This is a genomic window from Actinoplanes sp. DH11 (assembly GCF_020873875.1).
In the GTDB taxonomy this organism is placed as follows: Bacteria; Actinomycetota; Actinomycetes; order Mycobacteriales; family Micromonosporaceae; genus Actinoplanes.
The window spans coordinates 1-57671 of sequence record NZ_JAHWGU010000037.1; the positions used below are offsets into that span (position 1 = coordinate 1).

48 protein-coding genes and 1 pseudogene are annotated in these 57671 nt (G+C 72.2%); 11 read left to right on the forward strand and 38 right to left on the reverse strand.

What is annotated here, in order from left to right; genetic code table 11:
* Positions 1-181 precede the first annotated feature (181 nt).
* A complete protein-coding gene (locus LPA41_RS35965) occupies positions 182-1651 on the reverse strand; it encodes a glutamate synthase subunit beta (protein WP_229075728.1) in 1470 nt (489 codons plus the stop codon).
* Positions 1644-6173: a glutamate synthase large subunit gene (gene gltB / locus LPA41_RS35970; protein WP_229075785.1), complete on the reverse strand. Its 4530-nt coding sequence runs from the start codon at positions 6171-6173 to the stop codon at positions 1644-1646. The genes LPA41_RS35965 and gltB overlap by 8 nt, the downstream gene beginning before the upstream one ends.
* 271 nt (positions 6174-6444) lie before the next feature.
* Between gltB and LPA41_RS35975 the strand changes: the two genes are divergently transcribed.
* Positions 6445-7317, forward strand: a complete 873-nt coding sequence (locus LPA41_RS35975; protein ID WP_229075729.1) for a GNAT family N-acetyltransferase — start codon at positions 6445-6447, stop codon at positions 7315-7317.
* Positions 7318-8690: 1373 nt separating this feature from the next.
* Here the strand turns inward: LPA41_RS35975 and LPA41_RS35980 are convergent.
* The 5 genes from LPA41_RS35980 to trpC all read right to left on the reverse strand — a co-directional run bounded on the left by LPA41_RS35980 (position 8691) and on the right by trpC (position 14179).
* On the reverse strand, positions 8691-10181 hold the full coding sequence (locus LPA41_RS35980; protein WP_229075730.1) for an NAD(P)/FAD-dependent oxidoreductase: 1491 nt from the start codon (positions 10179-10181) through the stop codon (positions 8691-8693).
* Between the two features lie 13 nt (positions 10182-10194).
* Positions 10195-11271, reverse strand: a complete 1077-nt coding sequence (gene lgt, locus LPA41_RS35985) for a prolipoprotein diacylglyceryl transferase (protein ID WP_229075731.1) — start codon at positions 11269-11271, stop codon at positions 10195-10197.
* A gap of 84 nt (positions 11272-11355) precedes the next feature.
* Positions 11356-12153 (reverse strand): tryptophan synthase subunit alpha, encoded by a 798-nt coding sequence (gene trpA, locus LPA41_RS35990; RefSeq protein ID WP_229075732.1) that lies wholly within the window; start codon positions 12151-12153, stop codon positions 11356-11358.
* Positions 12150-13391 (reverse strand): tryptophan synthase subunit beta, encoded by a 1242-nt coding sequence (gene trpB, locus LPA41_RS35995; protein ID WP_229075733.1) that lies wholly within the window; start codon positions 13389-13391, stop codon positions 12150-12152. Before trpB ends, trpA begins: the two co-directional genes overlap by 4 nt.
* Positions 13388-14179, reverse strand: coding sequence for an indole-3-glycerol phosphate synthase TrpC (gene trpC, locus LPA41_RS36000; protein WP_229075786.1), 792 nt, complete (start codon positions 14177-14179; stop codon positions 13388-13390). Before trpC ends, trpB begins: the two co-directional genes overlap by 4 nt.
* A 398-nt stretch (positions 14180-14577) precedes the next feature.
* On the opposite strand from trpC, the gene LPA41_RS36005 reads away from it, so the two are divergent.
* On the forward strand, positions 14578-14847 hold the full coding sequence (locus LPA41_RS36005) for a hypothetical protein (RefSeq protein ID WP_229075734.1): 270 nt from the start codon (positions 14578-14580) through the stop codon (positions 14845-14847).
* 23 nt (positions 14848-14870) lie between these two features.
* Here LPA41_RS36005 and LPA41_RS36010 read toward each other — a convergent pair whose 3' ends face one another.
* Genes LPA41_RS36010 through hisI form a run of 3 tightly spaced genes read right to left on the reverse strand, consistent with a single transcriptional unit; the run spans position 14871 to position 17307 of the window.
* Positions 14871-15434, reverse strand: coding sequence for a Trp biosynthesis-associated membrane protein (locus LPA41_RS36010; RefSeq protein ID WP_229075735.1), 564 nt, complete (start codon positions 15432-15434; stop codon positions 14871-14873).
* Entirely contained in the window at positions 15431-16945 is a 1515-nt protein-coding gene (locus tag LPA41_RS36015) for an anthranilate synthase component I (RefSeq protein WP_229075736.1), read from the reverse strand. Before LPA41_RS36015 ends, LPA41_RS36010 begins: the two co-directional genes overlap by 4 nt.
* Positions 16945-17307, reverse strand: a complete 363-nt coding sequence (hisI, locus tag LPA41_RS36020) for a phosphoribosyl-AMP cyclohydrolase (RefSeq protein ID WP_229075737.1) — start codon at positions 17305-17307, stop codon at positions 16945-16947. Before hisI ends, LPA41_RS36015 begins: the two co-directional genes overlap by 1 nt.
* Before the next feature lie 215 nt (positions 17308-17522).
* Between hisI and LPA41_RS36025 the strand changes: the two genes are divergently transcribed.
* Positions 17523-19391: a hypothetical protein gene (locus tag LPA41_RS36025; protein ID WP_229075738.1), complete on the forward strand. Its 1869-nt coding sequence runs from the start codon at positions 17523-17525 to the stop codon at positions 19389-19391.
* 198 nt (positions 19392-19589) lie between these two features.
* Here the strand turns inward: LPA41_RS36025 and LPA41_RS36030 are convergent, their stop codons facing one another.
* A complete protein-coding gene (locus tag LPA41_RS36030) occupies positions 19590-20351 on the reverse strand; it encodes a DUF2470 domain-containing protein (RefSeq protein ID WP_229075739.1) in 762 nt (253 codons plus the stop codon).
* Between the two features lie 70 nt (positions 20352-20421).
* On the opposite strand from LPA41_RS36030, the gene rpsD reads away from it, so the two are divergent.
* The gene (gene rpsD / locus LPA41_RS36035) at positions 20422-21030 is read left to right on the forward strand and encodes a 30S ribosomal protein S4 (protein WP_229075740.1); all 609 of its coding nucleotides are present in this window, start codon (positions 20422-20424) and stop codon (positions 21028-21030) included.
* Positions 21031-21149: 119 nt separating this feature from the next.
* Here rpsD and LPA41_RS36040 read toward each other — a convergent pair whose 3' ends face one another.
* Positions 21150-22916: an ABC transporter ATP-binding protein gene (locus LPA41_RS36040; protein ID WP_229075741.1), complete on the reverse strand. Its 1767-nt coding sequence runs from the start codon at positions 22914-22916 to the stop codon at positions 21150-21152.
* Complete coding sequence (locus tag LPA41_RS36045; protein ID WP_374238255.1) at positions 22913-24661, reverse strand: ABC transporter ATP-binding protein; 1749 nt, start codon at positions 24659-24661, stop codon at positions 22913-22915. Before LPA41_RS36045 ends, LPA41_RS36040 begins: the two co-directional genes overlap by 4 nt.
* 137 nt (positions 24662-24798) lie before the next feature.
* Here LPA41_RS36045 and LPA41_RS36050 point away from each other — a divergent pair, with 137 nt between their 5' ends.
* Positions 24799-25425 carry a TIGR03085 family metal-binding protein gene (locus LPA41_RS36050; protein ID WP_229075743.1) on the forward strand — a complete coding sequence of 209 codons (627 nt, stop codon included), beginning with the start codon at positions 24799-24801 and terminating at the stop codon, positions 25423-25425.
* Between the two features lie 67 nt (positions 25426-25492).
* Positions 25493-26650: pseudogene (locus LPA41_RS36055) on the forward strand (APC family permease); the annotation flags it as partial.
* A 26-nt stretch (positions 26651-26676) separates the two neighbouring features.
* Here LPA41_RS36055 and LPA41_RS36060 read toward each other — a convergent pair.
* The gene (locus tag LPA41_RS36060) at positions 26677-28104 is read right to left on the reverse strand and encodes a PLP-dependent aminotransferase family protein (protein ID WP_229075744.1); all 1428 of its coding nucleotides are present in this window, start codon (positions 28102-28104) and stop codon (positions 26677-26679) included.
* A 199-nt stretch (positions 28105-28303) separates the two neighbouring features.
* Here LPA41_RS36060 and LPA41_RS36065 point away from each other — a divergent pair, with 199 nt between their 5' ends.
* A complete protein-coding gene (locus LPA41_RS36065; protein ID WP_229075745.1) occupies positions 28304-30127 on the forward strand; it encodes a long-chain fatty acid--CoA ligase in 1824 nt (607 codons plus the stop codon).
* Positions 30128-31083: 956 nt separating this feature from the next.
* Here LPA41_RS36065 and LPA41_RS36070 read toward each other — a convergent pair.
* Entirely contained in the window at positions 31084-32538 is a 1455-nt protein-coding gene (locus LPA41_RS36070; RefSeq protein ID WP_229075746.1) for a PLP-dependent aminotransferase family protein, read from the reverse strand.
* Between the two features lie 58 nt (positions 32539-32596).
* On the opposite strand from LPA41_RS36070, the gene LPA41_RS36075 reads away from it, so the two are divergent.
* Complete coding sequence (locus LPA41_RS36075; RefSeq protein WP_229075747.1) at positions 32597-33238, forward strand: YitT family protein; 642 nt, start codon at positions 32597-32599, stop codon at positions 33236-33238.
* Between the two features lie 103 nt (positions 33239-33341).
* Complete coding sequence (locus LPA41_RS36080) at positions 33342-33770, forward strand: hypothetical protein (RefSeq protein ID WP_229075748.1); 429 nt, start codon at positions 33342-33344, stop codon at positions 33768-33770.
* Between the two features lie 65 nt (positions 33771-33835).
* Here LPA41_RS36080 and hisF read toward each other — a convergent pair whose 3' ends face one another.
* Together hisF and LPA41_RS36090 are read right to left on the reverse strand one after the other, a co-directional pair.
* Positions 33836-34597: an imidazole glycerol phosphate synthase subunit HisF gene (hisF, locus tag LPA41_RS36085; RefSeq protein ID WP_229075749.1), complete on the reverse strand. Its 762-nt coding sequence runs from the start codon at positions 34595-34597 to the stop codon at positions 33836-33838.
* On the reverse strand, positions 34594-35478 hold the full coding sequence (locus LPA41_RS36090) for an EamA family transporter (protein ID WP_229075750.1): 885 nt from the start codon (positions 35476-35478) through the stop codon (positions 34594-34596). Before LPA41_RS36090 ends, hisF begins: the two co-directional genes overlap by 4 nt.
* A 72-nt stretch (positions 35479-35550) precedes the next feature.
* Between LPA41_RS36090 and LPA41_RS36095 the strand changes: the two genes are divergently transcribed.
* Positions 35551-36483, forward strand: coding sequence for a LysR family transcriptional regulator (locus LPA41_RS36095; RefSeq protein ID WP_229075751.1), 933 nt, complete (start codon positions 35551-35553; stop codon positions 36481-36483).
* On the opposite strand, the gene priA is transcribed toward LPA41_RS36095, so the two are convergent.
* The 7 genes from priA to hisD are packed head-to-tail and all read right to left on the reverse strand — an operon-like array spanning position 36429 to position 41254.
* Positions 36429-37154 (reverse strand): bifunctional 1-(5-phosphoribosyl)-5-((5-phosphoribosylamino)methylideneamino)imidazole-4-carboxamide isomerase/phosphoribosylanthranilate isomerase PriA, encoded by a 726-nt coding sequence (priA, locus tag LPA41_RS36100; RefSeq protein ID WP_229075752.1) that lies wholly within the window; start codon positions 37152-37154, stop codon positions 36429-36431. The two genes, LPA41_RS36095 and priA, sit on opposite strands and share 55 nt — an antisense overlap.
* Positions 37155-37161: 7 nt before the next feature.
* Complete coding sequence (locus tag LPA41_RS36105; RefSeq protein ID WP_229075753.1) at positions 37162-37482, reverse strand: hypothetical protein; 321 nt, start codon at positions 37480-37482, stop codon at positions 37162-37164.
* A complete protein-coding gene (hisH, locus tag LPA41_RS36110; RefSeq protein ID WP_229075754.1) occupies positions 37479-38105 on the reverse strand; it encodes an imidazole glycerol phosphate synthase subunit HisH in 627 nt (208 codons plus the stop codon). The genes LPA41_RS36105 and hisH overlap by 4 nt, the downstream gene beginning before the upstream one ends.
* Positions 38105-38266, reverse strand: coding sequence for a hypothetical protein (locus LPA41_RS36115; protein ID WP_229075755.1), 162 nt, complete (start codon positions 38264-38266; stop codon positions 38105-38107). Before LPA41_RS36115 ends, hisH begins: the two co-directional genes overlap by 1 nt.
* Positions 38263-38874, reverse strand: a complete 612-nt coding sequence (gene hisB, locus LPA41_RS36120; protein ID WP_229075756.1) for an imidazoleglycerol-phosphate dehydratase HisB — start codon at positions 38872-38874, stop codon at positions 38263-38265. The genes LPA41_RS36115 and hisB overlap by 4 nt, the downstream gene beginning before the upstream one ends.
* Complete coding sequence (locus LPA41_RS36125; RefSeq protein WP_229075757.1) at positions 38871-39947, reverse strand: histidinol-phosphate transaminase; 1077 nt, start codon at positions 39945-39947, stop codon at positions 38871-38873. Before LPA41_RS36125 ends, hisB begins: the two co-directional genes overlap by 4 nt.
* Complete coding sequence (gene hisD, locus LPA41_RS36130; RefSeq protein WP_229075758.1) at positions 39944-41254, reverse strand: histidinol dehydrogenase; 1311 nt, start codon at positions 41252-41254, stop codon at positions 39944-39946. The genes LPA41_RS36125 and hisD overlap by 4 nt, the downstream gene beginning before the upstream one ends.
* Positions 41255-41361: 107 nt before the next feature.
* Between hisD and LPA41_RS36135 the strand changes: the two genes are divergently transcribed.
* On the forward strand, positions 41362-42069 hold the full coding sequence (locus LPA41_RS36135) for an LON peptidase substrate-binding domain-containing protein (protein ID WP_229075759.1): 708 nt from the start codon (positions 41362-41364) through the stop codon (positions 42067-42069).
* Between the two features lie 100 nt (positions 42070-42169).
* On the opposite strand, the gene LPA41_RS36140 is transcribed toward LPA41_RS36135, so the two are convergent.
* The 14 genes from LPA41_RS36140 to ftsZ all read right to left on the reverse strand — a co-directional run bounded on the left by LPA41_RS36140 (position 42170) and on the right by ftsZ (position 57601).
* Positions 42170-42955 (reverse strand): DUF2567 domain-containing protein, encoded by a 786-nt coding sequence (locus LPA41_RS36140; RefSeq protein ID WP_229075760.1) that lies wholly within the window; start codon positions 42953-42955, stop codon positions 42170-42172.
* Between the two features lie 30 nt (positions 42956-42985).
* Positions 42986-46519, reverse strand: a complete 3534-nt coding sequence (gene dnaE / locus LPA41_RS36145) for a DNA polymerase III subunit alpha (RefSeq protein ID WP_229075761.1) — start codon at positions 46517-46519, stop codon at positions 42986-42988.
* Between the two features lie 45 nt (positions 46520-46564).
* Positions 46565-48364, reverse strand: coding sequence for an AAA family ATPase (locus LPA41_RS36150; protein ID WP_229075762.1), 1800 nt, complete (start codon positions 48362-48364; stop codon positions 46565-46567).
* 205 nt (positions 48365-48569) lie between these two features.
* Positions 48570-49508, reverse strand: coding sequence for a hypothetical protein (locus LPA41_RS36155; protein ID WP_229075763.1), 939 nt, complete (start codon positions 49506-49508; stop codon positions 48570-48572).
* Positions 49509-49596: 88 nt separating this feature from the next.
* On the reverse strand, positions 49597-50526 hold the full coding sequence (locus tag LPA41_RS36160; RefSeq protein WP_374238256.1) for an RluA family pseudouridine synthase: 930 nt from the start codon (positions 50524-50526) through the stop codon (positions 49597-49599).
* Between the two features lie 150 nt (positions 50527-50676).
* Entirely contained in the window at positions 50677-51288 is a 612-nt protein-coding gene (gene lspA / locus LPA41_RS36165; RefSeq protein ID WP_229075765.1) for a signal peptidase II, read from the reverse strand.
* Complete coding sequence (locus LPA41_RS36170) at positions 51261-51683, reverse strand: TraR/DksA family transcriptional regulator (protein ID WP_229075766.1); 423 nt, start codon at positions 51681-51683, stop codon at positions 51261-51263. Before LPA41_RS36170 ends, lspA begins: the two co-directional genes overlap by 28 nt.
* Before the next feature lie 311 nt (positions 51684-51994).
* On the reverse strand, positions 51995-52258 hold the full coding sequence (locus tag LPA41_RS36175) for a DUF167 domain-containing protein (RefSeq protein ID WP_229075767.1): 264 nt from the start codon (positions 52256-52258) through the stop codon (positions 51995-51997).
* 275 nt (positions 52259-52533) lie between these two features.
* A complete protein-coding gene (locus tag LPA41_RS36180; protein ID WP_229075768.1) occupies positions 52534-53568 on the reverse strand; it encodes a hypothetical protein in 1035 nt (344 codons plus the stop codon).
* A 50-nt stretch (positions 53569-53618) separates the two neighbouring features.
* Entirely contained in the window at positions 53619-54431 is an 813-nt protein-coding gene (locus LPA41_RS36185; RefSeq protein ID WP_229075769.1) for a DivIVA domain-containing protein, read from the reverse strand.
* Between the two features lie 43 nt (positions 54432-54474).
* Positions 54475-54780, reverse strand: a complete 306-nt coding sequence (locus tag LPA41_RS36190; protein WP_229075770.1) for a YggT family protein — start codon at positions 54778-54780, stop codon at positions 54475-54477.
* A gap of 23 nt (positions 54781-54803) precedes the next feature.
* On the reverse strand, positions 54804-55529 hold the full coding sequence (locus LPA41_RS36195; RefSeq protein WP_229075771.1) for a cell division protein SepF: 726 nt from the start codon (positions 55527-55529) through the stop codon (positions 54804-54806).
* Positions 55530-55750: 221 nt separating this feature from the next.
* Positions 55751-56461 carry a YggS family pyridoxal phosphate-dependent enzyme gene (locus LPA41_RS36200; protein WP_229075772.1) on the reverse strand — a complete coding sequence of 237 codons (711 nt, stop codon included), beginning with the start codon at positions 56459-56461 and terminating at the stop codon, positions 55751-55753.
* Between the two features lie 9 nt (positions 56462-56470).
* On the reverse strand, positions 56471-57601 hold the full coding sequence (gene ftsZ, locus LPA41_RS36205) for a cell division protein FtsZ (protein WP_229075773.1): 1131 nt from the start codon (positions 57599-57601) through the stop codon (positions 56471-56473).
* Positions 57602-57671 lie beyond the last annotated feature (70 nt).

Here is a 57671-nt window from a genome sequence, read left to right on the forward strand (position 1 = left end):
GTCGCGGTCGAACTCAACGGCCGCCCACGCAAAACGCTCGGCTGGGACACCCCAGCCGAGCGCTTCGCTAAACTCCTGGCCGAAACCAGTTAATCAACCTGTGTTGCAACGACCCCTGGAATCCGCCGAAACGCGGAACGGCCCGCCGCAAAAGCGACAGGCCGTTCCGGCGGACACCAATTCAGACGGACAGCGGTTGCGAATCCGAACGCACCGGAGCCGGCAGTTCCCCGGCCGCACCCAGATAGTCGTGGATCGCCGACGCGGCGGCCCGGCCCTCGGCGATCGCCCAGACGATCAGGGACGCGCCCTTGTGCATGTCGCCCGCGACGAAGACACCGTCGGCGCCGGTCTGCCAGTTCAGGTCCGCGTCCAGCACGTTGCGCCGGTTGCGGGTCAGGCCGAACTGCTTCAGCAGCGGCTGGTCCTCGGTGCCCTCGAAACCGATGGCGAGCAGCACCAGGTCGGCGCGGAGCTCGCGCTCCGAGCCGGGCACGGCGGTGACGGTACGGACCCCGTCGATCCGCTGCACCTGCACCTCGGCGAGCCGGATCGCGACCAGGTCGCCGTTCTCGTCACCGACGAACTCCTGCACGGCCACGCCGAAGACGCGCTCGCCGCCCTCCTCGTGGGCCGCGTAGTTGCGCAGGATCATCGGCCAGGTCGGCCACGGGTCCTTGACGCCGGTGCGGATGTCCGGCGGCAGCGGGTACTGGTCGAGCTGGGTCACCGAGGCCGCACCCTGGCGGTGCGCGACACCGAGGCAGTCGGCGCCGGTGTCACCGCCGCCGATGATGATCACGTGCTTGCCCTTGGCGTCGATCGGCGTCGAGTCCTGCAGGCCGGCGACCATCCGGTTCGCCGGGACCAGGTGCTCCATCGCGAGGTGCACGCCGTTGAGGTGGCGGCCCGGGGTCTCCGGGGTGTCCCGGCCGGACAGCGCGCCCGCGGCCAGCAGCACCGCGTCGTACCGTTCCCGCAGGTCGTCGGCGGTGATGTCGGTGCCCACGTCGACGCCGGTCTGGAACACCACGCCCTCGGCGGCCATCTGCTCGAGCCGGGTGTCGATGACGTGCTTCTCGATCTTGAAGTCCGGGATCCCGTACCGCAGCAGACCGCCGATGCGATCGTCGCGCTCGTAGACCGTGACCGCGTGCCCGGCCCGCGCCAGCTGCTGCGCGGCCGCCAGGCCCGCCGGGCCGGAACCGACCACCGCGACCGACTTGCCGGACGCCGTCGGCGCCGGCTGCGGCACCAGGCCGCGCCCGAAGGCGTAGTTGGCGATCTCCACCTCGACCTGCTTGATCGTCACCGGGTCGTCGGCGATGCCCAGCACGCAGGCCGCCTCGCACGGCGCCGGGCAGAGCCGGCCGGTGAACTCCGGGAAGTTGTTCGTCGCGTGCAGCGACTCGACGGCCGACTCCCACCCACCGGTACGGACCAGGTCGTTCCAGTCCGGGATCCGGTTGCCCAGCGGGCAGCCGTCGTGGCAGAACGGGATGCCGCAGTCCATGCACCGCGTCGCCTGGTCCCGGATGAGCTCCTCGCCGGCCGGCGGGTACACCTCTTTCCAGTCCATCAACCGGATCGGGACCGGACGCCGCTTCGGGAGCTGCCGCTCGTAGCGGAGGAAACCGTTCGGATCAGGCACTGGTAACCCCCATGACCGCCTCGTCCACGTTGCGACCGGCGGCTTCGGCGGTCCTGATCAGTTCCATCACGCGCTTGTAGTCGCGCGGCACCACCGCGGTGAACCGCTCCACCGCGACCGGCCAGTCCTTGAGCAGCCGGCCGGCGACCGCGGAGTCGGTCTCGGCGTGGTGCTTCTCGACGAGCGAGCGCAGCACGTCGCGCTCCTCGTCGTTGAGCGGTGCGAGATCCACCAGCTCGGGGTTGACGAGCGACTGGTTCAGGTCCAGGACGAACGCCTTGCCGCCGCTCATGCCGGCCGCGAAGTTGCGCCCGGTCGCGCCGAGCACCACCACCACACCACCGGTCATGTATTCGCAACCGTGGTCACCGACGCCCTCGACGACCGCGGCGCCACCGGAGTTGCGCACCGCGAACCGCTCGCCGACCCGGCCGCGGAGGAACAACTCGCCGCCGGTGGCCCCGTACAGGATGGTGTTGCCCGCGATGGTGTTCTCCTCGGCCACGAACGGGGCGTCCTCGGCCGGCCGGACGATCACCCGGCCACCGGAGAGGCCCTTCGCCACGTAGTCGTTCGTGTCACCGATCAGCCGCAGCGTCACGCCGCGCGGCAGGAAGGCGCCGAACGACTGGCCGCCGGTGCCGCGCAGGGTGAACGAGATGGTGTCGTCGGGCAGGCCGTTGCCGCCGTACCGCCGGCTGACCTCGCCGCCCAGCATCGCGCCGATGCTGCGCTGGTCGTTGCGGGCCGACACCTCGGCGCGGACCGGCGTGCCCTTGATCAGAGCCGGCTGGGCCAGCGCGATCAGCTCGTTGTCCAGCGCCTTCTCCAGGCCGTGGTCCTGGGCGACCACGCCGCGGCGGGACGCGCCCTCGGGCAGCTCCGGCACGTAGAGCACCGGCGCCAGGTCGAGGCCCTTGGCCTTCCAGTGGTCGACCGCCTGGGCCACGTCGAGCACCTCGGCCTGGCCGATCGCCTCGTCGATGCTGCGGAAACCGAGCTCGGCCAGGATCTCCCGGACCTCCTCGGCGAGGAACATGAAGAAGTTCTCCACGAACTCCGGCTTGCCGGTGTAGCGCTCGCGCAGCACCGGGTTCTGCGTGGCGATGCCGACCGGGCAGGTGTCCAGGTGGCAGACCCGCATCATGATGCAGCCGGAGACGATCAGCGGAGCCGTCGCGAAACCGAACTCCTCGGCGCCCAGCAGCGCCGCGATCACCACGTCCCGGCCGGTCTTGAGCTGGCCGTCGACCTGCACGGTGACACGGTCGCGCAGCCGGTTCAGCAGCAGCGTCTGCTGCGCCTCGGCCAGGCCCAGCTCCCACGGGGTGCCGGCGTGCTTGAGCGAGTTCAGCGGGGACGCGCCGGTGCCGCCGTCGTGGCCGGAGATCAGGATGACGTCGGCCTTCAGCTTCGCGACACCCGCCGCGACGGTACCGACACCGATCTCGGAGACCAGCTTGACGTGCACTCGGGACGCCGGGTTGACCATCTTGAGGTCGTGGACCAGCTGGGCCAGGTCCTCGATGGAGTAGATGTCGTGGTGCGGCGGCGGCGAGATCAGGCCGACACCCGGGGTGGCGTGCCGGGTCTTGGCGACCCACGGCCACACCTTGTTGCCGGGCAGCTGGCCGCCCTCACCGGGCTTCGCGCCCTGCGCCATCTTGATCTGCAGGTCGTCCGCGTTGACCAGGTATTCGCTTGTCACGCCGAACCGGCCGGACGCGATCTGCTTGACCGCGGAACGGCGCTCCGGGTCGTACAGCCGCTCGACGTCCTCGCCGCCCTCACCGGTGTTCGACTTGCCGCCGAGGCGGTTCATCGCGATGGCCAGGGTCTCGTGCGACTCCGCGGAGATCGAGCCGTAGCTCATCGCGCCGGTGGCGAACCGCTTGACGATCTCGCTGGCCGGCTCGACCTCGTCCACCGGGATGGGCGTCCGGTCCGGCTTGAACCGGAACAGACCCCGCAGGTGACCGGCGTCGGCCGACAGCTGGTCCACCTTCTGGGTGTACTTGCGGAAGACGTCGTACTGCTTGGACCGCGTCGCGTGCTGCAACAGGAAGACGGTCTCCGGGTTGAACAGGTGGATCTCGCCCTCGCGGCGCCACTGGTACTCGCCGCCGACCTCGAGACGCCGGTGCGCCCGCTCGGCCGGGTTCGCCGGGTACGCCTTCTCGTGGCGCGCCTTGACCTCGGCGTGGATGCCGGCCAGGCCGACACCGCCGATCCGGCCCGAGGTGCCCGCGAAGTAGCGCTGGAGCAGCTTGTTCTCCAGGCCGACGGCCTCGAAGACCTGCGCGCCGCAGTACGACGAGACGGTCGAGATGCCCATCTTCGACATGATCTTCAGGACGCCCTTGCCGAGCGCCTTGACGTAGTTGCGGACCGCCGTGCGCGGGTCGATCCCGGCCAGCGTGCCGGTGGCGATCAGGTCGTCGACGCTCTCGAAGGCGAGGTACGGGTTGACCGCCGCCGCACCGAAACCGATGAGCGTGGCGACGTGGTGCACCTCGCGGCAGTCACCGGACTCCACCACCAGCGCCACCTGGGTGCGCGTCTGCTCCCGGACCAGGTGCTGGTGCACGGCCGCGGTGAGCAGCAGCGACGGGATCGGCGCCAGGTCGGCGTTGGAGTCGCGGTCGGAGAGCACGAGGATGCGTACGCCGTCCTCGATCGCCTCCGACACGTGCCGGCAGATCTGGGTGAGACGGGCCTTGATGCCGGCGGCGCCGTCCCGCAGCGGGTAGAGCCCGGAGACCCGGACCGCCTTGAAACCGGGGAGATCGCCGTCCTCGTCGATGGAGAGCAGCTTGGCCAGCTCGTCGTTGTCGATCACCGGGTAGGGCAGCACGACCTGACGGCAGCTCGCCGGACCGGGGTCGAGCAGGTTCGCCTCCGGGCCGATCGTCATCGAGAGGCTGGTGACCAGCTCCTCCCGGATGGCGTCCAGCGGCGGGTTCGTGACCTGCGCGAACAGCTGGTGGAAGTAGTCGAACAGCAGCCGCGGCCGGGTGGAGAGCGGCGAGATGGGGGTGTCCGTGCCCATCGAGCCGAGCGGCTCCGCACCGGTCCGCGCCATCGGCGCCACCAGGATCTTGAGTTCTTCCTCGCTGTAGCCGAACACCTGCTGGCGGCGGGTCACCGAGTCGTGCGTGTAGATCACGTGCTTGCGGGCGGGCAGGTCACCGAGCTCGATCAGGCCGGCGTGCAGCCAGTCCGCGTACGGCTCGGCGGCGGCCAGCTCCGCCTTGATCTCGGCGTCGTGCACGATCCGGCCGGCCTCGGTGTCGACCAGGAACATCTTGCCCGGCTGGAGGCGGCCCTTCGCCACCACCTGACCCGGCTCGAAGTCGATCACGCCGGCCTCGGAACCGAGCACCACGAGACCGTCGGCGGTGTGCCACCAGCGGCCCGGGCGCAGGCCGTTGCGGTCCAGCACGGCGCCGATGACGGTGCCGTCGGTGAACGCCACGGCGGCCGGGCCGTCCCACGGCTCCATCAGGCTCGCGTGGAACCGGTAGAACGCGCGGCGCGCCGGATCCATGTCCGGGTCGTTCTCCCACGCCTCCGGGATCATCATCAGCACCGAGTGCGGCAGGCTGCGGCCGGCCAGGTGCAGGAGCTCCAGGACCTCGTCGAAGCTCGCCGAGTCGGACGCCTCCGGCGAGTTGATCGGGAAGAGCCGCTTGATGTTGCCGGGCAGGTTCGGCGAGGAGAGCAGCGCCTCGCGGGCGGCCATCCAGTTCTTGTTGCCGCGGATCGTGTTGATCTCACCGTTGTGCGCGATCAACCGGTACGGGTGCGCCAGCGGCCACGAGGGGAACGTGTTCGTCGAGAACCGGGAGTGCACGAGCGCGATCGCGCTGTCCACCCGCTCGTCGGTCAGGTCCGGGAAGAACTCCGGGAGCTGCTCCGGCGTGAGCATGCCCTTGTAGGTCACGGTCCGCGAGGAGAGCGACGGGAAGTACAGCGCGATGCCACGCTGCGACGTCTCCCGCTCGGCCTGCTTGCGGATGCAGAACGCCACCCGGTCCAGCTCGATGCCGGAGAGCTGCTCGCCGGCCCGGCCGGCGGGCGAACCGGTGAGGCGGCTCGCGGCCAGGAAGACCTGCCGGATCGCCGGGCGCGCGTCCTCGGCGGTGGCGCCCAGGTCGGACGGGTCCACCGGCACGTCACGCCAGCCGAGCACCTCGCCGCCCTCGACGAGCACGTACTTCTCGAAGATCTTGATGGCCCGGGCCGCGTCGTCGGGGTCGGCCGGCAGGAACACCAGACCGGCGGCGTACGCACCGGCCGGTGGCAGCTCGAAGCCGGCGACCGCGCGGTAGAACGCGTCCGGAACCTGGATCATGATGCCGGCGCCGTCGCCGGTGTTCTGCTCGGCGCCGCGGGCGCCCCGGTGGTCCAGGCGGATCAGCGCCGAAAGGCCCTTGGCGACCACGTCATGGGAACGACGTCCGTGAATGTCGGCAACAAAGGCCACACCGCAGGCGTCTCGCTCGTATGCCGGGTCGTACATCCCCTGGGGGTGCGGATATGCCACCGGGCCTCCTGTCGTCACTGGTGTTTCGTTTCGAGGTCGGGACGACGTCGGCCCTGCAAAGTCTCTTGAGTCTACGTTAAGAGACACTGATCTCCGCCAGATGCGGATTGATCACACCTCGCCTCGGAAGTGCGCGCATCACGTGCTCACATCGAGTGTCACATCGAGTGCTCGCTCACGTGCTCGCATCCGAAGTGCGGAAGGAACTGAATAGCACAGCCGGTGCATCGACCGGTAGTCTCGCGCGATGGCGCCAGTGGATTCCGGCCTCTTCGACCGACTCGAACGGTTCTACGACGCTTTGCCCCGCCCCTGGGCGCGGACCGAAGAGATCGGCTCACTGACTCTCTTCATCCGCGAGGGAGAGGGCTGGCCCTACTATGCACGGCCGCGCCCGGGTTCGCACACCCCCTCCGCCGCGGACCTCGTCGACACCCGGCAGCGGCAGCGTGAGCTAGGCCTCCCGGAAGCCTTCGAGTGGGTGCACGAGACAACCCCCGACCTGCTCGCGGTGGCCCCCTCCGCAGGCCTCGACGTGCTGCAAGCACCCCTGCTCGTGCTGGACCCGGCGGCGCTCGTGCCCGACCTGCCGCTGCGCGACGCCAAGCTCCGCTACCTCGACCCGGCCGCACCCAGCTTCGCCGCCGACCTGCGCGCCGCACGCGCCGTCGCCCGCCTCGGCTTCGGCGCCCCCGCCCACCGCACAGCCCTGGAGATCAGCGAGAACACGCTCGTCATCGAAGCCGCCGGCCCGGCCGAGCGGGACGCGGCGCCGGCGCTGACCGAGGAGGCGGTTCGGCAGGCCCGGGACATGTTCGCGAGCGGCGACTACGTCACCGTCGTGGCCGAGTCGCCCACCGAGGGCATCCTGGCTGCGGCGACCAGCCAGCGGGTGGGCGAGGTCGCCGAGATCGTCGGGGTGGCCACGCTGCCCTCGGCGCGCAACCGCGGCTACGCCTCCCAGCTCACCGCCACCCTCGCCGGCCGCCTGCTGACCCTCGGCGTCAACCTGATCTTCCTCGCCGCTGGCGACGACGACGTGGCGCGCCTCTACACCCGCGTCGGCTTCCGCCGGGCCGGCACGGCCTGCATCGCCTCACCGGCGGCCGCCCCACTGTGATCTTCCAGGCCTCCGCGACTCGCTCACACTTCCCAGATTATGGTACGGCGTAAGGGTTGAGTCGCAGGTCGGCCCTTACGCGCCACGGTGTTGTCAGCGATTACAGCCCACCGACCCGTCCCCACCGGACGAGTGAACCTCGTTCCCAAACTCTGATCTTGCGGCCCCGGGGGCCCTGCGGTCCTGCACGGTAGGTCCTCGGGCGGTAGGCGCTCCTTCTGCCGGCTCTCGCGGTGGCGGCTCTCCTGCCGGCCCGCGCGGTAGCGGCTCTCCCGCCGGCCCGCGCGGTAGCGGCTCTCCCGCCGGTCTGCGCAGTAGCGGCTCTCCCGCCGGTCTGCGCTGGTAGAACGTCTGTGGGCGGAGCATGTTGCGCAGAATGTCCAGTCGGTGGCGGCCGGCAAGGCAGACGAGTGTGGCGCAGTGCTCCTTGCCTTCGTCTCCGTCGAGGTCCCCGAGCAGGTAGCCGCGATCGACTGCGCCCGGTCCACGCGGCGTTGTTGATCTGCTAGCGCTACGAAATCGCTGTGATCATGGGGTCAAAACCGCGATTTCGTAGCGCTAGCAGATCAACATCTCGCCAGGGACGGCGCAGCCGGCACCACCGGGGCCAGGGCGCGAAGACCCGGGCGGCCCCGCTGTCCACCACCACCGGGCCAGGGCGCGAAGACCCGGGCAGCCCGCTGCCCAGCACCACCGGGCCAGGACGCGAAAACCCGGGCAGCCCGCTGCCCAGCACCACCGGGCCAGGACGCGAAAACCCGGGCAGCCCGCTGCCCAGCACCACCGGGCCAGGACGCGAAAACCCGGGCAGCCCCGCTGTCCGGCACCAGCCTGGGCCTGGTCTCATGCGCGGGCGGCATCGGCTGGACGGCGACAAGGGCGCGGGGCCTCCGGCGAGGGGGCGTGTCCCCTCTCGCACGCCGCGCTCGCGGACCACCGCCGATCCGGCCGCAGACTCGAGGAGTGGTGGCCGCGATGGTCGGCCCGAGCGGAGCCGCTGCGGGTCGGATCAACGCTGAGGGTGAAAACGACCGGACCCGTGGACGTCGACCACCTCGTCGCCTCGATCAGCACCACGGTCGGCCGACCCGCTTGCCGCTGAGCCGAGACATCAACCCGACGCCCCTGCCAGCACCGGCCGCACCGTAGCTGACCGGCCCACCTCGCCCGGTCGAGCCGTGCCGTGCCGGGGCGGCGCGGGCCGGAGGGCAAGCGGGGCCGGGCCAAAACCGGAGGGCGAGCCGAGCCGGGCGGGGGCGAGCCGGGGCGGCGCGGGCCGGAGAAGCAGGCGGGGACCGGGCCAAACCGGAGGGCGAGCCCAGCGGCGCGGGGGCGGGCGAACCGAGCTGGGATCCACTCCGGGCCGGGGCCGGCTACTCCGGTGGGGCCCAGTCGGTGACCGGGTCCAAGGTCCGGCCCAGGAAACGTGGCCGCATGTGGCTCAGTGCCGCATCGCGGGCGCGCAGCGCCAGCCGGCCTCGGGCCTGCACGACAGCGGACATCCGGCGGTTCTCGCGGACCACCGTCGTGGTGCGGGGGCGGCGCAGGCGGCTGTAGGTTTCCACGGCCTCGCCCAGGCCGTCGCCCGCGGGGATGTCGGCCATCAGGGTGCGCAGCGTGGCCGCGTCCTCGAACGCCAGGCAGGCGCCCTGACCGAGGTGGTGCGGCATGGCGTGGGCGGCGTCGCCGATCAGGACCACACCGCCGGGGCCGGAACGGTACCCGTAGGCCCGGGGCAGGGGGCGCAACTCCCGGACGCCCTGCGGAACCAGGTCTTCGGGGCGGGTCGCGGCCAGCAGGGCACCGACCGGTTCGTGCCAGCCCGCGAACCATCGGCGCAGCAGCGCCAGCTGGGTGTCCGGCGATTCGGGCCGGGGTGCGCCGGCGGCGGTGGCCACCCAGTAGACGCCGCCCCGGCCTGCCGCGTGCTCGCCGAGGGGCACGGCGACGAAGCGGTAGCCGGAACCCAGGGTCTCCCCGCCGACGAACCCGGCTCCGGACTCGGCCCCGGACCTGGCCACGGACCCGGACCTGGACCCGGAGAAAGCACCGCCCCAGCCCGCACGTGGCGCGACCGCAGCGAAGTCGGCCCCGCGGCGGGGGCCAGACACAACGTCATCAGCCCCACGCCGAGACCCGGGCACGACGTCGCCAGCCCCACGCCGAGACCCGGGCACGACGTCGCCAGCCCCGCGCCGAGACCCGGGCACGACGTCGCCGGCCCCGCGCCGAGACCCGGGCACGACGTCGCCAGCCCCACGCCGAGGTCCGGGCGTGGCCCGTGGGACGGAGCGGGTGGGCAGGTCCGGGACCCGGAAGGCGGGGATCACGGCCTGCCAGGCGGCCAGGCCGGCGCCCTGGGCGATGGACTCCGGTGCCAGCGTCGCGCGGACCCGGCTGTCGATCCCGTCGGCGCCGACCAGCAGGTCGGCCTCGATCAGGGTGGTGCCGTCGCCGGCGGCGGGCCGCCGGGCCGGGCCGGTGAGCACGGTCGTCACGTCGAAGCCGGTGCGGATCTCGACCCGGTCGCCGAGGCCGGCGATCAGGGCGTCGTACAGGTCTTCCAGGTGCACGGCGGCCGGCGCGGGGCCGGTGCCGGCGCGGGCCCGGGGTGCGACGAGCCACTGCCCGTCGGGCCGGCGCACCCCGCCGTCGGGCAGGGGTGACGCGATCGCCGACCAGCCGCCGTCCGGGTCGAGGGCGGCCAGCGCCCGCTGCCCGTTGGGCCAGAGCACGACGGCTGTGGGTGGCGGCGCCACCCGTTCGGAGCGTTCCAGGACGGTGACGTGCCAGCCGGCACGGGACAGGGCGCCGGCGGCGGCGAGCCCGGACATGCCCGCGCCCACCACCACGGCCGTTCGCATGCCGGGCCCGGGATCAGTTGTCGTCGGAGGCGGCCGGTGCCACGGCGACGGGGTCGCCGGTCGCGGGTGGCAGCACACCGGTCCGCTGGTATTCCCGGAACCGTTCCTCGCTGACCACCTGGTAGGCGGCCGGCGGCGGCGCGGCGGCGGGGGGTCCGGCGGCCGAGACGTCGACCTGCGACACATCACCGGCCGAGGAGGAGATGGCGGCCGAGGAGGAGTCCGGCGCCGGGGCGGTCTCGGGCGCGTCGATCGGCACCACGTACTCCCGGGGGCCACGCACCACGGCGAAGTAGACCGCCGCGGCCAGGAAGATGATGATCGAGGTGAAGACGTTGAGGCGTACGCCGAAGAAGGTGTTGGCCTCGTCGGTGCGCAGCATCTCGATCCAGACGCGACCGGCCGTGTACGCCATCACGTAGAGCGCGAAAGCCCGCCCCCGGCCGAACTTGAACTTCTTGTCCAGCAGCCAGACGAATCCGGCGACGCCGAGGTTCCAGAGCAGCTCGTAGAGGAACGTCGGGTGGTAGAGCTCGGGCTTCGTCACCGGCTCGCCGTCGATCATGGTGGCGTGGCCGGGGTTGGCCGAGTCCATCTCGTGGATCTCGAGGCCCCAGGGCAGCGTGGTGACCTTGCCGTACAGCTCGTTGTTGAACCAGTTGCCGAGCCGGCCGATCGCCTGCGCGACGGGCAGCGCCGGGGCGAGCGCGTCGGCGAAGACGCTGAGCGGCAGCCCGATCTGGCGGGCCGCGATCCAGGCGCCGAGGGCACCGCCGATCACCGCGCCCCAGATGCCGAGGCCGCCCTCCCAGATGTAGAGGGCCCGGATCGGCTCACCGCCGGCTCCGAAGTAGTCCTGCGGCGACGTGATCACGTGGTAGATCCGGGCGCCGACGATGCCGAACGGCACCGCCCACACCACCATGTCGAGCGAGACCCACGGCGCCACACCCCGGTGACGCAGGCGCTTCTCCATCAGGAGCGCGGCGACGACCATGCCGGCGATGATGCAGAGCGCGTAGGCCCGGATCGGGAACGGCCCGAGGTGCCACACGGACGTCGTCGGACTGGGGATGGCGGCGATGTTCACGGGTGCACACGCTACCGCCGCGCGGGCCCGGCGTGAGCGCCGGGCAGGGCCCCATTTCCATAAAGAAGCCCTGCCCGGGCAGGATCAGCGGGTACGGACGCCGTCGGCCAGTTCGGCGCTGAGCGACCGGAGCCGGTCCAGCCCCGTGGCCCGGTCCGGGGCGTCCAGCACGCACCGGATGAGCGCGCTGCCGACGATCACCCCGTCCGCGAACGCGGCCACCTCGGCGGCCTGCTTGCCGTTGCCGACGCCGAGGCCGACACCGACCGGCATCTCCGGGTCGGCGGCGCGCACCCGGGCCACCAGTTCCGGCGCCTGCGAGGACACCGACGTACGGGCGCCGGTGACGCCCATCAGCGCGGTGGCGTAGACGAAGCCCCGGCAGTTGGCCACGGTCATCGCGAGTCGAGCGTCGGTCGAGGAGGGCGCGACCAGGAACGTACGGTCGATCTTGTGCTGGTCGGAGGCGGCGATCCACTCGCCCGCCTCGTCCGGGATCAGGTCCGGCGTGATCAGCCCGGTGGCACCGGCCGACGCGAGGTCACGGGCGAACGCGTCGACACCGTACTTCTCGATCGGGTTCCAGTAGGTCATCAGCACGACGGTGGCGCCGGCCGACGAGACCGCGTCGATGATCTTCAGGGTGTCCCGGGTGCGGACGCCGCCGGCGAGCGCGATGTCGCTCGCCTTCTGGATGACCGGGCCGTCCATGACCGGGTCCGAGTACGGCAGCTCGACCTCGATGACGTCGCACCCGGACCGGTGCATCTCGATCATCTGCTCGATGCTGTCGTCGACCGTCGGGAAGCCGGCCGGCATGCAGCCGACCAGCACCGCCCGGTTCTCGGCCTTCGCGGTGGCGAAGGTGGACGCGATGCTCACGTGTTCTCCCCGGGGACGACCGTCTCGACCGGGTCGAGGATGCCGAAATAGGCGCCGGCCGTGTGCACGTCCTTGTCGCCGCGACCGGACAGGTTGACCACGATGGTCGGGGTCCGGCCGAGTTCCTCGCGGAGCCGCGGCGCGATCTTCGCGACGCCGGCCAGGGCGTGCGAGCTCTCGATCGCCGGGATGATCCCCTCGGTGCGGCAGAGCAGCTGGAACGCCGCCATCGCCTCGGCGTCGGTGACCGGCTCGTACGTCGCCCGGCCGCTGTCGTGCAGCCAGGCGTGCTCCGGCCCGACGCCCGGGTAGTCCAGGCCCGCCGAGATCGAGTGCGACTCGATGGTCTGGCCGTCCTCGTTCTGCAGCAGGTAGGTGCGGTTGCCGTGCAGCACGCCCACCGAACCACCGGTGATCGACGCCGCGTGCCGGCCGGTCTCCACGCCGTCGCCGCCGGCCTCGAAGCCGTACAGCCGGACCTTGGTGTCTGGCACGAACGCGTGGAAGATGCCGATCGCGTTGGAGCCGCCACCGACGCACGCGGCGACCGCGTCCGGCAGCCGGCCGAGCTGCTCCAGGCACTGCGCCCGGGCCTCGACGCCGATGCCGCCGACGAAGTCGCGGACCAGCTCCGGGAACGGGTGCGGCCCGGCCGCCGTGCCCAGCAGGTAGTGCGTGGTGTCGACGGTGGTGACCCAGTCGCGCAGCGCCTCGTTGAGCGCGTCCTTGAGGGTCTGCGAACCGTTCGTCACCGGGATCACGGTGGCGCCGAGCATCCGCATCCGCGCCACGTTCAGCGCCTGCCGCTCGGTGTCCGTCGCGCCCATGTAGACCACGCACTCGAGGTCGAGCAGCGCGGCCGCGGTGGCGCTCGCGACGCCGTGCTGGCCGGCACCGGTCTCGGCGATCACCCGGCCCTTGCCCATCCGCTTCGCGAGCAGCGCCTGACCGAGCACGTTGCGCACCTTGTGCGCGCCGGTGTGGTTCAGGTCCTCCCGCTTGAGCAGGATTTCCGCGCCCAGCTCGGCGGAGAGCCGTTTCGCCCGGTAGAGCAGCGACGGCACGCCGGCGTAGTTCAGCAGCAGGTCCTGGAATTCGGCCTGGAACTCCGGGTCGGCCTTCGCCGACCGGTACGCCGCGTCCAGCTCGTCCAGCGCCTTGATCAGCGCTTCCGGGACGAACCGGCCGCCGTACGGACCGAAGTGCCCGGCCAGGTCCGGCAGCGAGGGGGCGGTCATCGGACCGGCCGCGGCGTCGCCGGGTGGTTGCCCGCGTTGACCAGTTCGGCGACCGCGTCACGCGGCGACTTCTGGGTGACCAGGCCCTCGCCGACCAGGACCGCGTCGGCGCCCGCGGACGCGTACCGGATCAGGTCGTGCGGGCCGCGCACGCCGGACTCGGCGATCTTGACCACGTTGTTCGGCAGGCCGGGCGCGATGCGCTCGAAGACCGACCGGTCCACCTCGAGCGTGCGCAGGTCGCGGGCGTTGACCCCGATGACCTTCGCGTTCGCCTCCAGCGCCCGGTCCGCCTCCTCCTCGTTGTGCACCTCGACGAGGGCGGTCATGCCCAGCGACTCGATGCGCTCCAGGAGGCCGACGAGCACGTTCTGCTCGAGGGCGGCGACGATCAGGAGCACCAGGTCGGCGCCGTGCGCCCGGGCCTCGTGCACCTGGTAGCTGGAGACCACGAAGTCCTTGCGCAGGACCGGGATCTTCACCGACCTGCGCACCGCGACGAGGTCGTCCAGCGAGCCGCCGAACCACCGGCCCTCGGTGAGCACGCTGATGCAGCGTGCGCCGCCGGCCGCGTACTCCCCGGCCAGCTCGGCCGGGTCCGGGATGTCGGCCAGCGCGCCCTTGGACGGCGACGACCGCTTGACCTCGGCGATCACCGCCACACCGGGCTTGCGCAGGGCCGCGTACGCGTCGATCGCCGGTGGCGCCGCCGCCGCGAGTTCACGCACCTTCTCCAGCGGCGTGCGCTCCTGGCGTGCCGCTACGTCCTCACGCACACCGGCGAGGATTTCCTCGAGAACGTTCTGCGGAGCCGCTCCGCGCTGCGCGGGGCCGCCACTGCCCGCTTCCGCCTGATCGGATGTCACGTAATGACTCCCCTCTCCGGGTGTCTTCGGCCCGATGCTAGGAGGTAGCGGCCGTCCCCGGGCTCCCGGGGTATGGCGCGCCTCACGGATTGGTCTGGGGCATAATGCCAGGCTGCCCGGGGCGAGTGTCACGTCGCTCACATCGACCGGCCGCCCTCCGGGCCGCTGTGCTGGGGCCCTTCCCCCGAACGGTCGATACCACGGCGCGTTGACCCTCTCGTCACGGTGCGGAAATAGGACTCCCCCATCATGACTGTCGGGCAGACTTGTCCCGGCACTCACCTGCCGCCAGCCGGACGATGAATTGCGGAGTCGACCTCATGGCCACTGCCTCTCCCACCCAGCCGATCGGTTTCGTCACCGTCTCCCGGGCCCTCGTCGCGCTCGCCGCCGACGTGGTCACCGAGGTGCAGCGCGCCGTCGTCGGCCCGGCCAACGTGCCGACCGCCCGGGACAACGCCTGGGCGGCGATCCAGGCCGACCGGGCCCGCGCACAGGCCCGGGCCGAAACCAGCCGGGCCGTCGCCGCGATGGTCAAGGCGAGCCCGCGGCACCGCGCCCGGCCGAAGGCGCTGGCCGCCGCGCGCTGAGGGAAATGCCCTGTACGGGTGAATCAGCGGGCCGTCGGGTCGTCGCCCCGGTCCAGGGCGTCCCAGAGCGACCGGTTGTCGGCCGGTCCGGTCTCACCCGGTTCCCGCGTGCCGGTCGTCGCCGGTGGGGCGGACGGGACGGTGCTCCGCTCGTACCGTGCCGACATGGCCGACCAGAGATGGCCGTGCCGCGCGGCGAGCACGCCGCCCGCCGCCACCGCCGCGCCGCCCAGCACGCAGGCCACCGGCCAGATGACCGCCGCGGCGCCGGCCTCGCCCGCGTCGAGCGTGACGCGCGCCAGCAACCCGCCCACGACGATGCCCGCGCCGATCAGCGTGAGCAGCACACCCAGCCCGCGCCGCACCCGGCCGCGGGTGGCGAGCAGCGCGCCGGTCCCGGCGAGGGCGACGAGCGCGAGACCGATCAGCCACGGCTGGGACTCGGCGCCGGTCTGCTCGGTGCGCAGGTCGGAGAGGCCGGTCCGCTGCTCCACCTGGATCGACCAGACCCGCGTCACGGCGTAGAGGGTGAGCCCGGCCCCGGCCAGGCAGGCCGCGATCGAGGTGAGGTGGGTGCGCCGGCTCATCGGGCGGCGCGCAGCGTCTCGGCGGCGGCGATCGCGGCGAGCACCGCGGCCGCCTTGTTGCGGGTTTCCTGCTCCTCGGCGGCGGGGTCGGAGTCGGCCACGATGCCCGCGCCCGCCCCGACGTAGGCGACACCGTCCTTGAGCAGCGCGGTCCGGATCGCGATCGCCATGTCCATGTCGCCGGCGAACCCGAAGTAGCCGACCGTGCCGCCGTAGAGGCCGCGCCGGGTCGGCTCCAACTCCTCGATGATCTCCATGGCCCGGACCTTCGGCGCGCCGGAGAGGGTGCCCGCCGGGAACGTCGCGGCGAGCGCGTCGAACGCGGTCCGGTCGGCACGCAGCCGGCCGACCACCGTGGACACGATGTGCATGACGTGGCTGTAGCGCTCGATGCGCGCGAACTCCGGCACCTCGACGGTGCCCGGTTCGCACACCCGGCCCAGATCGTTGCGGCCCAGGTCGACGAGCATCACGTGCTCGGCGCGTTCCTTCGGGTCGGCGAGCAGTTCGGCGGCGAGCGCGGCGTCCTGCTCGGGCGTGGCGCCGCGCCAGCGGGTACCGGCGATCGGGTGCAGCAGGGCCGTCCGGTTCGCGCTGACCTTCAGGTGGGCCTCCGGCGACGAGCCGACGATGTCGAAGTCGTCGAAGCGGAGCAGGTACATGTATGGACTCGGGTTGGTGGCCCGCAGCACCCGGTAGACGTCGAGCGCGTTCGCGTCGGTCGGCCGCTCGAAGCGCTGCGCCACCACGATCTGGAAGCACTCACCGGCCCGGATCGCCTCCTTGGCCGTCTCCACCGCCTTCTGGTACTCCCCCGGCAGGGTCCGGCTGACCGGCTCACCGGGCGGCCGGCGGTCCACCGTGGAGACCATCGGCGGGGTGGGCCGGGACAGTGCGGTGGTCATCGCGTCCAGCCGGCCGACCGCCTGGTGGTAGGCGGCCAGCCGGGCGGTGTCGTCGGCGTCGCCGGCGAGCACCGCGTTCGCCACCAGCAGCGCCGAGCCCTCGTGGTGGTCGAGGACCACGAGGTCGGTGGCGAGCATCATGCCGAGTTCCGGCAGGGGCACGTCGTCGGCCGCGGTGGCCGGGATCCGCTCGAACCGGCGGACCAGGTCGTAGCTGAGGTAGCCGACCATGCCACCGGTGAGCGGCGGAAGGTCCGCCTTGGGTTGCGCGCCGCCGGTCAGCGCGGCCACCGTCTCCCGCAGGGCCACCACCGGATCACCACCCAGCGGTACGCCCTCCGGCGGCGTTCCCAGCCAGGCGGCCTGCCCGTCCTTCTCGACGAGCGTCGCGGCGCTGCGGACCCCGATGAAGGAGTAGCGCGACCAGGCGACGCCCTGCTCGGCCGATTCGAGCAGGAAGGTGCCCGGCCCACCGGCCAGTTTCGTGTAGACCCCGACCGGGGTCTCCCCGTCGGCGAGGAGTTTGCGGGTGACCGGCACCACCCGGTGCCGCCGCGACTCGGCGAGGAAACCGCTCTCGTCCGGAACCACCACTCCGCTGGTCATCAGCCCTCCACGGCGAGGTCGTCGGTGAAGCAGGTGTGCGTGCCGGTGTGGCAGGCCGCGCCGGTCTGCACCACGGTCAGCAGCAGCGCGTCGCCGTCGCAGTCCAGCGACACGCTCTTGACCTGCTGGTGATGGCCGGAGGTGGCGCCCTTCACCCAGTACTCCCCGCGGCTGCGGGACCAGTAGGTGGCGCGGCCGGTGGCCAGGGTGCGGCGCAGCGCCTCGTCGTCCATCCAGGCGAGCATCAGGACGTCGCCGGTGCCGTGCTCCTGCACGATGGCGGCGACCAGTCCGTCGGGGTTGCGCTTGAGCCGGGCGGCGATCGCCGGGTCGAGAGACGTCTCTGCTTCGGGTACGGGCACGGACTGGATTCTCCCCCATCGCCCGCGCGACCGGTAACGACCCGCGGGGGGCCCACGATCCGGTAACCAGGGGTGTGCTGGGCCTTGCGGAGCGGTACCGTCGCCGGAGCGCGGTACGTGCCCAGATGCCCGGCGCCCACCGTCCTGGTCGTGTCCGCACCATTTCGCCACGGCCCCGGTGGGCGCGCATTCGCAACGGGAGTGGTGAATCCGAGATGGAGCCGACGTCCAGCCCCGACAACACCCGGCCGGCACCCGGCCTCGCGCGGTTCTGGCAGGTGCGCCCGGAGACGGGGAGCCCGGCGGCGTACCCGTCCGCCGGCGGGGACGAGATCACCTCCCGCCGCCCGGCCGATCCGCCCGCGACGCCGGCCGACCTGCTGACCGGCTTCGGGGTCCGGCCCGCGGCCCCCCGGCCGGCGGCACCCGCCGCCGGACCCCGGCCGCCGGCACCCGCCGCCGATCCGTTCGGCCTGACCCGGGCGGGCCGGCGATCCGGCTCATCGGGCCCGCGCCAGCCCGCCGCCGGCCGCCCGGCCGTCGCCCCACCCGCCGGTGACCGGCACGGCGATCCTGATCACTCAGGCCTGACGGACGATCGGTCCGGGCCGGTCCAGGACGTAAAGTCCTCGGAGCCGGAGGCCGGTGACACGTCCCCGAGCAGGGACGGCACCTTCGGCGGATTTCGCCTCGGCGGCACCGGACGCTTCCTGTTCGGCGGTCGCGGCGGTGCCGAACAGCACCGCCCGGAGACCCCGGGCGAGCCGGCGCCGCAGCCGGAACCCGTTCCGGAACCGGAGGCCGCTCCGGTTGCGGATGTCGCCGAACCCGGCGACTCTCTAGTCGCCGAAGAAGCAGGAGACCCGGTCGACGACGAGTCGGCCGGCGCGACACCGGCGGACGATCCCGCGGCGGAGACGCCGGCGGACGCCGACCAGGACGCCGCCGACGGGGCGGGGCCCAGCGACGAGAACGGACGTGAGGACATGAACGGACGGGCAGGGGCGCCCGGTTACGCCCAGACCGGCGAGGCGTCGGGCCCGGACGGCACGACCGTTCCGGCGGCGGGCGACACCGCCGAGGAGGCGCCGGCCGACTCCCCGCGCGCCGCCGCGGGCTGGGCCGCCGTGCCGAGTGCGACGCACCCGGTCATCCCGACCTCCGGCAGCCCGGCTGCCGGTCCGATCTCCGGCGTGCCGGTCTCGCCCGGGTTCGGACCCGGCGCCTACCCGCCGGTGGCGGGCTTCACGCCGGACCACCCACCGCTCGAGCCGGTCTCCGGCGCGCCGCTCACCGAGGCGCAGGAGCCGCAGCAGGCACAACAGCAGGCACCGCAGGCGCCGGAGCAGCAGCCCGCCGACGCGAGCCCGACCTCGGGCGCGCCGGTGTCCAGCGCGACGGCCGCCGCGATCCAGTTCCCGACGGTGCAGATCCCGGCCACGCGTACCCCGCCGGACCTGGCCGTCGACCGGCCCGCCGAGAACAGCGCCCCGGCCACCGCCGACGGCGGGTTCGGGTTCGGCGCGAGCGGTTACAGCCTGGGCCGTGCCGGTGAGGCGTTCGGCGTGGCGTCGGTGACCCCGGCCGGACCGGCCGCCGGTTCGGTGACACCGCCGCCGGCCGAGTTCCCGGCCTTCGCGTTCCCGGAGTCCGGCGTGACCGGTCTGGCCGTGGGCGGCACGCGCCGCGGCGGGCACGACGAGGAGCCGGGCGGGGCGCGACGCTCGGCCAGCCTGGAGGACGTGGAGCCGATCCGCCGGGCCACCGGCCGCCGGCCCGCCGCGGACGAGCTCGCGGTCGCCGGTGCGGCCGAGGCCGGCCGCACCGTCTGGGACGAGGACGCGGCCCGGCACTTCCGGGCGGCGTGGCACGAGGTGAAGGCGGAGTTCGTCGACGACCCGGTCACCGCGCTCACCCGCGCGCACGACCTGCTCACCGACGCGGTGAACGAGCTGACCGAGGTGCTGCTGGCGGAGCGGGACGACCTGGACCCGCTGCGCGGCACGGACACGCCGGACACTGAGAGCATGCGGATGGCGATGCGCGGTTACCGGGAGTTCCTGGACCGGATCCTGTCGCTGTAAGAAGCGCGGGGTCGGGGTGAGGAAGGTGTGACAACGACGACGGGCGGCACCCCAGGGGTGTCGCCCGTCGTCGTCCGTGGTGTGGTGTGCTCTGCCGGCCGCGGCACCGGCCGGCAGAGCACGAAGGTGGGATCCCGCAGCCCGACGGCGGCAGAAGGGGGCTGCGGGATCCCACCCGCTCAGGGGAGCACCGGGTGCTCAGGCGGCCGGGTGGCCCGCCGCGCCGGCGTCCGCGGTGGTGCAGCGCCGGCAGAGGATCGGGTGCAGCAGGTGGGCCAGGTCGTGCCGGTCGGTGACCGGGCGCGGGAAGGCCAGCCGGGCGCTGCGGTTCTTGCCCATCCGGACGAGGAAGCCGTACCTGTCCATCCGCACCACCCGGGGCTCGTCGCCGGGCCGGGCGGCCGGGCCGAGCTGCCGTTTCACGTAGTCGCTCATCTCGTCGACGTGGTGGTCGGCCAGGTCGGCGATCAGGTCGAACTCGACGGCGCGCAGCGGGTCCGGGGTGGCCTCGGCGTAGTCGTCGGGGTCGATCTCGACGAGATTCTCGTTACGTTCGAAGCGGACCTCGGCCACGTCCATCCGGTGGAGCGCCTGGCTCCCGCCGATGTCGAGCAGGTCGCCGCAGGCGTCGGTGTCGGCGTAGTCGAGGGCCGCGGCGCGGGCATCGTCGCCGGTCAGCCGGGATGCCCAGCCGGACACCCAGACCCGGCCCAGCGACGGCGAGCCGGCCATCGGCGGCACGTCGCGGATGTCGAGGACCAGGGCGGTGTCGTCGTTGCCGTCCTGTGGCCGTAGCGCGGCGGCGAGGGTACCCTCGCTGGGCGCCAGCAGTAGTACGCGTCCCTGAGCATCGGTGACGTGCCGGACCGGAAGGGGTCCGGGACGGCATGCGATGTGGGCGACGGCGGGCAGGTGACCGGCGGCGAGCGTACGCGCGATCTCGGCGGGACTGGGTTGCATGACGAGCACCTCCGGGCACCGGTTAGGCTTACCTAAGTTAGGCAAGGCTTACCGTAACAGGAGATCTCTGTTGAACAACTCTCGACCCAAGGCGAAGCTCTCGCGAGCCCTCGGCATCCCCCTGACGCGTAAGTGCGTCAAGTACTTCGAGCGCCGTCCGTTCCCGCCGGGCGTGCACGGCCGGGGACGTCGGAAGGCGTCGGACTACCAGGTCCGGCTCCTGGAGAAGCAGCGGCTTCGCCACCAGTACAACATCAGCGAGGTCCAGATGCGGGCCGCGTACGACGCCGCCCACAAGGCCGAGGGCAAGACCGGCGAGACGATGGTCACGCTGCTCGAGCGCCGCCTGGACGCGACAGTCTTCCGCGCCGGCTTCACCCGGACCATCTACCAGGCCCGCCAGCTCGTCGTGCACGGTCACTTCACCGTGGACGGCAAGAAGGTGGACCGCCCCGGCTACAAGCTGAAGCCGGGTCAGGTCATCGAGGTCAAGGAGACGAGCCGGTCGAAGCCGCCGTTCCAGATCGCCGCGACCGGCACCCACATCGACGGGCCGACCGCGCCGTACCTGTCGACGGTTCTCGAGGAGCTGCGTACCACCGTGGTCCGGGCGCCGCAGCGCTCCGAGGTTCCGGTCCTCTGCGACGAGCAGCTGGTCGTGGAGTACTACGCCCGTTGATGACGGGGCTCATGAATCGCTGAGATGGCGGGTTTCTCGCCGCGGCTGCTTCTCGCCCCGATGGGGGAAGCAGCCGCGGCGGGCGACGCGCACATCTCACCGGCGCACGTCTCTGCCGGTCAGCGCGTCTGTTCCAACCAGCTGGCGTAGAGCTTGGCGTAGATCGAACCATCCTCGGCGACGAGGCGGGCGTGCGGGCCGCGTTGCACGACGCGGCCCGCATCCACCACCAGTACCTCGTCCGCGGCCTGCGCGGTGGACAGCCGGTGCGCGATCGCCACCGTGGTCCGGCCGCGGGTCACCAGGTCGAGCGCGTGCTGCAGGCGCACCTCGGTGGCCGGGTCCACGGCACTCGTCGCCTCGTCCAGCACCAGCAGGTCCGGGTCGGCCACGTACGCCCGGACCAGCGCCACCAGCTGCCGCTCCCCCACGCTGAGCGCCTCGCCGCGCTCGCCCACCGGGGTTTCCAGGCCCTGCGGGAGCCCGGCCAGCCAGTCGTCGAGCCCCAGCTCCACGAACGCCGCCCGCAACTGCTCGTCGGTGAGTCCGGGCTCGGCGAAGCGGATGTTCTCCGCCACCGTCGCGTCGAACAGGAAGCCGTCCTGCGGCACCATCACCACCCGCGAGCGCAGCGACGAGAACCGGACCGCCGGGAGCGGCGTGCCGCCCAGCAGCACCGCGCCCTCGGCCGGGTCCATCAGCCGGGTGAGCAGCTTCGCGAACGTCGTCTTGCCGCTGCCGGTCTCGCCGACCACCGCCACCTTCGTCCGCGCCGGGATCTCCAGGTCCACGTCGTGCAGCACGACCGGGCCGGCGTCGGAGTACCGGAACGACACGTGGTCGAAGCGCACCGACAGCGGTCCGGCGGGCAGTTCCACCCCCCGGTCGTCGGGGTCGGCCACGTCCGGCTCGACATCCAGCACGTCCAGGATCCGGCGCCAGCCGGCGACCGCGTTCTGCGCCTCGTTCAGCATGTCGGTGGCGATCTGCACCGGCTGGATGAAGAGCGTCACCAGGAACAGGAAGGCGGTCAGCTGCCCCACGGTCAGGCCGCCGTCCACCCCGATCAGGGTGCCCACCACGACCACACCGGCCAGCGCGAGCCCGGCACCGATCTCGCCGCTGGAGAAGCTCGTCACACTGGTCCGCAGGGCCTTCTGCTGCGCCATCCGCAGGTCGTCGATCGCCACGTCCAGGCGCTGCCCGGTGCGGCCGGCGACCCCGTACGACCGGATCACCGTCGCGCCGACCACGCTCTCCGCGACCGCGCCGAGCATCACGCCGGTGCGCTCCCGGACGCTGCCGTAGACGGCGGCCAGCCGCTTCTGGAAGAGCCGGATCACCGCGACCGCCGGGCCGAAGGCGAGCAGCACCACGACGGTGAGCTGCCAGGAGTAGACCGCCATCACCACGGTCGAGACGATCAGCTGGCCGCTGGCGAGCAGCAGCTGGATGCCGCCGGTCTGCAGGAACTGGGAGATCTGGTCGACGTCGCTCGTCACCCGGGACACCATCGAGCCGCGCCGCTCGGACTGCTGGTGCAGCATCGACAGGTCGTGGATGTGCCGGAAGGTCCGGGACCGCAGTGCGCCGAGCGCCGTCTCGCTGACCGTGAACAGCCGCCGGGTCATCAGGTACCCGCAGAGGGTGGAGACCACCAGCGCCAGCAGGGTCAGCAGGACCACCGTGAGCACGATGCCGGGGTTCGGCCCGCCGGGCGCGTTGACGCCGCGGTCGATGCCCTGCTGCACGGCGATCGGCACCGCGACCCGGCCGCCCATCTGCAGGAGTGCCAGGCCGATCGTGCCGGCGAGCCCGGTGCGCAACTCGGGCGACAGGGCCAGTCCACGCCGGACCGTCGCGAGGGCGCCCTCGCTGCCGCTCATCGGTTCTCCGCCTTCTCGTACGCGGTGACCAGGTCCCGGTACCCGGGGTGCGAGGCCATCAGCTCGGTGTGGGTGCCGGTCGCCACGACCCGGCCCTGATGCAGGTAGACCACCTGGTCGGCGAGCGCGATGGTGGCCCGCCGGTACGCGACGACCAGGATCGAGGTGCCCGCGTCCCGTTGGCGCAGCGCGCCCAGGATGGCGGCCTCCACGCGCGGGTCCACCGCGCTGGTGGCGTCGTCGAGCACCAGCAGCCGGGGCCGGCCGGCCAGCGCCCGGGCCAGGGTGAGCCGCTGCCGCTGCCCGCCGGAGAGGGAGGTGCCACGCTCGCCGACCTCGGTGTCCAGCCCGGCCGGCAGCTCGCCGACGAACTTCTCCGCCTGGGCGAGCCGCAGCGCGCGGCGTACCTCGTCGTCGCCGATCCCCGGGCGATCGAGCGCGATGTTGCCGCGCACCGTGTCGTCGAAGACGAACGGGATCTGCGGCACCACCGCGGTCGTGCCGGCCAGGGCCGCGCCGGAGAGGTCGGGCAGCTTCATGCCGTCCAGCGCGACGTGGCCGGACTCCGGGTCGACCAGGCGGACCGCCAGGGCGGCGATCGTGGACTTGCCCGAACCCGTCGCGCCGACCAGGGCGACGGTCTGGCCGGCCGGGACCGTGAAGGTCACCTCGTCCAGGACGGGCGGACCACCGGCGTACCGGTACCCGACCCGCTCGAAACGCAACTCCACCGGGCCGTCGCCGGGGACGGTGCCCTGCCCGTACTCGAGATCGCCCTCCGCCGACAGCACCGCCTGGACCCGCTCCCATCCGGCCACGCTGCGCGGCAGCTCGCCGACCACCCACCCGATCGCGCGCACCGGGAAGGCCAGCACGGTGAACAGGAACGCGACGCTGACCAGCTCGGACACGCCTATCGCGCCGCTCTGCAGCCGCCAGGTGCCGAGCAGCAGCACGGCGAGGGTGCCGAGGCTGGGCAGGCTGTCCATCAGCGGGTCGAAGATGCCGCGCAGCCGGCCCACCGAGATCAGCGCGTTGCGCAACTCGTCGACGTGGACCCCGAACCGGCGCGATTCGTCGGCCTCCCGGCCCATCGTCTTGACCACCAGGGCGCCGTCGAAGCTCTCGTGCGCCACCGCGCTGACCTGGGCCCGCATCCGCTGCGCGTGGATCTGCCGCGGCGACATCCGCCGGGAGTAGGCCAGGTTCAGCGCGAACAGCGTCGGGAAGAGCGCCACGCCGACGAGCGCGAGCACCCAGTCGGTGAGGAAGAGCGCGGCCACCGCACCGAAGATCATCACGATCGTGCCGACCGCGAACGGCAGCGGCGCGATCGGGCCGAACGACGCCTCGACGTCGGAGTTCGCGTTGGAGAGCAACGTGCCGGTGGCGTGCCGCTGATGCCAGGCGGGCGGCAGCGACAGATAGCGGCGGGTCACCGCGCGCCGGTACCGGGCCTGCAGCCGGAACTGCATGTACCCGGCGCCGAGACGACGGCCGAAGATGCTCGCCACCCGCAGGGCGCTGATGCCCACCAGGACGGCTACGACCAGCGCGAGCGAGGCGGTGCGCACGCTACCGGCGGCGAACGCCGGCACGACGATGTGGCCGGTGACGAAGCCGACGACGTACGAGTTGGCGATGATCAGCCCGCCGAAGAGGCTGCTGCCGATCGAGCTGATGACGAAGAGCCGTGGTTCCGTGCGGATCGCGTGCCCGAGCACCCGCAGTCCCCGTCTCAGCACGTCATTGCTGGCTCTGCCGCTCAATTTCCTACCCGACTGGTAAGTGTTCGCCGGGGCTCCCGGCCTTACCTGTCCATCCTGCCCAACGGCGCAACCGTTTACATTGTGTGCAGCGTTACAACGACTACCATCGACCGGTGACCAACTACGCCCGCCAGGAACGAGCGCTCCTCTCCGATCTCCTGCTGAGCGAGGGGCCGGACGCACCCACCCTCTGCGAGGGCTGGACCACCCGTGACCTGGCCGCACATCTCGTGGTCCGGGAGCGCCGGCCGGACGCCTCCGCGGGCATCGTCATCCCGCCGCTGGCGGGGTACGCGGAGAGGGTCCGCCTGGCCCGGGCCGCGCTCCCCTACGAGCGACTCGTCGGCCAGGTGCGCAACCCGCCCGGCTGGGGCCCGCTGACCAACCCGCTCGTCGACCCGCTCGCCAACACCCTGGAATTCTTCATCCACCACGAGGACGTGCGCCGCGGCCGGCCGGGCTGGGAGCCGCGCCCGCTGACACCCGCATTCGAGGCGCACCTCTGGCGGACGGTGAAGCTGCTCTCCCGGGCCTCGTTGCGCCGCGTCGGCATCACCGCGGAGATCGCGCCGGACGGGCTGGAGCCGGTGCGCACCGCGACGGACCCGCAGGTGCGGATCGCCGGGCCGGCCGGTGAGCTGGCGGTCTTCTTCTTCGGCCGGCAGCGCGCCACCCGGGTCACCGTCGAGGGCGACCCGGGCATCGTCGAGCGGCTGCGCACCGTCCGGCTCGGGGTCTGAGATCGGCCCATCCAACCGAGGCGGAATTGGCTCGATCACGGTGCCAATCGACGCCTAGGTTCGGGCCATGCACACTCGTACCGGCCTGTCCGTGGCCCAGGGCGCCGCGCTCTCCGTCGGCGCCGTCCTGGGCACCGGGCTGATCTCCCTGCCCGCGCTGGCCACCGAGGCCGCCGGACCCGCCTCGCTGCTCGCCTGGCTGGCCCTGATCATCCTTTCCGCACCGCTGGCCTGGACCTTCGCCGCGCTCGGCGCCCGGCACCCGGACGCCGGCGGCGTCTCCACCTACGCCCGGATGGCGTTCGGCCCGCACATCGCGGCAGCGGTCGGCTGGTGCTTCTACTTCGCGGTACCGCTCGGCGCGCCGGTCGCGGCCGCGTTCACCGGCGGGTACGTGGCCGATGTCGTCGGCGGCGGCCGGACCACCGAGTTCGGCACGTTCCTGGCGATCGTCGCGACGGCGTACGCGATGAACTGGTTCGGTCTGCGCATCTCTGGCCGGGTCCAGCTGGTGCTCTCCGCCGCGCTCGCCACGCTGCTGGTGGTGACCGTGATCGCCGCCCTGCCGCACGCCCGGTGGGCGAACCTGACCCCGTTCGCGCCGCACGGCTGGTCCTCGGTCGGCGCGGCCGCCGCCATCCTGGTCTGGGGGTTCGCCGGCTGGGAGGCGCTCTCCTCGCTCTCCCCCGAGTACCGCAACCCGCGCCGCGACGTGCCCCGGGCCACGCTCGTCGCGGTCGGCGTGGTGGGCGTGCTCTACCTGGCCGTGGCGGCGGTAAGCGTGCTCGCCCTCGGCCCGGCGCTGGCCGGCAGCCGGGCACCGCTCGCCGACCTGCTGGCGATCGGCCTGGGCGGCCCGGTCCGCGCGATCACCGCGGTGGTCGCCGTGGTGCTGACGCTGGGTGCCGTGAACGCGTACTTCGCCGGCGGCAGCCGGCTCGGCGCGTCCCTGGCCGCCGAGGGCGCCCTGCCGGCCCGGGTGTTCGGCGGGCAGCGCCGGTCGATGACGTTCATCCTGGCCGCCAGCGTGGTGGCCGCCCTGCTGCCGCTCGGCCTGCACACCGCCGCGCTGCTGGTGACCGGCTGTTTCACGCTCGTCTACGTGCTCGGCACGGCGGCCGCGGTGCGGCTGCTGCCCGGCGCCCGGGCGCGGGTGGTGGCCGCGGTGGCGTTCGTCGCGGTGGTGGCGCTGCTCGCGCTCAACGGCGCCCCGGCTCTGCTCAGTCTCGGCATCGCGGCGGCCGCGATGCTCTACTGGACCTGGCGGTCGCGCAGGATCCCGCTCAGCACGGCGAGCCCCTCCTCGATCAACTCCGGGTCGACGGCGCCGAACCCGAGCACCAGCCCCTGCGGCACCGGGGCGTCACCGCCGGCGTAATCGGCCAGGTCGTCCAGGCCCAGGCCGGCCCGGCGGGCGGCCGCGACAACGCGGGCCGGGTCCGGCGCACCCGGTCGCAGCAGCGCGGTGACGTGCAGCCCGGCGACGGACGGCACCACCGCCAGCCGCGGCACGGCGGTCAGGCCGGCGACGATCCGGGTGTGCCGGTCGGCGTAGGCGCGCCGGGCCCGGCGGACGTGCCGGGCGAGATCGCCGCCGTCGATGAAACGGGCCAGCGCGGCCTGGACGGCCGTCTGGCCGTACCCGTCGCTCAATTGCCGTGCCGCGACGAGCGCCTGCCGCAGGCCGGGCGGAGCCAGCACGAAGCCGGTGCGCACGGCCGGCAGCATGGACTTGCTGAACGTGCCGACGTAGAGCACCCGGCCGCTGCCGTCCAGCGTGCGCAGCGGCTCGAGCGGCCGGGCACAGAACCGGAACTCGCTGTCGTAGTCGTCCTCCACGATCGCGGCCCGCCGCTGCCGCGCCCAGCCGAGCAGCTCGCGCCGCCGGGCCTGACTCATCACCCGGCCCAGCGGGAACTGGTGCGACGGCGTCACATGGACCAGCCGGGCGTTCGGCGGCAGCGCCGACACCACCAGGCCCTCCTCGTCCACCGGCACGCCCGCCACCCGGGCGCCGAGGGACGCGAAGAGCCGCCGGGCCGGTGGGTAGCCGGGCTCCTCGACCGCCGCCACGTCGCCGGGACGCAGCATCACCCGGGCGATCAGGTCGAGCGCGTGCTGGGTGCCGTTCGTGACCACCACCTCGTCGGCGGTGGCGCGCACCGAGCGGGCGTACCCCAGGTAGCGCGCGATCGCGGCTCGCAGCGCGGGATGACCGGCGGGCGCGCCGTACGTACCCGGCCCGTTCGCCCGCAGCCGCATCTCCGCGCCGACCAGCCGCCGCCAGGTGTCGAACGGGAAGAGCCCGGGGTCAGGGATGCCGGTCCGGAAGTCGTACCGCGGCGCCGGCGTCTCCCCGCTGGCCGGCAGCGGCGTCAGGTCCCAGCCGGCCCGCGGGCGCAACGGGTCCGCCGCACGCCGGGCCGGCCGGCGCCCGTCGCACGTCTCGGCCACGAAGGTCCCGGCGCCGACCCGGGCGGTCAGGAAACCCTCGGCGGCCAGCCGCTCGTAGGCGCCGGCCACGCTGCCCCGGGAGACACCGAGGTCGGCGGCGAGGACCCGGGTCGCCGGCAGCCGGTGCCCGGCCGGCGCGCGACCGTCCACGATCGCCGCGCGCAGTGCCCGGTAGACGGCGGCGGTGGTGCCGCCGCCCGGCTCGATCTCGATCACGACATCCACGTCCACCATTGTCGGCCGTGAACTCGCTGTGAGCCCCGGCGGCGCTCTGGACGTGATATGCGGGCTGACTAGGATGGAAGGACCAGCCGGGCCGGTGAAGTTGGTTGATGCGGCACTCTAGCCGTGGTGCCGGACACACATTACCCTGCGGTAACACCGACGTTACGTAACTCCCCGTTCAGGTTGAAGGCGGCGCCCGATGGCTCTCGAGGTTCCCTACCGGTCGATTCCGGACATGCTCTTCCAGCGCGTGGCGAAGACCCCCGACGCCCGGGCTTTCGCCGCGCCCAACGCGACCGACTCCGGCCCGGAGTGGCTGACCTGGCGCCAGGTGGGCGACCGCACCCGGGCCATCGGCGCCGGGCTGCGCCAGCTCGGCGTCGGCCTGGAGGACCGGGTCGCGATCCTGTCCAACACCCGGCTCGAGTGGATCCTCGCCGACCTCGGCATCAACGTGGCCGGCGCCGCCGCCACCACGGTCTACCCGACGACGGAGCCCGAGGACACCGCGTTCATCGTCTCCGACTCCGGTTCCAAGGTGCTGATCGCGGAGAACGCGAAGCAGGCCCTGAAGATCGCCGGCGCGGACACCGAGGTGACCAAGGTCGTTCTGATCGACGGCCCGGCCGACGCCGGCGCCACCCCGCCGCAGATCACCCTGACCGAGCTGGAGGAGCTGGGCGCGGCCGCGCTGCGCGCCAACCCGTCCCTGATCGACGACGTGGTCGCCGAGCTCGGCCCGGAGAACGTCGCCACCCTGATCTACACCTCCGGCACCACCGGCCGGCCCAAGGGCGTCGTGCTGCTGCACAAGGGCTGGACCTGGGAGGGCGTCGCGCAGGAGGACCTGGGCCTCTTCTCCCCCGACGACCTGCACTACCTCTGGCTGCCGATGTCGCACGCGTTCGGCAAGACGCTGCTCTGCGGCATCCTGCACGTGGGCGTCCCGACCTACGTGGACGGCCGCGTCGACCGGCTGATCGACCTGCTCGCGGTGATCAAGCCGACGCTGATGTGCGCCCCGCCGCGCATCTTCGAGAAGGTCTACAACAAGACCGTCACCAGCGGCACCTCCGGCGGCGGCCTCAAGCCGAAGATCTTCGCCTGGGCGGTGGCGAACGGCAAGAAGAAGGTCGCCCTCGAGCAGGCCGGCAAGCCGCTCCCGATCGGCCTCAAGCTGCAGTACGCGATCGGCGAGAAGCTGGTCTTCTCGAAACTCCAGCAGAAGCTCGGCGGCAACCTGCGGGTGCTGGTCAGCGGCTCGGCGGCGCTGAGCCGGGACATCTCCGAGTTCTTCGCGGCGGCGAACCTGCCGATCCTGGAGGGCTACGGCATGACCGAGGCCTGCGCGGCCAACTTCGTCAACCGCCGCGGCAAGCTCAAGATCGGCACGGTCGGCCAGGCGGTCGGCGACCTCGAAGTGCGCATCGACTCCGACGGCGAGGTGCTGCTGCGCGGCGCGCCGGTGATGCGCGGCTACCACAACCTGCCCGAGGCCACCGCGGAGGCGTTCACCGAGGACGGCTTCCTGCGCACCGGCGACATCGGCGAGCTCGACGCCAACGGCTACCTCAAGATCACTGACCGGAAGAAGGACCTGGTCAAGACGTCCGGCGGCAAGTTCATCGCCCCGTCGGCGATCGAGGGCGCGTTCAAGGCCGTCTGCCCGTACACCTCGCAGGCGATAGTGGTCGGCCAGTCCCGCAACTTCGTCACCATGCTGATCGCCCTCGACGAGGAAGCCATCAAGATGTGGGCCGCCGACGGACCGCTCGCCGGCAAGAGCTACGCGGAGATCGTCGCCGCCCCGGAGACCTACAAGCTGGTCGAAGGCTTCATCGCCGAACTCAACGCCAAGCTGAACCGCTGGGAAACCGTCAAGAAGTTCGCCATCCTCCCCCGCGACCTCAGCATCGAGGCCGGCGAGATCACCCCCTCCATGAAGATCAAGCGGCGCAGCGTCGAAACCAACTTCGCCGACCAGATCGACAAGATGTACGCGGGTTCGCTCGCCCAGCTCTGACCCACCACTCCCGGCCCGGCACCCAACCTCACCGCGTGCCCATGCCGGCGCGGCGCCCGCCTCGCCATGTCTCCTTCCCGGCACGGCACCCGCCTCGCCCCATGCCTCCTCCGGCCCGGCGCCCACCTCGACCCGAACCCCGCGCACCCCGGGCACCCCGAAAACCGACGCCCGCGAGGCCGGCCGCTCCCGCGAGGCCTGCCGCTCCGGCAAGGCCTGCCGCTCCCGCAAGGCCTGCCGCTCCCGCAAGGCCTGCCGCTCCCGCAAGGCCTGCCGCTCCCGCAAGGCCTGCCGCTCCCGCAAGGCCGGCGTCAGCTCACCGCCATCGCCGACGCCACCCGAGCTTGCCGCACACGTTGGCCCGCGTCGACGCCCGCGAAGCGCCCCGGACTCACCCGCCCCCGCAACAGGTCCTGGCCCGGCAGCGGCGCCGGACGCACCGTCCTGCCGAGATGTTGATCTGCTAGCGCTACGAAATCGCTGTGATCAAGGGGTCAAAACCGCGATTTCGTAGCGCTAGCAGATCAACAACGCCACGCAGGCGCGACGCAGCGGCTCGCGGCCACTCATCCGCGGACCGCTAGGGGCCGAAGGCAAGAGCACCACGCCGCACTCATCCACCCGCCCGGCCGCCGCGTCAAGATCCCGCACGCCGCGCTTTGCCCGCAGCTCCCACCCTCCCAAATCGGGGCAATACGTACCCTTGGCAGAACCATAGGGACGCCCCGACATGGCAAGCCGTGAGCTGGCACGGCCTCGCCCCCGACCTTGGACGGCCTGGCGGGCCGTGAGGCGGCAGGGCCGTGGCCGCAACCCCGCGCGGCTTGGTGGGCTATACGCCGGCATGGCCTCTTTCGCGGCCCGCGCGGCTCCGTGGGCCGTGGGCCGTGGGCCGTGGGCCGTAAAGCGTGAGGCGCATCGCTACGGCCGCGGCCCGGCGTGGCTGGGCGGGGTCGTCAGGTGATTACGGCTGGGCTGCGCCAGGTCGGCCGCGGCGCGTGGTCCAGGTCGTGCCGGACGGCTGCGATGCGCCGGACCGCCTCGATCAGGTCGTCGGCGGCCAGGGTGAAGGGCAGGCGCAGGAAGCGTTCGAGGGTGCCGTCCAGCCCGAAGCGGGGGCCCGGCGCCAGCCGCACCCCCAGGTCCTCGGCGGCCCGGGAGAGTGCGCTGGAGATCGGCCCGTCGAGTTCCGCCCAGAGGGTCACCCCGCCGCGCGGCACCACGAACCGCCACTCGGGCAGCATCTCGCGCAGCGCGTCGATCAGGGCGTCGCGCCGGAACCGCAGCTGCGCCCGCCGGGCCGCGACGATCTCGGGGGCCAGCCTCAGCAGGTGGACGGCGACGAGCTGTTCGAGGACGGGGCTACCCATGTCGACGCCGACCCGGATGGCCGCGAGCCGCTGCACCAGGGGCGCGGAGGCACGGACCCAGCCGACGCGGAGGCCACCCCAGTACGCCTTGCTCATGCCGCCGATCGACGTGACACGGGAATGCCTGTCGAAGACGGCGACGGGTGGTGGCATGTCGTCGCCGTCGAGCGGCAGGTCGACGAAGGACTCGTCGACGACCAGTTCGGCGCCGGCTGAGTGTGCCCCGGCGACGAGCCGTTCGCGCAGCTCGGCCGGCATCAGGTGGCCGGTGGGGTTGTGGAACTCCGGGATCACGTACGCCAGTCGTGGCCTGGTCTGGCGCAGTGCGCCGAGCAGCATCTCGCCGTCCCAGCCGGTCTCGATGTCGAGGCCGTGTGTGCTGATCCGGGCGCGCCGCGCGGCGAGCGCCGCCAGCGCGTTGGGGTAGGTGGGCGTCTCCACCAGCACCGGCGACCCGACCGGCACGGAGAGCCGGAGCACCAGGTCGAGGGCCTGCTGCGTACCGCTGGTGATCATGATCTGTTCGGTGGAGGTGGGCACCCCGCGGGCCGTGTACGCCTCCGCGACCGCCGCCCGCAACTCCGGCAACCCGGTCGGGTGGTAGCCGGCGCTGCCCAGGTATCGCGGCAGGTCGTCGGCGGCGGCCCGGGCGGCCGGCACCAGCTCGACGGGCGCGGCGGAGGCGGCGCACCCCAGGTCGATCATGTCGAGGTCGTCGTCCGGGGTCCACAGGCCCGAGGTGGCGACGCGGTGGCCGTGCGGCAGCGTGGTCCAGCTGCCGGCGCCGCGGCGGCTGGTGAGGTGGCCGGTCTCGCGGAGTGCGCGGTACGCCGCCGAGACGGTGGTCCGGCTGATCGCGAGCGCCTCGGCGAGTTCGCGTTCGGCGGGCAGCCGGACGCCGAGGGCGAGCCGGCCGTCGGCCAGCAACCCGCGGACCGCTCCGGCCAGCGCCGCGTAGTCCGGGCTGCGCCGCCGGCCGGGCAAGGCGTGCCACCGACCCAGCAGGCGGGCCAATTGGTCTCCACGAACCGACGTCGTCATAGCCACCTCCACTCGATTGGCACTTTAACATCGGCCAATTGGCATTGAGAGTGGCAGCATGGACCTGTTTCGACGCGTGGCGCAACTGTTCGGCGGACTGCTCCTCTACGGCGCCAGCATGGCCCTCATGGTCGAGTCCGACCTCGGCCTGAACCCGTGGGATGTCTTCCACCAGGGCCTCTCCGAGGTGACCGGGATCAGTTTCGGCCTGGTCGTGCTGCTGGTCGGCGTACCGGTGCTGCTGCTCTGGATCCCGCTGCGCCAGCGCCCCGGTTTCGGCACGGTCGCCAACCTGCTGGTGGTCGGCTTCGCCGCCGACGCCGCGCTCGCCGTGCTGCCGGCGGCCGAGGGCATCCCGGCCCAGGTCGGGTTCCTGGTCGGCGGCATCCTGCTGAACGGGTTCGCGACCGGCCTCTACATCGGCTCGCGGATGGGTCCGGGGCCGCGGGACGGCCTGATGACCGGGCTGGCCGGCCGCTTCCCCCGGGTGCCGCTGCGCGTCGTGCGCACCGGCATCGAACTGACCGTGCTCGGGGCGGGCTTCCTGCTGGGCGGCACGGTCGGCGTCGGGACCATCGCGTACGCGCTGGCGATTGGCCCGCTGGTGCACCTGTTCCTGCCCGCGCTGACCGTCCGCGACCGCGCCGCCGGGCCGCCGCCGGGACGGGCCGTGCCCGATCCCAGCGTGACACCGAGCTGAGCCGGCCCGCCGCGAGCCGCCCGGGCGGTCGCTCTGCAACGGCTTGGTGATCATCCGGCCACATTCGCTTCCGGGCCGGGCGGCCACACGGCATCATGGCGACATGGGGGTCGGCGGCTGGCATTGGAACGACGCTTGGGTCTTCGTCTCCGCGGTCATCGCCGAACGCCTGGAGCGGGACCGGGCGATGCACGCCGCCCTGCCGGTCTCCGGGGCCACCCTGGCCGATCTGCTGGCCGCCGCGGACTTCCTGCACCACAGCGTGCCGTCGCGGGAGGACCTCGAGGAGTCGGTGCGCCGCCTCTCCGGTGCCGGCCTGATCACCGTCGACGACGACATGTTCGAGGTCGCCCCGGCCGGTGAGCAACTCTGGCGGACCCGTCCGTTCAGTGGCCTCTCGTCGGCCGTGATGACCCTGCAGGCCCAGCTCAACCGCGGTCCCGAGCCCGGCGACGCGGACTGGACCCTCGACGAGCAGGCCTACGCGGCGGCGCTGCGCGAATACCGCCTGCGCCTCGCCGACGGCCGCTGAACCGGCGGACACCGGAACCGACAGCCGTCGAAACCGCGCAGCCGGCCCGCCGGGGCGGGCCGGAATCAGCGGATCGGGTTGCCCGCCTCGCGCAGCGACTCCTTGACCTCGCCGATCGTCAGGTCACCGAAGTGGAAGACGCTCGCCGCCAGCACCGCGTCCGCGCCCGCGTCCACCGCCGGCGGGAAGTGCTCGACCGCGCCGGCCCCGCCGCTGGCGATCACCGGGATGTCCACGACAGCCCGCACGGCCCGGATCAGTTCCAGGTCGAAGCCGGCTTTCGTGCCGTCCGCGTCCATCGAGTTCAGCAGGATCTCGCCGGCGCCCAGCGACGCCACCCGGGCGGCCCATTCGACCGCGTCCAGCCCGGCACTGCGCCGCCCGCCGTGCGTGGTGACCTCCCAGCCGCTGGGCTGGTCGGCCGACCGGCGCACGTCCAGCGACAGGACCAGCACCTGGTTGCCGAACCGTTCGGCGATCTCGCGGATCAGCTCGGGGCGGGCGATGGCCGCGGTGTTGACGCCCACTTTGTCGGCGCCGGCGCGCAGCAGCACGTCCACGTTCTCCACCGAGCGCACGCCGCCGCCGACGGTGAGCGGGATGAAGACCGACTCGGCGGTGCGCCGCACCACGTCGAGCATGGTGCCGCGCGCGTCGGAGGAGGCGGTCACGTCCAGGAAGGTCAGTTCGTCGGCACCGGCGGCGTCGTAGGCGGCGGCCAGCTCCACCGGGTCGCCCGCGTCGCGCAGGTCGACGAAGTTGACACCTTTCACCACCCGTCCGGCGTCCACGTCCAGGCAGGGGATTACACGAACCGCGACCGTCATGCCACCACCCTAACCAGCTCCCTCGGCACGGCCGGCCGCACCCGGACCAGTCCCAGGAGCACGCCGCCGACGACGAGGACCCCGCCCACGACGTCGACCGTGTGGATCGGTTCGCCGAGCACGAGAGCCGCCGAGGCGATGCCGAAGAACGGGACGAGCATGGAGAAGGGGGCGACGGTCGCGGCGCCGTACCGCTGCATCAGTGAACCCCAACCGGCGAAGCCGGCCAGCGTGGAGATCAGCGCGATGTAGAGGAGCGCGAGCACCGCCTCGGTGTCGATGGCGCGCAGCGCGGCGAGGTCGGTCGCCGGGCCGTCGATCACCAGGGTGAGCACGACGAGCGGGCCGGTGGCGAGGGCGCTGACCCAGACCATGAAGCGCAGGCTGTCCGGCGGCGAGGCCTTGCGGGTCGCGACGTTCGACAGGCCCCACGCCACCGCGGCACCGATGACCAGCAGGAACGCGCCCAGGTTGGCGCCCATCCGGGTGGCGACCACGAGGACGCCGGCGACCGCGACGGCGAGACCGGCGATCTGTACGCGCCGCGGCCGTTCCCGCAGGAACAGCACCGCGAAGAGCATCGTGAAGATCGCCTGGCTCTGCAGGACCAGGGAGCTGAGCCCGGCCGGCATCCCGGTCGCCATGCCGGCGAACAGCAGCGAGAACTTCGTGACCCCGAGGACCAGGGCGACCGCGATCACCCACCGCCACGGCACCTGGGGGCGGCCGACGAAGAACAGCGCCGGTACGGCCGCCAGCCCAAACCGGAGCGCGGAGAAGAGCAGCGGCGGGAAGTGGTCCAGTCCGGCGTCGATGGCGACGAAGTTGAAGCCCCAGATCGCCGCGACGGCGACGGCCAGGGCAAGGTCACGCGGTCTCATGTGCCGAGCCTCGCCGACATCAACCGTTAAGCACCAGCAAAATAACCTACAACGTCGATGTAGCATCGCTACATGATCGATCTGGGCAGGTTGCGTGCCCTGCACGCCGTGGCCAGCTACGGCACCGTGCTCGCCGCCGGCGAGGCCCTGCACTGCACCCCGTCCGCGGTCTCCCAGCAGATCGGCAAACTGGAGCGCGAGACCGGCGCCGTGCTCGTTGAGAAGGACGGGCGGCGGCTGCGGCTCACCGACGCCGGCCGGGTCCTCGCCGACCACGCCGAGCGGGTGCTGACAAGCGTGCAGGAGGCGGAGTCGGCGCTCGCCGCGCACCGGGACACGGTCACCGGGCGGCTCACGGTGGCCGCATTCGCGACGGCCTGCCGGGCACTTCTGCCGTACGCCCTGCGCCGTCTCGCCATCGACCACCCGCAACTCACCACCGGGCTGATCGAGGTGAGCCCGCACGAGGGCCTCGAGCTGCTGCGCCGCGGCCACGTCGACCTGGCCGTGCTCGACGACTGGCCGGAGGTGGCGCTGCGCTACCCGGCGTCCGTCTCGACGGTGCAGCTCGGCCTCGACCACGCGGACCTGATCGTGCCGGCGGACCACCACGCCACCGGCGAGACCGGCCTCGAGGCGGTCCGGCACGAACGCTGGATAAGCGTGCGCGCCGGCGACGTCTGCTACGAGTACCTGATCCGGCGGCTGCCCGGGATCGTGCCGGACTTCCAGGTCGGCGAGTTCGAGACCCAGCTCACGCTTATCGCGGCCGGCCTCGGCGTCGGCCTCATCCCCCGGCTGGCCCGCCCGGCCCTGCCCGACGGCGTGCGGGTCGTGACGGTCACACCGCGGCCCACCCGGCGGGTGGTGATCGCGTGGCGCGATTCCTCGGCGGCCCGGCCGGCGATCAGGGCCGCCGAGGAGGCGTTACGGGAAGCCTGGTCGCAGGCTCAGGCCGCGGCGAGCGCCGCGAGCGCCTCGCGCACCGTGAACGCACCGGCGTAGAGCGCCTTGCCCGCGATCACACCCTCCACGCCGACCGGCTCCAGGGTGGCGAGCGCGCGCAGGTCCTCCAGGGTGGAGACGCCGCCGCTGGCGATCACCGGCTTGTCGGTGGCGGCGCAGACCTCGCGGAGCAGGTCCAGGTTCGGGCCGCGCATGGTGCCGTCCTTGGTGATGTCGGTGACGACGTAACGGGACGCGCCCGCCTTGTCGAGCCGCGCGAGCACCTCGTACAGGTCGCCGCCGTCCCGGGTCCAGCCGCGGGCGGCCAGGGTGCGGCCCCGCACGTCCAGGCCGATCGCGACACGGTCGCCGTACTCCCCGCAGATCCGGTCGCACCACTCCGGGTCCTCCAGCGCCGCGGTGCCGATGTTGACCCGCTGCGCGCCGGTCGCCAGGGCCCGGGTCAGCGACTCGTCGTCGCGGATGCCACCGGAGAGCTCCACCTTCACGTCCAGGTGACGCACCACGTCGGCGAGCAGTTCGGCGTTGGAGCCCCGGCCGAACGCGGCGTCCAGGTCCACCAGATGAATCCACTCGGCGCCGTCGTTCTGCCAGGCCAGGGCGGCCTCCAGCGGGTCGCCGTAGGCGGTCTCCGAGCCGGCGGCGCCCTGCACCAGGCGGACGGCCTGGCCGTCGGCGACGTCGACGGCGGGCAGCAGTTGGAGTGTCACGTGTCTCCTAGGAAGAACGACGGCCCAGCACCGCCACCACGAGGGCGGGCACGGCCAGAACCAGTAGAACGGTGAGGATGACGCGGAGCGCCATGTCGGGGATGAACGTCCAGACCGCCGCGACGGCCAGCGCGGCCACGACCACGATGCCGATCCGCTCACGGCGGCTGCGGTGGTAGAGCCGGCCGTTGCGGCCGAAACGCGGCTTCAGGGAGCGCCTGAACTCCTGGAACCGGGTGCGGCGGGCGACCTTACGGGCCCGCGCCGCCTTCTCCTTCTCCAGGACGGCGAGCCGCTCGGCCCGCCGTCGCGCACGTTCCTTGCTCACTCCAGTCCTGCGACCCAGTTGCGCAGCAGCGCGAAACCGGCGTCCGCCGACTTCTCCGGGTGGAACTGCGCGGCGCTGAGCGCACCGGCCTCCACCACGGCGGCGAACGGCAGGTCATGGGTCGCGGTGGTCACCTCGGCGCCGGCCTCGGCGAGCATTTCAAGATCCTGAGCGGCGTACGAGTGAACGAAGTAGAACCGCGTGTCCGCCCCGAGACCGGCCAGCAACCGGGATCCCGACGGCACCGTCACCGTGTTCCAGCCCATGTGCGGGATCCGCTCCGCGGTGAGCTTGGTGACCGAACCCGGCAGCAGGCCCAGGCCCTTGGTCTGGACGCCGTGCTCGACCCCGGACTCGAAGAGGATCTGCATGCCGACGCAGATGCCGAGCACCGGTTTGCCGGCCGCGACCCGTTCGGCGATCACCGGACCGGCGCCCAGGTCCTCGATCCCGGCCATGCAGGCCGCGTACGCACCGACGCCGGGCACCACGAGGCCGTCCGCCTCGGCCGCCGCCGTCAGGTCGCTCGTCACGGTCACGTCGGCGCCGGTCCGCGCCACCGCCCGCTCCGCCGACCGCAGATTGCCCGACCCGTAGTCGAGGATCACCACCCGGGACGTCATCAGGACTCCCCCATCGGCCACCAGGCAAGCCCGCCCGCCGTGGCGAGCGCCGCGAGCACCCCGGTCAACCCGATGCTGAACCGGGTGGCACCGGACTTGACCAGCTGGATCACCCCGCCGACCAGGATGCCGGCGAGCGCGAACAGAACCAGGGAGATCACAGCACCCCCTTGGTGGACGGCAGGGAACCGGCGTTGCGCGGGTCGATCTCGACGGCTTCGCGCAGCGCCCGGGAGAACGCCTTGAACTGGGCCTCCACCACGTGGTGCGCGTCCGGGTGACCGCCGGGACGGCTGGCCCGCAGCACGTCCACGTGCAGGGTCACCTTCGCCGCGTGCCCGAACGCCTCGAAGATGTGCCGGGTCATGCTGGTCGGGTAGACCGGACCGATGTACGGCACCAGCAGCGGCTCGTCGTGCACCACGTAGGCCCGGCCGGACAGGTCGACGGCGGCCCGGACCAGCACCTCGTCCATCGGGATGGTCGCCGACCCGTACCGCCGGATGCCCCGCTTGTCGCCGAGCGCCTGCGCGAAGGCCTCGCCCAGCGCGATCGCGGTGTCCTCCATGGTGTGGTGGGCGTCGATCTCCAGGTCGCCCTCGGTGCGCACGGTCAGGTCGAACCCGCCGTGCTTGGCGAGCTGGTTGAGCATGTGGTCGTAGAAGCCCACCCCGGTGCTCAGGTCGCCCTTGCCGGTGCCGTCGAGGTCGATCTCGACAAGCACCTTGGTCTCGTTCGTCACGCGGTCGATGCGCGCGGCACGGGTCACGACAGGATCTCCTCAGCGGCGGTCAGGAAGGCAGTGGTCTCGGTCTCGGTGCCGGCGGTCACGCGCAGCCAGCCGGGCAGGCCGACGTCGCGGATCAGCACGCCCCGGTCCAGGAACGCCTGCCAGTCGGTCTTCTGTTCCGCGGAGACGGCGAACAGCACGAAGTTCGCGTCGCTGTCCGCCACCCGGACACCCCGGGACCGCAGCGTGGTGACGATCCGGTCGCGCTGCTCCTTGATCGCCTCGACGGTCGCGAGCAGGGACGCCCGGTGCACCACGGCGGCCCGCGCGGCGGCCTGGCTGATCGCGGAGAGGTGGTAGGGCAGCCGGACCAGCTGCACCGCGTCGACCACCGCCGGGTCGGCGGCCAGGTAACCCAGGCGGCCACCGGCGAAGCCGAACGCCTTGCTCATGGTGCGGCTCACCACCAGGCGCGGGTGGCCCGGCAACAGGGTCAGGGCACTGCGGGAACCCGGCCGGGCGAATTCGGTGTACGCCTCGTCGACGATCACCATGCCGCGCGCGGTCGACAGGATCGCGTCGATCACCGACGGGTCGAGCGCGGTGCCTGTCGGGTTGTTCGGTGAACAGACGAAGACCAGGTCCGGGTCGTGCTTCTCGATCTCCGCCACCGCCGCCTCGGGGCGCAGCCCGAAGTCGGGGTCCCGCAGCGCGCCGATCCAGCGGGTGCCGGTGCCCTGCGCGAGGAGCGGATGCATCGAGTACGACGGGCCGAAGCCCAGCGCCGACCGCCCCGGGCCACCGAAGGCCTGCAGCAACTGCTGCTGCACCTCGTTGGACCCGTTCGCGGCCCACACGTTCGCCGTGGTCAGGCCGTGGCCCAGGTAGCCGGCCAGCTCGGTGCGCAGGGCGACCGCGTCCCGGTCCGGGTAGCGGTTGAGGTCACGCAGCTCGGCCTGCACGGCCTTGCCGATCGCGTCCACCACGTCGTCCGGCACCGGGTAGGAGTTCTCGTTGGTGTTCAGCCGCACCGCGACGTCGAGCTGCGGAGCGCCGTAGGGCGACTTGCCGCGCAGATCGTCCCGGATCGGCAGATCGTCGATCGTGGTCACCGTTCAAACCTCGCTTTGACCGCTTCACCGTGGGCGGGAAGGTCCTCGGCGTCGGCCAGGGTCACCACGTGACCCGCCACGTCGCGCAGGGCCGCCTCGTCGTACTCCACGACGTGGATGCCGCGCAGGAACGACTGCACCGACAACCCCGAGGAGTGCCGCGCGCAGCCGCCGGTCGGCAGCACGTGGTTGGAGCCGGCCGCGTAGTCACCGAGCGACACCGGCGACCAGGCGCCCACGAAGATCGCGCCGGCGTTGCGCACCCGCAGGGCCCACTGCCGCGCGTCCCGGGTCTGGATCTCCAGGTGCTCGGCCGCGTACGCGTCGACCACCCGCAAACCCTGCTCCAGGTCGTCGACCAGCACCACACCGGACTGCTCACCGGTCAGCGCGGTGCGCACCCGCTCGTCGTGCTTCGTCCGCACGACCCGCGTGGCCAGCTCCGCCTCCACCGCGTCGGCGAGCGCCGGCGAGTCGGTGACCAGCACGCTCGCGGCCAGCGGGTCGTGCTCGGCCTGGCTGATCAGGTCGGCCGCGACGTGCCGCGGGTCGGCGGTCTCGTCGGCCAGGATCGCGATCTCGGTGGGGCCGGCCTCCGCGTCGATCCCCACCACACCGCGGAGCAGGCGCTTCGCGGCGGTGACCCAGATGTTGCCCGGCCCGGTGATCACGTCGACCGGCTCGCAACGATCCGCTTCGTCGGCCCCGTCGGAGCCGTGACCCAGCATCGCGATCGCCTGGGCGCCGCCGACCGCGTAGACCTCCGTCACACCCAGCAGCGCGCACGCCGCGAGCACCCGGGCGTCCGGCAGACCGCCGTTCGCCACCTGCGGCGGGCTCGCCACCACGAGTCCCTCGACGCCGGCCTCCTGGGCGGGCACCACGTTCATGACCACGGTGGACGGGTAGACGGCCAGGCCGCCCGGCACGTAGAGACCGACCCGGCGCACCGGCAGCCAGCGCTCGGTCACCGTGCCGCCCGGCACGACCTTGGTGGTGGTGTCGGTGCGCCGCTGGTCGGCGTGCACCTTGCGGGCCCGCTCGATCACCTCGAGCAGCGCGGCACGCACGTCCGGGTCGAGGGCCGCCTCGGCGGCCGTGATCTCGGCCACCGGCACGCGCAGGCGCTCCAGGGTGACGCCGTCGAATTTCTCGGTCGCCTCCCGGATCGCGCTGAAGCCATGCTGATGGACCGCCTCGACAACCGGGCGGATCCGCTCGACGGCCACGGAGACGTCGAGCTGGGCACGGGGCAGCAGGCCGCGCGGGTCACGGGAGGAGCCGCGCAGGTCGATCCGATTCAGCACCCGTCCAGTCTAGGCGGCTCCCCGAGCGGTCCTCGAAGCCGACGCCCCCGCCCAGGCGTTGGGACTCGCCGGGTTGACCAAGGTCGGTCGGCGACTAGGCTGAGCGCGTGAGCGATCGGCTGCCGGTCTTCCCGCTGAGCACGGTGCTCTTTCCCGGCCTGGTGCTGCCCCTGCACATCTTCGAGGAGCGCTATCGTGCGCTCGTGCGGGAGCTGGTCGCCCAGTCCACGGACGAGCCGCACGAGTTCGGCGTGGTCACCCTGCGCCACGGCAGCGAGGTGGCGGCCGACCCGGGCGACGATCCGGTGCCGGCGGTGCCCCCGGTGCGGGCCGAGGATCTGTACGAGGTGGGCTGCACCGCCGAACTCCGGCACGTCACCGAGCTGCCCGACGGCCGGTTCGACATCATGACCGTGGGCCGCCGCCGGTTCACCGTGCTCGGCCTGGAGCAGGGCCCCGAGCCGTACCTCTGCGCCCGGGTCCGCTGGCTGCCCGGGGAGGACGAGGCGAGCGGGCCCGCCCACGCGCTGGCGCCGCGGGTGCTTGCCGCGTTCCGCACCTACCTGGAGCTGCTCCGGCCGAACAGCGAGGCACTCGACCAGGTCCCCGACGACCCGACCGTGCTGTCCCACCTGGTCGCCGCGACCGCGCAGCTCACCATCGAGGAGCGGCACCTGCTGCTCGCCATGCCCGACACGGCGAGCCGGCTGCGCGCCGAGCTGCGCCTGCTGAACCGGGAGTCCGGCCTGCTGGCCCGGGTCCGGGCCGTCCCGGTCCCGCTCTCCGACCTGGCCCGCCCGGCCAGCCCCAACTGACCCCCACCCGCCAGGGACCACCCGCCCGGCCAGAACCAACCACACGCTCGGCCCGAACCACACGCTCGGTCTCAACCCTGGCGTGCGGGCAGACCGGCCGTCAGGTCGGGCGGCGGCGTTCCGGCTCCGGGTCGGGGAAGGCCGGCAGACCCGACTCGGTGACGGGCGGCGGCGGCAGATAGTCCGGCGGCCCGTAAGGCGGCTGACCCGGCCCGTAGGGCGACTGATCGCCGCCGAAGGACGGCGGGCCCGGGTAGGGCGGATGGTTGGGCCCGTACCCCGGTGCCGCCCCCGGCTGATCCAGGTCGGGGTCGTTCGACCAACCGGCCAGCAGGGTCAGCACGACCGCCGCCACGAACGCCGGCACCAGCGTGGGCCCGAGCGCGTGCACCTCCGGCGGCGCCAGGTAGGTCGCGCCCTGCGCCGCCGACGCCCGCCACTGCTCGTAGTCGCCGCGACCGACCAGCTCGCCCAGCATCGGCGCCACCCAGTGACCGGCCACGAGCGTGCCGCCGACCACGCCGACGAGCAGGAACGGCCCCCGGTCGCGGCGCAGCACCAGCCAGGCGGCGACGGCCACGAGCACACCGAAGCCGAGGCCGAGCAGGGTGAACCAGCCGTCGGCCGCGATGTACTGCTCGGGGGACGGGTCGTTGACCACGACGCCGTTGTCCCCCACGTCGATCACCGGCACGCCCGGCGCGAGCCAGGCCCAGAGCAGGCCGAGCGGCGCTCCCAGCAGGGCGATCACCAGAAGACTGGCGACCGTGACGGTCACGGTGCGCCGCACCGGGCGGCGGCTGCCCTGCTGCAACCGCCACCACGGCGCCGGACGCCACGCGGGCGGACCGGGGTCGTAGGGCGGTTCGAGGTCACTCGGTTGCACCCTACGATCCTTCCAGATCAGCGGCGGCCGTCAGGCGACGGCCGACGGGCCGAGAATCATCTTGAGGTCGGCCCGCAGCGCCGGGGTCGGTGCCACCCGGACCCCGCCGAGGCGCATGACCGTGGTGCGGCTGCCGTTCTGGAGATGGACGTGCACCTCGGAGTCCCCGGGGTGACTGATCAAGATCTCCTTGAGCTCGTCGACAAGCGGCGGCGTACAGCGGGTGACCGGCATGGTCAGGGTGACCGGCTTGTTGTCCGGGTTGTGCGTGACGTCCGGCATGGACATGTCCATCGCCATGATCCGCGCCTGGTCGTCGCGCCTGTCGATCCGGCCCTTGACCACCACGATCGCGTCCTCGGCGATGTACTGCCCGACCAGCTCGTAGGTGTTCGGGAAGAACAGCGCCTCGACGCCACCGGCCAGGTCCTCCAGGGTGGCCGAGGCCCACGCGCGGCCCTGCTTGGTGATCCGGCGCTGCACGCCGGTGAGGATGCCGGCCAGGGTGACGACCGCGCCGTCCGGGACCGAGCCCTCCTCACCCAGGGCGGCGATGCTGGTGTCCGCCGCGTTCTGGAGCAGCACCTCCAGGCCGGCGAGCGGGTGGTCGGAGACGTAGAGGCCGAGCATCTCGCGCTCGAAGGCGAGCTTGTCGCGCTTGTCCCACTCGCTGTCGCCGATGATCGGCATCGCGACCGTCGAGGAGACACCGGAGTCGGTGTCTCCGAACGCGCCGAACAGGTCGAACTGGCCGGCGGCCTCGTTGCGCTTGACGTCCGCGTACGCGTCGATCGCCTCGGCGTGCACCGCGAGCAGGCCCTTGCGGCTGTGTTTCATCGAGTCGAAGGCGCCCGCCTTGATCAGCGATTCGATGGTCCGCTTGTTGCAGGCCACCGCGTCCACCTTCGACAGGAAGTCGTAGAAGTCGGTGTAGTCGCCTTTCTCCTTGCGGCACCGGGCGATGGCCTCCACCACGTTGCCGCCGACGTTGCGGACCGCGCCGAGCCCGAACCGGATGTCCTTGCCGACCGGGGTGAACGGCCCGGACGACTGGTTCACGTCCGGCGGAAGCACCTGGATGCCCATCCGGCGGCACTCCGCCAGGTACATGGCCATCTTGTCCTTGTCGTCGCCGACACTGGTCAGCAGCCCGGCCATGTACTCCGCCGGGTAGTGCGCCTTCAGGTACGCCGTCCAGTAGGAGACCAGCCCGTACGCCGCGGAGTGTGCCTTGTTGAACGCGTAGCCGGCGAACGGCACCAGAACGTCCCACACCGCCTGGATCGCCTCGTCGGAGTAGCCGTGCGCCCGGCAGCCGTCACGGAACGGCACGAACTCCTTGTCGAGGATCTCCTTCTTCTTCTTACCCATGGCCCGGCGCAGCAGGTCGGCCTGACCGAGCGTGTAACCGGCGAGGATCTGCGCGGCGCGCTGCACCTGCTCCTGGTAGACGATCAGGCCGTACGTCGGTTCCAGGATCTCCCGCAGCGGCTCCTCCAGCTCCGGGTGGATCGGAGTGATCTCCTGGAGGCCGTTCTTGCGCAGCGCGTAGTTGGTGTGCGAGTCGACGCCCATCGGGCCGGGCCGGTAGAGCGCCAGGACCGCGGAGATGTCCTCGAAGTTGTCCGGCTTCATCAACCGCAGCAGCGAGCGCATCGGCCCGCCGTCGAGCTGGAAGACGCCGAGCGTGTCGCCACGGGCCAGCAACTCGTACGCCGCCTTGTCGTCCAGCGGCAACGCCAGCAGGTCCAGGCCCTTGCCGTGGTTGAGCTCGATGTTCTTCACGGCGTCGTCGAGGATGGTCAGGTTCCGCAGGCCCAGGAAGTCCATCTTCAGCAGGCCGAGCGTCTCGCACGTCGGGTAGTCGAACTGCGTGATGATCACGCCGTCGCTGGCCCGGCGCATCAGCGGGATGTGGTCGATGATCGGCTCGGCCGACATGATCACGCCGGCGGCGTGCACACCGGTCTGCCGGATCAGGCCCTCGATGCCCCGCGCGGTGTCGATGACCTTCTTGACGTCCGGGTCGGTCTCGTAGAGCCCGCGGACCTCACCGGCCTCGTTGTACCGCTTGTCGTCCTTGTTGAAGATGCCACCGAGGGTGATGCCCTTGCCCATCACGTCCGGCGGCATCGCCTTGGTGATCTTGTCGCCGACCGCGAACGGGTAACCGAGCACCCGGGCCGAGTCCTTGATCGCAGCCTTGGCCTTGATCGTGCCGAACGTGGCGATCTGGGCGACCTTGTCATCGCCCCACTTCTCGGTGACGTAGCGGATCACCTCACCGCGCCGGCGCTCGTCGAAGTCGATGTCGACGTCGGGCATCGAGACGCGCTCCGGGTTGAGGAAGCGCTCGAAGATCAGGCCGTGCGGGATCGGGTCCAGGTCGGTGATGCCCATCGCGTACGCCACCAGGGAACCCGCCGCCGAGCCACGGCCGGGGCCGACCGCGATGCCGTTGTTCTTCGCCCACTGGATGAAGTCGGCGACCACCAGGAAGTACGCCGGGAAGCCCATCTGGATGATGACGCCGAGCTCGTACTCCGCCTGCTTGACGTGGGTCTCCGGGATGCCGTCCGGGAAACGCCGGCGCAGGCCCTCGAACGCCGTGTGCCGGAAGTACTCCTCCTCGGTGAAGCCGTCCGGGATCGGGAACCGGGGCATCAGGTTCTTGAAGGTGAACATGCCTTCGGTGTCCACCTTCTCGGCCACCAGCAGCGTGGTACGGCAGCCCTCCTGCCACGCCTCGGAGGAGTCGACGGCGCGCATCTGGTCGGCCGACTTCACGAAGTAGCCGGAGCCGTCGAAGCGGAACCGGTTCGGGTCGGCGACGTTGCTGCCGGTCTGCACACAGAGCAGCACGTCGTGCGCCGCGGACTGCTCCTCGTGCACGTAGTGCGAGTCGTTGGTGACCAGCGGCTTGATGTTGAGTTTCTTGCCGATCTCCAGCAGGCCGTCCCGGACCCGCTTCTCGATCGACAGGCCGTGGTCCATGATCTCGAGGAAGTAGTTGTCCGCCCCGAGCGCCTCCTGGTACATCGCGGCGGACTTGAGCGCCTCGTCGAACTGCCCCAGCCGCAGACGGGTCTGCACCGCGCCGGACGGGCAGCCGGTGGTGCCCATGATGCCCTCGGCGTGCTCCGCGATGATGTCGAAGTCCATCCGCGGGTACTTGCCGAGCTGGCCCTCGATGGAGGCCCGCGAGTTGAGCCGGAACAGGTTCTTCAGGCCGACCGCGTTGCGCGCCCACATGGTCATGTGCGTATACGCACCGTTACCAGAAATGTCGTCGCTCTTCTGCTCCGGGCGACCCCACTTGATCCGGTTCTTGGTGAGTCGCGACTCGGGGGCGACGTAGGCCTCGACACCGATGACGGGAATCACGTCGGCGGCTGTGGCCTGCTTGTAGAAGTCGTAGGCGCCGTGCATGTTGCCGTGGTCGGTGATCGCCGCAGCCGGCATGCCGAGCCGTTTCGCCTCGGCAAGAAGCTCCTTGATCCGGGCCGCCCCGTCGAGCATCGAATACTCAGTGTGAACATGAAGATGCACGAACGAGTCGGACACCTAGACCCCCCTCAAGTCGACGGCCCAGGAATCCTAGCCGAGAAATCACTCGGCGAACGGCTCCAGCATCGTCGACGCGGCCCGCAGCCATGCCTGTCTCGTCTCGGCCTGGAGGTCGCCGTACTCGATCGAGGAGCCGACCTCCAGCGCCGGGTCGTAGGGCACGACCGCGACCGCGCGGGTCCGGGTGGCGAAGTGCTTCTTGAAGTCCTCGAGCAGCGGCAGCGGACCCGGCGACGGACACGAGATCAACGTCACGGCGTTCGCCACCATCTCGCCCATCCCGCTCTCCTCGAGCACGTCGAGCATCCAGTCGGCGGTGAACGCGGCGTCCTCCCGCGGCACCGTGGTGATCACCAGCTGGTCGGCGGTGCGCATCACCGTCTGCCAGTTGACGCTCTCCACGTTGTTGCCGGTGTCCACGCAGATCACGTCGTGGGTGCGGCGGAGCAGGTCGGTGACGCGGCGCACGGTGTCCTGGTCGAGACGCTGCGCGAAACGCGGGTTCTCCTCGCCGGCCAGCACGTCGTAGGAGCCGTCCGACGCGTGCCGCAGATAGGCGTCGAGCTCCTGGAGCAGCGCGTCGCCGTGCAGGCTCTCGATCCGCATCAGGTCCGCGAGCAGGTGCTTTATCGTCCGGGCATGCCGGGCGCTCCCGGCACGCAGGCCGAGCGTGCCGCGCAGCTCGTTGTCGTCCCAGGCCAGCACGCCACGGCCCCGGACACTGCCGATGGTGGCCGCGGCGAGCACGGTCGCGGTGGTCTTGTGGACGCCGCCCTTGGGGTTGGCGAACGCCAGCACCCGTGGCTTGCCGAGCTTGCGCCGCAGCACCGAGGCGGCCCGGTCCACACCGTCGTCGGTGCGCGTCTGGCGCCATTCGATCCGGGCGGCCGGCGGACTGCCGGCCTCCGGCGCCGGTGCGGCGGCCGGGATGCGCGGCGCGGCCTGCGGGGGCACGACCGGGCCTTGGGCGGCAGGATTGCGGGGGTACGCGGGCGCGGGTGCCGTCGCCGGATAGGCGCTCGCTGACGGTGCTTGCGCGGCCGGCGCCTGTGCTGACGGTGCCTGTGCTGACGGTGCTGGTGCGGCCGGCGCCTGCGGGGCCGGTGCCTGCGGCGGGTAAGCCGTCCCGGCGTAGCCGCCTGCGCCCGGCGCATAGCCGTTCGCCTGCGGCGCGGCCGGGTATCCGGTGGCCGCGGGCGGGGCCTGGTAGCCGTTCACGGCGGGCGGGAAACCGCCGGCCGGGTAGTCCCGCGAGGTGCTGCCGTATCCCGGCGCGCCCGAACCGAAATCCCGGGCCGGCGGCGAGGCCTGCGGCTGGGCCGTCGGCGCGGCGCCGAAGTCACGGGCCGAGGACGGCTGCGACCCAGCACCGAAATCGCGGGCCGAAGACGGCGAACCGGCACCGAAGTCACGGGCCGAAGACGGCGAGCCGGCGCCGAAGTCACGGGTGGGCGGGGCGGTCGGCGAGGCCGTCGGCGCCGCGGAGCGTGCGCCCGGCTCGAAGAAGCTGCCCGGCTGCTCGGGCTCGCGCCGGGCCTGCCAGCGCGGATCAAGCGGGTTGATCGGCCGCTGCGGCAGCCTGTCGGGTTCGGCGGCGCGGCGTTCCGGCTGCGCGGGCTGCCCGTGCTGGGCCGACCGGGGATCGAGCGGGTTGAACGGCCGGCGCTCCACCGGTGCGGCGGCGCGGCCCGGCTGCTGCTGGCCCCAGGGCGCCTGCTGCTCCGGCTGCGGAGTCTCCTCCGGTTCCTCGCTGCGGCCACCGTGCCGAGCCCGGTCGAGCAGCGCCCGCCAGCGCGGGGCTGGTTCCGCAGGCCGGCCCCAGCCGGTCTCGGTCCCGTCCACGGCTCGTCCTTTCTGCGCCTACCCGATTGTCATCCTCGGCGATGGTCTACACCCGGCGGACGCGGTTCTCGCCCCCTGACAGGCTACGGACGTGAACCCTAGTCGGACCACCGGCCGACCGACCATCTCCGGGTCATTCTTGATCACATAGCGGCACGCTGGTCGTGCACGTGCATCCACCCGGCCGTTTCGCCGGTCGGAAAAACTAACGCCCGGGCTCGCCGCCGGATGCTCCGGATGACGCGCCGTACCCGTCGCGAACAGCACTCGCGTCCGCCGCCGAGGGTACGGCAAGGTACCGCTCGGCGGGGAATACGGAAAGCGACGATGTACCAGTCGAACTTTCGGGTGAGGCAGATGTCACAGGCGCCCCGATCGACGACGGTATCGGCGCCGGGGTGGCCGGAGCAACCGGCGCGTCGGTGGCCGGCCCGGCGGAGGCCGAGGGACGCACCGGCGCGCTGCCGCTCTCCTCGGGCAGCGGCGGCCGGAACTCGGCCCGGTCCAATCGCGACACCTCGGGAGCGGGGTCGACGACGCGGACGCCGGGCGTGGTGGCGAGGCCGGTCAGCACGGGTGGCACGGCCCGGACCACCGCCGCGAAGACGCACGCGCAGCCGGTCCGGTAGGCCTGCGCCTCCGCCGCCGCGGTGCCGGCCGCAGTCCGGTAGACCTCCCGCAGCCGCTGCTCATTGTGCCCGTCGCCGGTCAGCGCGGCGGCCAGCCGCAGGTACTCCGCCTCCTCCTGGTCCCGGGTCACCGCGGCGGCCAGCATCCCGGCGGTCACGTCGCCGGGCAGCTGGTGCGCCGCGATCCGGGTCACCGGGGTGCGGGTGTCCGGCAGCGGGACCCGCGCGTACACCTGGGCGACGGCCGCGCCGGCGAGCAGGTCGGCCAGCAGGGCGGGTGCCGCGTACTCCCGGAGGGCGACGAGCGCCCAGGTCTCGCCGGCCGCCGGGGCCGAAGGAGCGGTGAGCACCGCCATGTCGTGCCGCGCCGAATCCAGGTAGCCGTCAACAGACTGGCCCTCGACCACACCGACCTGGACCACCACGCCGGTGGCCTCCCCGGCGGGCAGCTCCCGGTCCACCCAGACCAGCGCGGCGAGGAGCGTCACGACGGCGGCCAGCGCCACAGCGGTCATGATCAGTGACCGGAACGAGCCGCCCCCGAAACGGACCGGGACGGCTCGCCGAACGTGCGCGGAGCCCACGTCTGCACTCCCGACGGGATCAGCCGGCGTCCTCCAGGACGTCCAGCGCGTATTTCAGGTCGTCAGGGTAGTCGCTGACGAACCGGACCTCATCGTGCGTCCGGGGGTGGGCAAAAGCCAGTTCGCGGGCGTGCAGCCACTGACGGTCCAGTTTCAGCCGGGCCGCCAGGGTGGGATCCGCGCCGTAGGTCAGGTCGCCGACGCACGGGTGCCGCAGCGCCGAGAAATGCACCCGGATCTGGTGGGTCCGCCCGGTCTCCAGCCGCACGTCCACCAGACTGGCCGACCGGAAGGCCTCCAGCGTGTCGTAGTGCGTCACGCTCGGCTTGCCGCCGGACATCACCGCGAACTTCCAGTCGGCGGTGGGGTGCCGGTCGATCGGCGCGTCGACGGTGCCGCGCAGCGGGTCCAGGTGTCCCTGCACCACGGCGTGGTACCGCTTCTCCACCTCGCGCTCCTTGAACGCGCGCTTCAGAGCGGTGTACGCCATCTCGCTCTTGGCCACCACCATGAGGCCGGTCGTCCCGACGTCGAGCCGGTGCACCACGCCCTGCCGCTCGGCCGCGCCGGTGGTCGCCACGTTCTGCCCCATCGCGAGCAGCCCGCCGACCACCGTCGGACCGGTCCAGCCGGGGCTGGGGTGCGCGGCCACACCGACCGGCTTGTCCACCACGACGATGTCGTCGTCGCTGTAGATGATCTTCATGCCGTGCACCGGCGCGGCCACCACCACGGGGGCGGCGACCGGCGCGGGCAGGGTCACCTCCAGCCAGGAACCGGCGGCCACCTTTTCCGACTTGGTCCGGACCACCCCGTCGACAAGCGCGTCGCCGGACTCCACCAGGGTCGCCGCGGCGGTCCGGGACAGCCCGAAGAGCCGCGAGACCGCCTGGTCCAGCCGCATCCCGTCAAGCCCGTCCGGCACCGGCAAAGAACGCTGCCCGCTCATGCCGTCACCTCCGCTACGCTCCGGCGCCGACATGAGTCCACCACTGAGCCAGCCGATTCGCTCGCAAGCTCGCTCATGCCGCCCCCTCCGCTGCGCTCCGGCGCCGACATGAGTCCACCACTGAGCCAGCCGATTCGCTCGCAAGCTCGCTCATGCCGGCTCCCCCGCTTCCTTTTCTTTCGTGGCCTTGGCCTTCTTTTCGGAGACCAGGCGGCTGCCGTCGCGCTGCCGGCCGGTCAGTTCGAGCAGCACCGCGAGCACCACGCCGACACTCAGGCAGCTGTCGGCGATGTTGAAGACCGCGAAGTACTCGCCGTACGGCCCGAAGACACTGATCATGTCGACCACGTGACCGTGCAGGAAACTCGGCGCCCGGAACAGCCGGTCGCCGAGGTTGCCCAGCGCGCCGCCGAGCACCAGGCCCAGCGCGACAGCCCAGGGCACCGACCGCAGTCGCGTGGCCATCCAGCCGATCCAGCCGACCACCACCAGGGTGATCAGCGGGAACACCCAGGTGAACGAACTGCCGAAGCTGAACGCCGCACCGCTGTTGCGCAGCAGCGACAGGTGGACTAAGCCACCCAGGATGCGGACCGGCTCGCCGGGTTCCAGGTTCTCGGTGGAGAGGTGCTTGACCCACTGGTCGAGCGCCACCGCGATCACCGCGGTGACGGCCAGGATGGTCACGGCACGGGGCGCGAACCGCTTCGGGGCGGTCGCTGGCTCCTCGGCGTTCAGCGTCGTTCCTCCAACTGCTTGCATGAGACACACAGGGTCGCGGACGGGAACGCCGCCAGTCGCTCGACCGGGATCTGGTTTCCGCACCGCTCACACCAACCGTAGTTGCCCGCCCCGAGCCGATCGATGGCGCGTTCCACCTGTGTGATCCGCTCGAGCAGGTTGTTGGCCAGCGTGATCTCCTGCTCCCGCTCGAACGTCTTGGTTCCGGTGTCGGCCTGGTCGTCCCCGGCCGAGTCGGCGAACCGCTCGCGCTGCAACTCGGTGATCTCGCTGAGCGACTGATCGTACTCGGCCTGCAGTTCGTTCAGCCGCGCGACCAGAGCCTGCCGGATCTCCTCGGTCTCCGCGGCGGTGCGGCTCCGCTCCGCGGCGGATCCACCGGCCGAACCGGACCGGACTTCGGTTGCCTTGGCCATCGTCGCTCCCTCGGCCGCGCACCACGCGCGGCGATCGACGGTCTGCGGGACGTGCGGGGCGGCGCCCCGGCGTCCCCTGGTCATGTTCCCCGTGTCCGCGGGCGGGGTCCCCGGCCGTAGATCCTCCCCCACCTGCAGAAACGGCGCGGCAGGAAAGCAGCCGCGCACGTATGAGGGTGGCAAGGATACGGAAGGTGAGCGACCCCGACAACCCGCCATCCCACCCGTCCGGCGACAAACCAGCCGAAACGAGTCAGCGGGCCGCCGGATACCCGACGATACACCTCAGGTGACTCACTGCTTACCAAGAGTCATTGGAGCAGGGCTGCCAACCGCTGCTCCCACGCCTGCGCCGGAGCCGTGACGGTGAAGACCTTGTCCCGGCTGGTGGCGCCGATCCGCAGCGTCACGTCAGCGGGCCGCACGCCCAGCGCCTCGGCGAGCGCCCTGCGGACCGCCTCGGTGGCCCGGCCGTCGACCGCCGGGGCGGACACCGCGACGACCAGCGCGGGTCCGTGCGGGCCGTCGTAACGCCCACCCACCCGGTCGCGACCAGCACCGGGACGCACCCGCACCGCGACCGACCCCGGACCGCCGCCCCGCGGTCCGCCACCGGATCGGCCGCCGTGTTCGACGCGGTCCGACGCCGCACGACTGCTGCTGGACTCCGCGCGGCTGCTGCTGGACCCCGCGCGACTGCTGCTGGACCCCGCACGGCTGCTGTTGGACCCCGCACGGCTGCTGCTGGACCCCGCGCGATTGCTGCTGGACCCCGCGCGATTGCTGCTGGACCCCGCACGATTGCTGCTGGACCCCGCACGATTGCTGCTGTTGGACGCCGCGCGGCTGCTCACCGCTGGGCGACGGCGGCGACCAGCCGGTCGACGGGCCGGCACAGGCCGCACGGGCTGAAGCCGAGCTCGACCGCCTCGTTCGCCGGCAGCGGCTCGGTGAGCCGGCCGACCAGGTGCGGGCAGTCCGCCATGTGGTAGCGGGGCCGCCCGTCGACCACGAGCACCTCGGCGTCGAGGCGGGCCACCAGGACCGCGTCGGAGGGCCGGACCGATTGTGGCAGCGGCTCGTCGTCCGGGTCGTCGTCGTCCGGCTCGCCGAACTCGTCGGCGACGCCGGCGGAATCCTGGTCGTCGGCGGCGCGGCGCCAGGAGGCGTCCGTGCCGTCCGCCGCGCGCGCCGCGCCGATCGTGGAGGCGGCCCGGTCGTAGTCGTCGGCCGGCTCGGCCCTCCGGGCGTTATCCCGTGCCGAGTCGGAATCGGCATAGTCTGCGGCAGCGGACGGAACGGCACCCGATTCGGGGCCCAGCCGGCCGGCGGCGTCCCGTTCGCCGGCCTCCCGGGCGGCCTCGGCCGCGAGCCGGTCGTCGTCGATGCCGGATTCGTCCCGGTGCGCCACACCGGCCTGATCGGCGAAGGCGGATTCGCCTGCGAACGCCGCGGCGGGCGGGGCAGAATTCTCGGCGGAAGGATCACTCGAGTCCCGGTCCGGCGTGTACTGCCCGGTCTCGGTGTACTGCCCGGTCTCGGTGTACTGGGCGGTCCCGGCGAACTGCGCGGAATCCGGGTATGCGGCCGGCTCGGCGAACTCGGCGCCGTCGTCGAACCGCGCGGGCTCGTCGTCGAACCGCGCGGGCTCGGGGTGCCTGGTCCGGGCGGGCGCCTCCGGCATCGGCCCGGAGCGCTTCCAGTCGCCGTCGCGCTCCTCGGCGAGACGGCGGGCGGCGGTCTGCCGGGCGCCCAGCACCAGAGCGGCCGCGGCGAGCAGGCTCACCACGATCGCGGCTATCAGCAGGTTGCTCGAACCGTTGATCAGACCGAGCGCGAGAAACACCACCGCGACGGGGATGAGCAGGAGACTAGCAACGATCATGGCTCATCCTCGTCGCGGTTCGGTTCTCGATCGCCGTGCCGGGGTTACGGTCAGCGGCCCGATTCGATGGAGTTGGTCCGGCCGCCGTAGGAACCGGCGAGGCCGGCCGCGGCCAGGCCACCGGAACCACCGACCGCACGGCTGGCGTCGGCACGGGTCAGCTCGGCCTCGAGGCCCTGCCCACGACCGTCGAGGTCACGGAGCTGGCTCTCCAGGTACGCCTTGAGGCGCGTGCGGTACTCCCGCTCGAACTGCTTCAGCTCCTCGATGTGCTTCTGCAGCGCGGTGCGCTTCGCGTCCAGGCCACCCATGGCCTCCTGGTGCCGCTGACGTGCGTCCCGCTCGAGGGCGTCGGCCTTGGCCCGCGCCTCGCGGGTGACCTCCTCGGCCTTGGAACGGGCGTCGGAGAGCAGCTTGTCGGCCTCGCGGCGGGCGTCGGACACGTGGTCGTCGGCGGTGCGCTGGGCCATCATCAGCACCCGGAGCGCCTGCTGCTCGCCGTCGGCGCCGGTCGGGCCGCTGCCCGGGCCGGGGCCCTGGGCGCGAACCTGCTCGAGCTCGGCCTGCATCTGCCGGGCGGCCTGCTCGGCCGCGGACTTGTCCCGCTGCACCCGGTCGAGCTGGGCTTTCAGGTCGTTGAGCTCGGCAGCCATGCGGGGGTCGGCACCCGGGGCCACTGGCGCGCCACCCCGGCCACCGCGCTCCACCTGGGCGCGCAGCTCGTTGTTCTCCTCGATCAGACGGGCGAGCTCGCGCTCCACCTCGTCCAGGAAAGCGTCGACCTCCTCCTCGTCATACCCCCGCTTGCCGATCGGGGGCTTCTTGAAGGCGACGTTGTGCACGTCGGCCGGGGTCAGCGGCATCGAAACTCCTCGGGTCAGTCGCGGCCGCGGTTGGGGCTGCTGTCTAGCTGTATGTGTTGATCAGTGGAACCAGCACGAAGTTCATGAGCACGAACAGGATAACCAGCAGCACGATGGAAGCCAGGTCCAAACTCACGTTACCAATGCGCAGCGGTGGGATCACACGCCTCAACGCCTTGAGGGGCGGATCCGTGACGCTCCACACGGATTCGAGTCCGGCGGACGCACCCCGGCTGGGCTGCCAGCGCCGTCCGTACTGGAGCACCGCACCCAGCACGAACCTGGCCAGCAGCACCATGAAGAAGAGGTACAGCAAGATATAGAGACTCTGGAAGACGATCGACAGCACGTTGGGCGGATCCCTCGTTCGGGTCAACTCTGGGTGAAGAAGCCGCCCTCAGCGATCTTGGCCTTGTCCTCTGCGGTGACCTGGACATTCGCCGGTGAGAGCAGGAAAACCCGGTTGGTCACGCGCTCGATCGTACCCCGCAGGCCGAAAGCCAGCCCGGCGGCGAAGTCAACCAGCCGGCGAGCGTCGGATTCATCCATCTCAGTGAGATTGATGATGACCGGGACACCGTCGCGGAAGTGCTCGCCGATGGTGCGTGCCTCACGGTAGGTGGTCGGGTGCAGCGTGGTGATCTGGTAACGCTGCTCCTCCTCCACCGGACGCGGCTGGACCTGGGGCTGGACCTGCGGCTGCGGCTTGAGCGCCAGGTTCTCCCGGGTCGAGTAGCTCAGCGCGTTGCCCTGGTCCGGCGTGACCGGCGGCCGGGTGATGGAGCGCACGCTCGCCCGATCGAGGCGCTCGCTCTCCTCCCGGTCCAGGTCGGCACGGGCCGCGGAGACCCGGTCGAGCCGGCTGCTGCGCTCGGCGCGCGCCCGCGGGACGGCGCGGTCGTCGTCCTCGTCCTCGTCGGCGAACTCGTCGGCGTACCGGTCGCTGGCGTAGCGCTCGCGCTCCCGGCCGCGTTCCCGGTCACGATCACGGTCGCGGTCACGGTAGGAGCTCTCCCGATAGCCGCGGTCGTCGTACCCGCGGTCGTCGTCCTCCTCGACGAGGCCGAGCCAGACGCCCGCCTTACGCAACGCGCTCATGCTCCCCCTCCCTGCCGAGTGTCCATGCCCCCACCTCCGTGTCCGCTGTGCGGCCCGCACCCGGCGTTCGGCGTGCCGCGTCCCCCCTTGTGCGGGCCGATGACCCGGATCCGATTCGGACCCACGACCCGCTGCGACGCTGCGTCGTCGGACGCGGCGGCCGCCGTGCTGGGGCGCGTCGCGTAAAACAACACCTGTGTAGTTTGCTGCCCGGCGCAAGGCTACCGCAGCGAGTTTCGCATCCCGAGCAAAGAAGTACCGATCCGTACGTGTGTCGCCCCGTGACGCACGGCCGCCTCGAGGTCGCCGCTCATGCCCGCGGAGACCGTCGTGGCGCCCGGGTACCGGTCGCTCATCCGCCCGGCCAGCAGGGCCAGCCGCTCGAATGCCCGATCCGGGTCCCAGCCCAGCGGCGCCACCGCCATCACGCCGGCGAGCCGCAGACCGTCCGAAGAGGTCACCGTGTCGGATACCCGCCAAAGATCATTTTCAACCACACCACCGCGTGCCGGATCGCCGTCGAGACTGATCTGGATCAGCACGTCCAGCGGCACCTCGCGTTCCTGCGCGGCCCGGCCCAGCGCCACGGCCAGGCGTTCCGAGTCCACCGACTCGACCACGTCCGCGTACGACACCACCGATTTGGCCTTGTTGCGCTGCAGCTGACCGACGAAGTGCCAGCGCAGGCGTGCGCCGGCAGCGTGCGCCTGCGCCGCCTTGGCGGCCGCCTCCTGGTCCTTGTTCTCCCCGACGTCGGTGACGCCCAGCCCGGCGAGCAGCACGACGTCGCTCGCCGGGTAGGTCTTGGTCACCGCGGTCAGGGTCACGCTGTCCGCCGGGCGCCCGGCAGCCTCGCACGCCCGGGCGATCCGTTCCCGCACCCCAAGAAGATTGGCGGCGAGCTCAGCCCGCCGCCGTTCATCACGTTCCATCAGCAGTGCTCAGGAGCCGTTCTTGAGAAAGTCCGGCACGTCCACGTCGTCGAACAGCACCGACTTGCGCGGCGGCGGCGTGGTCGGGACCGGCGGGGGCGGCGGCGTCACCGGGATGGTCGGCGCGTTGGCCAGCCCACCCTGCGAGGGCGCCGGCACCTTGCGCGCGGGCTCGGCCGGCTTGTACGACGGAGAACCGCCGTCGAAGCCCGCCGCGATCACCGTGACCCGGACCTCGTCGCCGAGCGCGTCGTCGATCACCGCACCGAAGATGATGTTGGCGTCCGGGTGGGCGGCGTCCGTGACGAGCTGCGCCGCGTCGTTGATCTCGAACAGGCCGAGATCCGACCCGCCCGCGATGGAGAGCAGCACGCCGCGCGCGCCGTCCATGCTCTGCTCCAGCAGCGGGCTGGAGATCGCACGCTCGGCCGCCTCGACCGCGCGGTTGTCGCCGCGCGCGCTGCCGATGCCCATGAGCGCGCTGCCCGCGTTGCTCATGACGCTCTTGACGTCGGCGAAGTCCAGGTTGATCAGACCCGGCGTGGTGATCAGGTCGGTGATGCCCTGCACACCGGAGAGCAGCACCTGGTCGGCCTGGCGGAACGCGTCCATCATGCTGATGCCGCGGTCGCCGAGCGCGAGCAGCCGGTCGTTCGGGATCACGATGAGCGTGTCGCACTGGTTGCGCAGCTCGTCGATGCCGGCCTCGGCCTGGACCTGGCGCCGCTTGCCCTCGAAGGAGAACGGGCGGGTGACCACGCCGATGGTGAGCGCGCCGAGCTTGCGGGCGATGTTGGCCACGACGGGCGCGCCGCCGGTGCCGGTGCCGCCGCCCTCGCCACAGGTCACGAAGACCATGTCGGCCCCCTTGAGGACCTCCTCGATCTCGTCCCGGTGGTCCTCGGCGGCGTTCTTGCCGACCTCGGGCTGTGCGCCGGCGCCGAGGCCCCGGGTCAGCTCCCGGCCGACGTCGAGCTTCACGTCGGCGTCGCTCATCAGCAGCGCCTGGGCGTCTGTGTTGATCGCGATGAACTCGACGCCTTTGAGCCCAACCTCGATCATGCGGTTCACGGCGTTCACGCCGCCGCCGCCGATACCGACGACCTTGATGACCGCAAGGTAGTTGTGTGGAGGTGTCATCGGGCTCAGCCTTCCCTTCCAGGGTGGGCGAATGTCGACGGCCCCTGCGGTCCGAGAATCCGCACTTCGA

Bases quoted from the DNA above. Each gene is read 5' to 3' on its own strand.
- gltB (WP_229075785.1), bottom strand. From the start codon at position 6,173: ATGTACGACCCGGCATACGAGCGAGACGCCTGCGGTGTGGCCTTTGTT.
- LPA41_RS35975 (WP_229075729.1), top strand. From the start codon at position 6,445: ATGGCGCCAGTGGATTCCGGCCTCTTCGACCGACTCGAACGGTTCTAC.
- LPA41_RS35980 (WP_229075730.1), bottom strand. From the start codon at position 10,181: ATGCGAACGGCCGTGGTGGTGGGCGCGGGCATGTCCGGGCTCGCCGCC.
- trpB (WP_229075733.1), bottom strand. From the start codon at position 13,391: ATGACCGCCCCCTCGCTGCCGGACCTGGCCGGGCACTTCGGTCCGTAC.
- LPA41_RS36005 (WP_229075734.1), top strand. From the start codon at position 14,578: ATGGCCACTGCCTCTCCCACCCAGCCGATCGGTTTCGTCACCGTCTCC.
- LPA41_RS36010 (WP_229075735.1), bottom strand. From the start codon at position 15,434: ATGAGCCGGCGCACCCACCTCACCTCGATCGCGGCCTGCCTGGCCGGG.
- LPA41_RS36015 (WP_229075736.1), bottom strand. From the start codon at position 16,945: ATGACCAGCGGAGTGGTGGTTCCGGACGAGAGCGGTTTCCTCGCCGAG.
- LPA41_RS36025 (WP_229075738.1), top strand. From the start codon at position 17,523: ATGGAGCCGACGTCCAGCCCCGACAACACCCGGCCGGCACCCGGCCTC.
- LPA41_RS36030 (WP_229075739.1), bottom strand. From the start codon at position 20,351: ATGCAACCCAGTCCCGCCGAGATCGCGCGTACGCTCGCCGCCGGTCAC.
- LPA41_RS36040 (WP_229075741.1), bottom strand. From the start codon at position 22,916: ATGAGCGGCAGCGAGGGCGCCCTCGCGACGGTCCGGCGTGGACTGGCC.
- LPA41_RS36065 (WP_229075745.1), top strand. From the start codon at position 28,304: ATGGCTCTCGAGGTTCCCTACCGGTCGATTCCGGACATGCTCTTCCAG.
- LPA41_RS36070 (WP_229075746.1), bottom strand. From the start codon at position 32,538: ATGACGACGTCGGTTCGTGGAGACCAATTGGCCCGCCTGCTGGGTCGG.
- LPA41_RS36075 (WP_229075747.1), top strand. From the start codon at position 32,597: ATGGACCTGTTTCGACGCGTGGCGCAACTGTTCGGCGGACTGCTCCTC.
- LPA41_RS36080 (WP_229075748.1), top strand. From the start codon at position 33,342: ATGGGGGTCGGCGGCTGGCATTGGAACGACGCTTGGGTCTTCGTCTCC.
- hisF (WP_229075749.1), bottom strand. From the start codon at position 34,597: ATGACGGTCGCGGTTCGTGTAATCCCCTGCCTGGACGTGGACGCCGGA.
- LPA41_RS36090 (WP_229075750.1), bottom strand. From the start codon at position 35,478: ATGAGACCGCGTGACCTTGCCCTGGCCGTCGCCGTCGCGGCGATCTGG.
- LPA41_RS36095 (WP_229075751.1), top strand. From the start codon at position 35,551: ATGATCGATCTGGGCAGGTTGCGTGCCCTGCACGCCGTGGCCAGCTAC.
- hisH (WP_229075754.1), bottom strand. From the start codon at position 38,105: ATGACGTCCCGGGTGGTGATCCTCGACTACGGGTCGGGCAATCTGCGG.
- LPA41_RS36155 (WP_229075763.1), bottom strand. From the start codon at position 49,508: ATGACCGCTGTGGCGCTGGCCGCCGTCGTGACGCTCCTCGCCGCGCTG.
- LPA41_RS36160 (WP_374238256.1), bottom strand. From the start codon at position 50,526: ATGAGCGGGCAGCGTTCTTTGCCGGTGCCGGACGGGCTTGACGGGATG.
- lspA (WP_229075765.1), bottom strand. From the start codon at position 51,288: ATGCAAGCAGTTGGAGGAACGACGCTGAACGCCGAGGAGCCAGCGACC.
- LPA41_RS36170 (WP_229075766.1), bottom strand. From the start codon at position 51,683: ATGGCCAAGGCAACCGAAGTCCGGTCCGGTTCGGCCGGTGGATCCGCC.
- LPA41_RS36180 (WP_229075768.1), bottom strand. From the start codon at position 53,568: ATGATCGTTGCTAGTCTCCTGCTCATCCCCGTCGCGGTGGTGTTTCTC.
- LPA41_RS36185 (WP_229075769.1), bottom strand. From the start codon at position 54,431: ATGCCGCTGACCCCGGCCGACGTGCACAACGTCGCCTTCAAGAAGCCC.
- LPA41_RS36195 (WP_229075771.1), bottom strand. From the start codon at position 55,529: ATGAGCGCGTTGCGTAAGGCGGGCGTCTGGCTCGGCCTCGTCGAGGAG.
- LPA41_RS36200 (WP_229075772.1), bottom strand. From the start codon at position 56,461: ATGGAACGTGATGAACGGCGGCGGGCTGAGCTCGCCGCCAATCTTCTT.
- ftsZ (WP_229075773.1), bottom strand. From the start codon at position 57,601: ATGACACCTCCACACAACTACCTTGCGGTCATCAAGGTCGTCGGTATC.